The sequence below is a fragment of the Pseudoalteromonas sp. P1-26 genome, from assembly GCF_001401795.1.
Lineage (GTDB): Bacteria > Pseudomonadota > Gammaproteobacteria > Enterobacterales > Alteromonadaceae > Pseudoalteromonas.
Genome location: NZ_LKDX01000033.1, coordinates 1 through 51,644 on the forward strand (window position 1 = coordinate 1; position 51,644 = coordinate 51,644).

Genomic DNA, 51,644 nt, shown 5'->3' on the forward strand with positions numbered 1-51,644 from the left:
CCAAGGGGATTCGAACCCCTGTTACCGCCGTGAAAGGGCGGTGTCCTAGGCCTCTAGACGATGGGGACACATAATGTGTCACTAGGACATTAAATGATAGTTTGACTCATATCGGAGTTAAGGTTACTAAAATAACATGTAAGTACTCGAGACCAACATATTTATTCTCTTGGCAATTGCTCACTTACTAAGAGTAAGTGGCGTCCCCAAGGGGATTCGAACCCCTGTTACCGCCGTGAAAGGGCGGTGTCCTAGGCCTCTAGACGATGGGGACGCAGAAAACTGCAACCCTAGGACAAACACTATGCAAATCTGGTGGAGCTATGCGGGATCGAACCGCAGACCTCTTCGCTGCCAGCGAAGCGCTCTCCCAGCTGAGCTATAGCCCCGACTTGCATACACACCGCCAATTAATGTTGGTTGTGTATCGCTGAGTGCGGGGCGCATTCTATGCAGCCCCCCAAATAAAGTCAACAGTTTTTTATCTAAGTTTATTTAAATGATTTAAATTTCAACAAGCTGACTAAATATCAATCCATTGCGGAGGTATTTTATACAAAGCGCTATCAAATTAGCTATTTTGGGCTAATTGCATTGTTGATTTGTTATCAAAGACTCTCTGCTTTTGAGTTTACTCTCTAAAAAAAGGGTATACATTTATATGCAAAATAAAGTTCGTTATTTAAAGCTTTAAATAAAACGACTTTCCCCTCCCCTGCTTTGTTTTTAATAGTGCTAACTAGAGTGCAATTAACTAATGCAAATTTATCGATATGAAAAAACTGTTTTAAAAATTTACTGTATTCATATCATTTGGAATGATTTACCTAGGTCATAAAGCTATAGATCCAAGTCTAAATATAAGCTTATGAATATAAATTGCATATTTGTTCGCCAAAAAATGCTTAAATGCCATGTCATTGTTTATAAAAGCTGCATCTAACACATTTTTACTCATTCAAGTGTTGACACATTTACAACTCTATCTATAATAGCGCCCCACAACAACGCAGCAATGAGTTGTTTTAGATATGGGTCGTTAGCTCAGTTGGGAGAGCATCGCCCTTACAAGGCGAGGGTCACTGGTTCAAGTCCAGTACGACCCACCATTATTCCCTAATGGTGTTCATATCTAAATTCTTAATGGGTCGTTAGCTCAGTTGGGAGAGCATCGCCCTTACAAGGCGAGGGTCACTGGTTCAAGTCCAGTACGACCCACCATTTACTTTCTCTTTATAAAGAAAGTTTCGGTGGTCCTTCCATTAAGAAAATATGCTGTATGTAATATGGGTCGTTAGCTCAGTTGGGAGAGCATCGCCCTTACAAGGCGAGGGTCACTGGTTCAAGTCCAGTACGACCCACCATTTTAAAATGGTGTTTCATATTACAAAAATCTAAATGGGTCGTTAGCTCAGTTGGGAGAGCATCGCCCTTACAAGGCGAGGGTCACTGGTTCAAGTCCAGTACGACCCACCATTAAACAAACTTTGATGGTGTTTTCATTTAGATTATTCTTCGCGGGTCGTTAGCTCAGTTGGGAGAGCATCGCCCTTACAAGGCGAGGGTCACTGGTTCAAGTCCAGTACGACCCACCATTTAATTAAAATGGTAGCGAAGAAAAAGATTATATGGGTCGTTAGCTCAGTTGGGAGAGCATCGCCCTTACAAGGCGAGGGTCACTGGTTCAAGTCCAGTACGACCCACCATTACTTTTTGAAGCAAAGAGCATCGCAACTCTTTACAACGAAAAGGCTCGGTGGTTAAGTTCAGTAAGACCAACCATTTAATCTAAAACAAAATTTATATGTGGGTCGTTAGCTCAGTTGGGAGAGCATCGCCCTTACAAGGCGAGGGTCACTGGTTCAAGTCCAGTACGACCCACCACATATAAAACCTCCTTATTTTATCTCTAGTTTTCAAAAGCATCGCCACCCTTTACAAAACACAGGCTCGATGATTCAAGTCCAGTACGACCCACCACATATAAACACTCATTAAATACTTTCTTTAAAGCTTCCTTGTTTTATCTCTAGTTTTCAAAAGCATCGCCACCCTTTACAAAACACAGGCTCGATGGTTCAAGTCCAGTACGACCCACCACATATAACAATCACTTCTAATATCTGACTTCTAATATCTATCACTCACTACTCCATTTATTGATATAACCCAAAGCTAAACTTTAAATCATTGCAAAAGCTGTAATTTGCCTTGTCAGCAGCTAGACTGTTTATTATAGTCATCGTTAATGTCACTTAGTCGCAAGTCCAATGCCTGCAAAGATTTTTTCGAAAGCCAAAATTTTAATAGTTGAAGAGCAGCCACTTGCTCAAAGCTATATGAAACAGTCCTTAGAGGGATTGGGGTTTCGTCAGTTGCGTTTTGCTGAGCATGCAATTGCAGCAAAAGAACAATGTCAAATTGAGCAATTTGATCTCATCGTTTGTTCATTTAACCTTAGTAAACATCAAGATGGTTATCAGCTTTATGAAGAGCTGAAAATGAAGCGTCTTATAAAAAACTCTACCGGCTTTATTTTTATTTCAGCTGAAACAAGCGGCTCGTTAGTTCACAGTGTACTCGAGCTACAACCAGATGATTTCTTAGTTAAACCCTTTACAATTAACGAATTAAAAAATCGTATTGAAAAAGTGTTATTGCGCAAAAGTAACCTACATCAAATTTATCAACTTATTGATGATGGGAATGACTCCAAAGCAATTAAACAAATTGATGCCTTGCTGCAAAACAAAGGTAATAGTTACAGTGCCATTCTGTTGAGATTAAAAGGCGACGCCCTTCTTCGCCTTAAGCGCTTTGAAGAGGCCAAAACATTTTTTAAATCAGTGCTCGATATTCAAAAATTTACTTGGGCAAAAGTTGGTTTAGTCGAAGCGCTTATTGCTAATAATGAACATACCCTAGCACACCGCATGCTTAAGACGATGTTGCAGCGCAGTGAAACGAGACTAGTTGCGCTTGATTTACTAGGTCGATTAGAAATTAAACTCAATAAGTTTGATGAGGCTCAGGACTTTTTTAGTAAAGCTGTTGAGATTGCCCCACGTAACATTGACCGCCAAAAAGCCCTGAGTCATGTATCATTGCTTAATCATGATTATGAAAAAAACTATTTAACTCAAAAAGATATTGCCAGTTACGCAAAGCACTCAATTCACGATAACCCTGATATATATTTAAATGCGGCGCGCGCAGGGATTGATTTTGCTTTAACGACGGATCAAACCGATCAAGTTAATCGCATTTCGAGACAGACAAACCAGTACTTAAGTGATTTAAAAAAGCAGTTTCCGAATAGTAATAATCAAACACAAATTGATGTTCTCAATGCGCGTTTGCATTATTTAAAGGATGAACATCAAAAGGCTAAAGCACTTATCAATCAGCTTGATGAAAGTGACACTCAAATTCGTTCAGTAGATGGTGCGCTCGATAAAGCGAAAGCGTTTCATGAGCTTGGTTTTCACCACAAAGCACAGATGCTATTTAACCAAATTATCACTCACTGTGAACGCCACCCATCAGTTAGCGATCCGGTGTATTTACGTTATATTCAACAACAACAAACTGAACGACGAGATATCAAGCTCGGTCCGAAAGAGCTCAATAATCACGCTGTAACACAATTTAATAAAGGTCAGCTCAATACGGCACTTGAAGCCTTCACCCAAGCATTTAGGATCATGCCTAAAAATGCCAGCATCGCTTTAAACCTACTGCAATGTTTATTCGATACAAATAACCAAGGCCAATCATTTAATTTAGCGCTCGCGAAAAAATGTTTTGCCTTGCTAGATGCGCAAACATTAGAAGATGAACAAGCAATCCGCTTTGAAAAAATTAAAGCCTTGGCTGCAAAGTTAAAAATTAAGCTTGCTGAGTAATCGAGTATGGCATTTTCTTTGTTTAAATTTAAAAAGCCCCTCCTAAGCGTTGCGCTTTTAATCTTTTGCCAATACAGCTTTGCCTCAGCAACATTACAACATTGGCAACAAGCCAGTATCAATTGGCAAAGTAAAGCAGGTAGCCATATCAATATTTTGGCTGATGAGCAGCCTGCATTTATGGCGTTAAAACCCTACATTCCTTTATTTGAGCAGCTAACAGGGATTTCTGTTGGCTTTCATGCTTTAGAACAATCACAAATGCGTGTTCGTCGCCATCAAGATTTAAGCGAGGCTTCAGGGCTTTACGATGTACTGCCGATGGGGATTACCTTTTTAGGTGAAGCGCAAAGCCAAGGCTGGATTGAGCCCTTGCAGCCTTACATTGATAACCCAAAACTGACAGACAAAACTTGGTATCAGTTAGAAGACATTAGTGAGCGTAGCCTAGCGCTTTGTAAAATTGATAACACGCTATATTCGTTACCATTTGATTTTTCTGCGCCGATTTATTTTTATCGCAAAGATCTTTTCGAACGTTTTAACTTAGCAGTTCCAGATACCTACGAGCAACTACAAGCAACCAAGGTTAAGTTACAACGGGAAATCGACCGCACCCCTTCTTTAAATGGTATGCATGCATTTGCCTCACGGACATTGCCCGGTGCAGGATTAAACACTTGGACTGTATTACCTGTTATGCGTGCTTATGGCGCTGAAGTTATCGACGCGCAGGGCCAGTCAGTTTTTAATAGCCCTGAAACGGCACAAAGCCTACAAGTGTATCGCGACCTAGTAACAGGGTTCGGCAATCCAGATAACAGCCGCTTACTGCATTTTTATGAAATTCGTCGCCTGTTTAAAGAAGGCCGCCTTGCCTCGGCCTTTTTGGCTTCTCATTTTTATAATGAAATAGATACCGCCGAAGAGTCAGATATTTGGAATAAATGGGAAGCAGCCCCCTTGCCTGCTGGTCCAATCGCCAGAGAAACATCTCCTTGGGCATGGGCATTTGCAATTAATAGCAAATCAACTAACAAAGATGCTGCATGGTTATTTATTCAATGGGCAACCAGTGAGCAGACCGCCGCACTACTTAGTACAGGTGGCTCACCGCCTAGACAAAAAGTGTGGCACGAGAAGCTGTTTACTCTAGTAAACAAACCTGGCTTTAATAAAGCCATGTTATGGGTGTTTGAGCATGCAACGCCTGATCGCCTTCAGGCTGGCATGGTCGAGTTTCCGGTTATTGGCGAAATGATTTCGCAAACCTTTAGCCAAATTTTCTATGGTGCAGATATAAAACAATCAATCAAAAGCACAGACGCAAAAATCAACGCTAATATGCAAGCATTAAAAGTACGGAGTAATATTGAGCAATGAGAATTAGTATTGCCCACAAAATTTTAATGATCATTGGCTTTACCATTACCCTTATTTTAGGGGCAAGTACGTCGTTGCATGTAATGGAGCTTAAAGAGCAAACACTTTTGAACATGAGTGAAAAAGCCGATGCGATTGTCTCGCCCATGTTGTCAGAAATAAATAGCCTCACACAAGACAATACCGTGGGAAGTTGGGTGCTTAAAATTCAGGGTATTACATTAAAGAACATTTTAAAAAATAATACCTTTGATGATTTAAAGACGATTTACTTTATCGACCAAAATAACTTTATCGCCGCCCACCCGGATAACAGTAAAGTAGATACCCTAGAAACTAACCAAGTGCTGCTAAAACAGCTCAACCCTGAGCAAAATGCCATTGTAGCCATGGATCAGCAATATGCTGTTGCTGTGCCAATTAGCAATTTTCAGGGGGAAAACATCGGTTACGTTATCGTAAGCTTTTCAGATAAAGACTTAGCGTTAAAGACTAAATCGATTATTAGTAATGCGGTTTCGCTGTTTGCTATTTACCTGTTAACCGCACTTATCATCGCCTATATCATTATTCGCCGTATTATTTTACAGCCCATTGATCAGCTCGTAGAGTTTTCTCATGCTGTGACCACGGGTGATTTAAACTGCCCTATTAATATAAAAAGCCAAGATGAAATAGGTACTCTCGCCAGTGGCTTTAAAATGATGCGCGCTGCGGTTAGACAGCAGATCAACAGCATGCATGAACAACATAGTTTGCTTGAAGACACGGTTGCAAAGCGCACTCAAGAGTACCTTGATGCTAAAGAACAAGCTGAGCAATCAAATCAGGCCAAAAGTCGCTTTTTAGCTAATATGTCACATGAGTTAAGAACTCCGCTCAATGCAGTGCTAGGTTTTAGCCAATTACTACAAGATAGCGAAACAGATAAAAATAAGCGTCGTTATTTAGAAGCAATATCAATCTCTGGAAATTCACTGCTTAATGTTTTGAATGACATTCTCGATTTATCAAAAATCGATGCTGGTAAAATGCAACTCGATATTGAGCGTGTAGAAATCCCTAAAATGTGCCATGAGCTTAATATGATGTTTTTACAGCTCAGTGCGCAAAAAGATCTCGATTTACAAATAACCTCTCACCCTGAGTTAACAACTCCAGTGTTACTTGATAGCAATAAAGTTCGCCAAGTACTAACCAACTTAATCAGTAATGCTATTAAGTTCACAGCACAAGGCAGTGTTAAAGTGTATTTTGATTTTAAAGCACACGATGACAACAGCAATATTGATATCAAAATTCATGTCACAGACACAGGTAAGGGTATTCCTAAAGATCAACAAGATCTTATTTTTAATGATTTTGAACAAGTACAAGGCCAACGTAGTTCTGAGTTTGGTGGAACGGGGTTAGGTCTTGCGATTTCACTGCGTTTTATCAAGCTAATGGGTGGTGAGTTATCGGTGATCAGCGATAAAGATAAAGGCAGTGAGTTTATCGTGTCGTTACCAAATATTGAATTAGCTGAATCTAAAAATGAAGTGAAACATCGTAACTACCCCGCTATTTCGAGCTACCACTTTAATCCTGCTCGCATTTTGATTGTTGATGATATTCCCTACAACCGTGACTATTTAGAGTCCTTCTTATCGCGCTGGAGCTTTACCGTAGACACGGCTATCAATGGTGAAGATGCCCTCAAAAAAATTGAGCAGCATCAGCCTGATTTAATCATCATGGATTTAAAAATGCCGGTGATGGGCGGATTAGAAGCAAGTCAGTTAATTCGTAGTGATGATCGCTTCAAGCATATTCCAATCATTGCGGTTACAGCATCGGTATTAAAAGATGATAAGGCGCAATCCAGTATTTTGACAGACTACATAATCAGTAAGCCAATTCACCGTGAGCACCTTATTTTTATCATTGCTCAATACTTAGATTAGGTAATGATTAGATAGAGATTAAACACGCATTAGTCGCGTTTTTTCATCGCTATAGCATTCATGCAATAGCGTAAGCCACTTGGCGGTGGACCATCAGGAAATACATGTCCTAAATGTGCATCGCAAACATTACATACGGCTTCAATGCGCTGCATACCATGGCTAGAGTCCGCGATATAGGCAATGCTTTCAACACTGCTAGGCTGGGTAAATGACGGCCAGCCTGTGCCACTATCGAACTTTTCATCGCCATCAAAAAGTAAGTTGTCACAACACACACACGCATATTGACCTGGTTCAAATATCGTACATGAATCAGAGCTATGCGGACGTTCGGTGCCTTTTAAACGGGTTACATAGAATGCATCTTGTTCGAGCTCAGCTTGCCATTCAGATGGCGATTTTTCGACTCGACGTGAAGGTGTTGGGTTACCGTTATGGGCAAACTCTAAAATATCTTGCCAAGTTAACATAATGCTCCCTCAGGGTTGAATACAACAATTGCACAGTACATCACAAGCACTACTAAGGGCAAGCAACGTGCGTCTAGTAATTACTGTGTTTGTAACCTGATATCTATTTGTGCACGTTCACGCTCAGAAAGTAGCTGTGCTAAATGACTATTTATTTGGCTGCTGTTAACACTTAATACCGCGGTTATCAGCTGGTCATTGACATCAGTTACATGGATTATACCTTCGCCGATTTCAATCTGCTTAATTTGGCCAATTAATACAAACTCAGCTTTGCGTTTAAAATCGAATAAACCAGCCAGACTTATCAGCGCTAGCTGATTTACATCACGCTTTAGTAAATCAGTAATGGGATTACGCGCTACAAATAACGGAGTTACCCGATAAAGGCTTGATAAAGTAATAAAGCCCCATAACATCACAAACAACGAAAATGCAGCACTGTGCCAAAGTGGCGTAAATACCCACAAAGCAATTAATACCAGCGCGATCGTGAGTGAAATTTTTGCTAAAAGCTTATTAATTGCCAACATATTGCAGCCCTATTTCTTTTCAATTGGATCTGGCCAATCATTAAAAAAGACCGACAGATATCTGCTTTTTAATAAATATAACAGTACCCATAACACCAGCACCATTTGACACGCTAAGAAAAACGAAAACTGATAGTGACTGTGCGCAGCCTGATAGGTTAACCAACTTAAATCCGTGATGGCACACAAAATTAATGGCCAGCGCATAAAACGCCATATAGACGCCAGACGTTTCGCACTTTCAGCATTTTCTTGAGGTCGGCGTAAACAAAAGATCACCGCCGGTAATAAGGCGATTGCAGCTATGGCAATGGCTGTAAAGAAATCGCTTTTCGATTTAAAAAACAGCGACATGATATCTAAATCAGGGCGACGGCTCAGCGCCGCCATCAGCCAAATAAAGTAACTGCGTAACAACACTAACAAAGTTAAGTGAAACGCTACTGGGGTTCGATAAGTGCCGTGTTTATCCCAGTATTCTGGACCGTAGCGATTCATATTTGGTTCTTCTTATCGGCAATGATGCCAAGTACCAAAAACGCAGCTGTAAGTGTAAGCGCCAGCCATTTAACACCGAGTAGCAGTAGCAACTTACTTAAAAATGGAGTTACAAACACCACAAGTAAGCCCATGCCAAACCCTGTGACCAGAACAAAGCAAAGCACGCGAATAATAAAGTGACGACGCGCGACAAAGCGCTTGGTCACTTTAATAATATCGTTTGCATACAAGGATATAAAACACACCACCAGCAATAATGAAATATTGTAAAGGTGTGGTTGCAGCCAGCTGCCAATTGTTAAAGCAACTGACGACAATGCCTGCAATAGACTATCCATTGTGCTCACTTAAAAGTGCAATGAGGTCAGCCTCAGTTAACACATCAATGCCTAAGTCTTGTGCTTTGGTTAATTTTGAGCCTGCTTTTTCACCCGCAATCAGTGCATCTGTTTTAGCAGATACACTACCCGACACTTTTGCACCTAACGCTTGTAAACGTGCTTTTGCATCATTACGATTAAGCTCACTCAATGTGCCGGTCAGTACGTAAGTTAAGCCAGCTAATGGCTGCGCATCGGCGCTCGGCGCTGTTAATTCTGGCCAGTGAATACCTTGCTCAACTAACGCATTTACAACTGCCATATTGTGCTCTTCGCTAAAGAAGCCACGTACATGCTTGGCAACGATCTCACCTACGTCACTTACTTCAGTTAACGCATCAACGCTTGCTTGAGTGATTTTTTCTAGAGTTAAAAAATGGTTTGCTAAGTTTTGCGCGGTTGCTTCACCGACTTCACGAATACCTAACGAATATAGGAATTTAGCTAAGGTTGTTTGTTTCGCATCTTGTAGTGCATTAACTAAGTTCTTAGCTGACTTTGGACCCATTCGCTCTAGTGATTCAAAATGCCCTTGTTTAAGGATAAATAAATCAGCAGGCGTTTTGATCAGTTCACGGTCAACTAGTTGGTCAACAATTTTGTCGCCTAAGCCATCAACATCAAGTGCTTTACGTGACGCAAAATGTTTAATTGCTTGCTTACGCTGCGCTTGGCACACTAAGCCACCCGTACAACGGGCAACCGCTTCACCTTCAATGCGCTCCACATGTGAGTCACAAATTGGGCAAGTAGCTGGAAATTCAATGTCTTTTGCATCGTCAGGGCGACGTTCAAGGACCACTTGGGTTATTTGTGGAATAACATCACCCGCACGACGTATAATCACGGTATCGCCAATTTTAACGCCTAAACGGGCAATTTCATCGCCGTTGTGAAGTGTTGCATTAGATACCGTTACGCCACCTACAAATACCGGCTCTAATCGTGCTACTGGGGTGATTGCGCCAGTGCGCCCTACCTGAAACTCAACATCAAGTAATTGGGTGATTTCTTCTTGCGCCGGGAATTTAAAAGCAATTGCCCAGCGTGGTGCTCGTGCCACAAAGCCTAAACGCTCTTGTCGTTTTTTGTCATTTACTTTAATAACCACACCGTCAATTTCGTAGGCAAGGCTACTTCGACGCGTCAAGATATCTTGGTAGTAATCAAGTGCAGCTTGCTGACCTTCAACCAGTTTTGTTTCTGGGCAAAGTGGTAAACCCCAATCGGTGAGTTTAGCTAGCTGTTGGTAATGATCTTCTGGTAACTGCCCATCGGCAACAAGCCCAGTGCTGTAGGCATAAAACATCAGTGGACGCTTTGCTGTTACTTTAGAGTCAAGCTGACGTAAGCTACCAGCCGCAGCATTACGTGGGTTAACAAACACTTTATCGCCACGTTTTTCGGCTTCACTGTTTAGTTTGGCAAAACCGGCGCTATCCATAAATACTTCACCGCGCACTTCAAGCTCTGCTGGGAAGTCATCGCCACGTAACTTAAGCGGCACATTACGAATTGTTTTCACGTTTTGAGTGATGTTTTCACCCACCATACCATCGCCACGGGTGGCTGCTTGAACTAAAACACCATCACGATAAATAATCGATACCGCTAAACCATCAAGCTTTGGCTCACAACAAAAAGTCAGCTCATTGTTGTCCATTAGACGCTCTTTGATACGGCGGTTAAAGGCGGCAAACTCTTCTTCTGAAAACGCATTATCAAGTGACAGCATTGGCACTTGGTGAGTAACTTGCTCAAACTTATCAAGTGCAGCGCCACCGACTTTCTGGCTTGGTGAGTCAGGGCTTTGAAACTCAGGATTAGCTTGCTCAAGGGCGCTTAATTCGCGCATTAAACGGTCATATTCAGCATCAGGAATGCTAGGTGCATCCAGCACATAATAATTATGGTTATGCTCTTCTAACTGGGCACGAAGTTGGCTAATTTGCTCAAAGATGGGGCTGGACATGAAAACCTCAAAAATCTACATAAAAAAGCCACTTAGACGACTTAACGCCAAGTGGCCTAATACTTATACTCTGTGTGTGCGATTACGATGAAAAGCTGCGAACTTTCTCAACATACTCACGAACGCTTTCAACCGTCATTTCTTCACGGTTGCTATCTAAAATCGTTGCACCAAATTCATCGGCTAGCTTTTTAGCAGCACTGTGCAACATGTTGAATGCACTTAGACCGTCGCCATCACATGGTAAGGTCATAAATAAGCTAACACCTGCCGTACTAAACTGTTCCATATTATCAATATCGAACGTACCTGGGTTGTACATATTCACTAAACGGAATAACACCGGGCCTGTGCCAGCTGGGTCTAAATGACGGTTAAAGAAACCTTCTTCAGAATACTTAAAGCCTAACATATTAACAGCTGGCAATAATTGGCTGCCATCCATTGTTAAACCTTCTGGCATTTGTAAATGCACGATAATGAAATCGGTTGGAGCTTGTGCATCAGCAGGTTCTTCTTCAACTTCTTGTTGCTCAGCTTCAGGCTCTTCAACAACCTGTTCTGAAACAGCCGGCTCGTCGTGACTTTCTGCTGAAAAGCTTAAATCACCAAACTCTGGCTCATCACGCTCTTGCGATTTTGCAGTCGCAGGCTCTTGAACCTCGCTGGTTGTTTCGTTCGGTTCAACCCGCTCAACTGATGGCGTATCTGGGCTGTCCTTTTTACGCACCGACCATAAGCCGTGAATTAATAAACCACCAATGACAAATACACTGATTACGATTAAAGCCCATCTTAATTCTTCGGCCATCCCCTCACCTTTATTATTTGATATGCCTAAATTTTATGCATGTGCCATTTGCACAGCTTGTTCTATATCTACAGCGACCATACGTGATACACCTGGTTCAGCCATAGTTACACCGGTCAACCTGCCTGCCATTTCCATAGCAATCTTGTTATGACTGATATAAATAAATTGTACTGATTGTGACATCTCTTCTACCAAACGGCAAAAACGACCCACGTTCGCATCATCCAATGGCGCATCCACTTCATCTAGCATACAGAATGGAGCTGGATTGAGCCTGAATATTGAAAACACCAATGATAATGCGGTCAGCGCTTTTTCTCCACCACTAAGCAGGTGAATTGTCGAATTTTTCTTGCCTGGTGGCCTTGCCATGATGCTCACCCCACTTTCAAGTAGATCATCACTGGTCAATTCAAGGTAAGCACTACCGCCACCAAACACTTTTGGGAATAACTCCCCAAAGTCTGTATTTACTTGTTCAAAGGTCGCCTTGAAACGATTTTTTGTTTCTCGGTCGATTTTTTGAATCGCCCCTTCAAGGGTATTTAATGCTTGTGTTAAGTCATCAAGCTGCTGATTTAAATAATCGCTGCGCTGTTTAGCCTGCTCAAACTCATCTATTGCCGCTAAGTTCACCGCGCCAAGTTCATTTAATGCTTGCGTGGTTTTTGTAAGCCTCGTTTGCATGCTATTTAAATTGGCATTGTCAGGCAGTTCTTCAAGTACTGTTTTTAAATTTTGTTCCAGTTCTTCAAGTGGCTCTAACGCAGCTTGCGCCTTCACGATTAAACTTTGCTCATCCAGCGCTAATGCTTGCAACTGCTCTTGTAACGTCACCAACTCAGATTGCGATGATTTCAACGCTGTTTGCTTATCAGCAAGCTCCTTTTTAGCTTGACTCAAGGCCGCTTGCAAGTTTTTCAGCTCAACGTCACTTTGTTGATGCTTTTCAAGCAATAGCATAATTTGCTCTGCTACTTCTTCAAGCGGAATCACTAATTCTTCTAGTTGCTCGTTGAGCTCTAATACAGCTTCACTGGCAGCACTTTGGGCGGCATTAGCATGCTGTAGTTTGGTTTCGCTAAGTTGACATTCACTGCGAGCCTTTTGTTCAGCCAAATTTGCTTGATGTGCTTGCGTTTTATATTGCTCAAGCATAGAAGCCACTTGGCGATAGCGGTTATTTGCCTCAGCTTGTTGGTGTTTTGCTTGCTCTAACTCAGTTTCAAGTTCTAATTGCTGCTCTAACAGTTGTTCAAGTAAACACTGCTGAGTTTGTTGCTGTTGGTCAGCATTTTGCTTTTGCTCAGCCAGTAAGGTTTGACGCTGTTGCAACTTAACAAGCTGGTTTTGCCACTGGGTTTGCTGCTCTAATAACATATCGCGTCGAGTGCTGGCCGATGCAATCTGCTGAGCTGCTTGGTGAATTCGTTCTCTGTATTGCTCTTTGTCGGCGATAAGTGTTTTCTTGTGAGCTAGATGCTCATTTAGCAATTGCTGCTTAGTTTCTAATTGCTCGTTGAGTTCTTCATCTAACTGCTGAGCATCACTTAGCTGAGCATGCTTTAAAAGCAAAGAATTGTCGGCGTCTTTATTGGCATCGGTATGAAAGTTACGACCATGCATACAGCCCTCTTCATCAATCACAGCCAGCCAATATGTATCCGCCAAAATAGCGTCATCAAAACAAGGTTGAAATGCAAACCGTGCTAATAAATCAGGGTAAGCACCCGATTCGATATAATTAGCTAATGACTCTTTTGGTAACTCATCATCAGATGCAGGCCAAACACTGTTAGGCTCTTTATGTTGACTGACCTTTAGATGCTCAAGGCCAAGTAGGGCTTGTTCAATTAGCGGCTCAAAGCCAGAAGCCACCTTTAACTGCGCCAATAGAGAGACACTCTCGCTGTTGGTTTGCTCTGATAACACAGAATTAAGCGCAGCTATGCTGGCTCTATTTTCATTACTGTGCTGCTGAACCCGATTTAAGTCCTGCTCTAAGTGCTGTTGCTCTTTATCCGCTTGTTCTAGATTTTGAGTGAGCTTATTCAGCGCACTTTGTTGCTGCGCAAGCTCTTTCGTCAGTGATTGAATTTGCTGTTGTTGCTCTGCAATTTGCGCTGCAACTGGAGTCGCTTCAAGTTCATTAATTTCAGCGGCAAGTTGTGCCTGCTGAGACTCGAGTTGCGCAACAGTCTGGGCAAAGTGAGCCTGTTGATTCTTTGCAACATTAATATCACTGCTATGAGCTTGGCTTTTCTGTAAGGTGCTTTGATATTGCTCATTGGCGCTTTGCGTTTGTTGCTGTTGCTGTGCGACTTGTTCTTCAACCTCTGCAACTTGCTCAGCGCACAGTAAACTTTGCTCAATCGCTTCTTGTAGCTGCTCTTGTAAAATGGCGGCTGAGGCGTGTTGCTCTTCTTGCAGCTCTTTATTTTGTAACTGCAGTTGTTGCTGTTTGATGAGGTTTTGACTAAGTGTTTGCTGTTGCTGCTTTAAGCTGATCTGTTGCTGCTCTTTGCGGGTTAAATCAGTGTGTGTTTGATGCTGAGCCTGCTGTGCGTCTTGCAGTTTTTGCTGCTCAAGCTGCACCTGATTTTCAAGGCTTGCTAAAACATCATCGTGGCCAGAGTGCGCTTCTCTAAAGAACTGGATTTGCTCTTTAAGTTTATTAATTTGCTCAGCTTTATCAATTTGTTGTTGGTGTAACTTCTGCCACTTTAAAACCGCAATTTGCCCTTTTAAGGTGCGCTCAGTGGCTTTTAGCTCTCGGTATTTTTTTGCATCGACTGATTGCACTGCAAGTTTATCGAGCTGTGTTTGCAACTCCTGCTTTACATCAAGCAGTCGCTCAAGGTTTTCGCGGGTGCTTTTAATGCGGGTTTGCGTTTCACGACGACGCTCTTTGTATTTTGAAACCCCCGCAGCTTCTTCTAAAAAAACACGTAAATCAGCCGGTTTACTCTCAATTAAACGCGAGATCATGCCCTGCTCAATAATTGCATAGCTGCGCGGGCCAAGACCTGTGCCTAGAAAGATATCGGTAATATCACGCTTACGGCATTTGCTGCCATTTAGAAAATAAATTGACTGGCCATCTCGAGTCACTAAACGTTTGATCGCCACTTGGTTTCGATCAGCAAAGGTATTCGGTAAATGGCCACTGGTGTTATCAAACACCAACTCAACAGAGGCTTGTGAAATAGGTTTTCGATTAGTTGAGCCGTTAAAAATAACATCGGTCATGGCATCGCCACGTAAGTTTTTAGCTGAGCTTTCACCGAGCACCCAACGCACTGCATCGATGACATTTGATTTGCCACAGCCGTTCGGGCCGACAACACACGTCATCTGATCAGGAAATGGGATCTTAGTGGGTTCAACAAACGATTTGAAACCCGCTAATTTTATGGTGCTTAAGCGCATCTAATTGTTTTACCGATTTTTATTGTTATTCTTCAATTTAACCCATTTTAGGGTAAAAGGTTAAGCGTGGCGCTTAAAATTATCTAAAATAATACCCGTTGCCATCGCTACATTAAGCGATTCTGCTTGGCCATAAGCCGGAATAGTGATTTTATCAGTAACTAAGCTTTCGCAATCAGTTCGTATACCATGAGATTCACTGCCCATTAGTAACACGGCATCTTGTTTAAGAGCAGTTTTGTGGATGTTCTCACCTTCTAAAAATGCACCATACACAGGGAGCTTTAGGCTTGGTAAGTAACTGGTTAAATCAGTTTGTGAGACACTCACGCGAGCAAATGAACCCATGGTTGCGCTAATAGTTTTCGGATTATAAGCATCCGCACTGTCTTTGCTGGTAACAATATGCTTAATACCATACCAATCAGCAACACGAATAATCGTTCCTAAATTCCCCGGATCCGACACGCCATCAAGGGCTAAAATAAGTCCCGATGTTGGTAATGCTTGCTCACTTGGCATATCAACAACAGCAATTGCGGCGTTGTTACTAACAAGCGTACTAGCTTTGGTAAGGCTGTCTTCATCTGCTTCAATGACTTGATGGGCTGCAAGTGCTGATTGATGCGCAGAAATAAATGCAGGAGTCGCAAAGATATGAGCAATGCTAAAACCACTGTTTAGTAATTCAAGTACATTTTTTTCGCCTTGAACAAGGTACTGGTTATATTGCTTACGGTATTTCTTTTGACCTAATGCACGAATTAGTTTCAGTTGGTTTTTTGAAATCATAACAGCCTCATAAAATGATGGTTAAGTATATCACCAAGGTCACAGATTCTGTACTCGAAAAACCAAGGGGAAAGTGCCAATTGCTTATTCAATCAGCACTTTTAAGAGACACTAGCTAATAAGAGGCATTAACTAATTTTTGTCAGCCATTCATTTAACCATGGCTCAGTAACAGGCCAAGGCTCAAAATCTTCACAGGCATCAATTTCTAAACGATGACCAACAGGTTTTGCCTGTAAATCGCGAAACAGCTCATCAAAACTGCGACCTGCACCACAAAACGTATCGCCATAGCTGCGGTCGCCCATAGCAATAATGCCGTATTGCTTGCCTGTTAACATAGGAAATTGATCATTTAATTGGCTATATAAAGCGATTAAATTGTCAGGAATATCGCCCTGACCCGTCGTTGAAGTGATCACTAAAATATGTGACGCAGCCAGCATGTCATCAACCGTGCCATTTTCAACTAATTGCGCTTGATGCTCAGACTTTTCAATGACTTCAATAACTTGTTCGCTTAAACGCTCAGCACCGCCGTAAACACTGCCGACAAAAATACTAATGGTTGCCATAATAATCCTTTTCTTCTGTTGGCCAGCCAAGTTGCTGGCAAATCGTTAACATTGCATCGCCTAAAGGCGCTCTAATTGTTATTGGTTGCTTGCTATAAGGGTGCACAAACTTTAATTCAGAGGCAAATAACATTAACCGACGAAGTTTAAAATGCTCTCTAAAAAATTGATTATGCTGATTATCACCATGATTTACATCACCAATAATTGGCAATGATAAATGTTTTAAATGACGACGAATTTGATGTTTGCGGCCAGTTTTTGGAAAACACTCCACCAGCGAGTAACGAACTGTTGGGTATTTACCAATTGGAATAGGCAAGCTTGCTTGGTGCAGGCAATGAAATTGCGTTTGTGCTTCTTGCGGTGCTTTATTTTGATCAGCAAACTTATCGGCAATTTTATCAAGCTCTTCTTTTAAAGGTTTATCTAAGAAGATTGATTCGTTTAAAAAGCCTCTTACTAAAGCTAAGTAACGTTTTTCAATTTGCCCATCAATAAACAACTGGTTCATGTCACGGGCTGCTTCTGAGCTTAACGCAAACAGTAATACGCCTGAGGTTGGTCTATCTAAACGATGTACAGGAAACACATGTTGGCCTATCTGGTCACGCAGCATTTGCATTGCAAATTGGGTTTCGTGTTTGTCTAAAAACGAACGGTGAACCAATAAACCGGATGGTTTATCAATCGCAATGTAATTTTCATCGCGGTACAGAATCGTTAACTCATCAAATTGTGGCTTAACACTCTCTTGCATCTTAGTCATCACTCAAAAGTTGATCGAGTTTTTGTAAAACGTTAATCACATCATTACCGCCGCTGTGTTGTGCCAGCATCATTTCAGCCATAGGTGCAATTGCAAAATTACGGGGTAAAGGCTGGGCATGTGCAATGAGGGTATGCATTTTTTCAAGAAAAACAAATTGCAGCCATTGCTCAAAAGCCATGGTGTCATGACAAAACGGCACACTAGAATTGAGTGCACTTGGGTCAATCGGTGTTGTTTGCCAAAGTGAATGGCGTTGTAATGTGGATTCTAATTCGCGCAGCAGCGCCAAAGTCTGTTGATGCATTGTAAAACTCTTAATACCTTTGTGCTTAGTATACCCTGTTCCAAGGCGCCATGGTATGGCGTATAATTCGCGGCTGATATAGATTAAAAACGGTAATTGAGATTTTATGACTGAGCAGATCGCCACTTTAGGGCAACTTCTGGATGCAGCAGGTACCACTTGGCGTGCCTTCGATATTGGCAGACACATCACGAAATTAGACAAAAAACAATTTCTTGCCATTGAAGAAACAAAAATCCCTTACCCTTACCCGCTTGCTGGTCATGCTTGGCTTGCTATTCAATTTTGGGATGTAAAAGCGTCTAAAGAACCTTATGTATGGTTTTTAAAATTCCCCCTAGATGAGCAAAGCCGTCTTGTAAGTGCAAGCCGCGATCATTTCGCAAATATGGTAATTGAAGCGCTTGGTACAGAAATTACCGGTGAAAATGCCGAAGGCAAATTAGACAACAACCCGTATGTATTTACGCCAAACGCCAACAAGCTAGCAGCATTTAATGCACAGGTTAAATGTTTACTTAAACAAAGTGCTTCACAGTATTACGAATATGCGCAGCTGTATTTTTCAGGCAAACTCGGTTTTGATAATTGGCAAAGTGTTGCTGTACAAGGTATTGCAGACTTTGCGATGCGTTTAGATAACGACAACAATTTAGCAAATCTACAAGCCGCTTGGGGGCAATTACCAGTCGAAGTATTACAGCCGCTAAGTGCAATGCTTGAACATGTTGCAATCGAACCCGTGTTTGCAGAGCAATTGTTAGCCTATGGTTTAAACGCCATAGAGAATAAAGACGACATCGCCCTTGTTGCAGCTCTTAGAAGCTTATCAAAAACACCAGCACAAGGTTTAACTGCGCAACTTGTTGATACTGTATTACGCTCTGATATGAACACCCAGTCAGATGTACTACTAACGATTGCGGGGCGCTGTTTTAGCACACTTGAAGACCCAGAACGCTTACACGTGTTTATGGATTGCTGTGCACACCACACTGAAATTGAACAACTGTTTGTGAGTATTTTCACCGATTTAGTTGCAATTCCTAGTATTCGCCCTCACCTACTAGGTTTATTAAGAAAAGAAAATCGTAGCGAAACACTCGCTCGAGCAATTGGAAGGTTATTTTCGTAAATGGCAGGCTTGTGGACACTCATCATCATTGGCAGCATCATCTACTTTTTTTGGTTAAACAGAAAAGTGGCCGAAGCAGCTAATCTTCATGCACAAAGACAAATTGAGCAATTAAATGTGCAATTGATGAGTGTTGCTTGCAATAAGCGCCAACTTGGCATTTTAAAAAACGGTAAACCAGGTATAAAAAGCGAATTTATTTTTGAGTTTTCAAGTGATGGACAAAACGTGTATCAAGGCGTTTTGATCATGGAAAACGAATTACTTAAAAGCGTAGTAATACCGCCGCATAAGATTTAAGTTGCGAGTTGCGAGTTGCGAGTTGCGAGTTGCGAGTTGCGAGTTGCGAGTTGCGAGTTGCGAGTTGCGAGTTGCGAGTTGCGAGTTATACAAGAATAATTGCAAGTGCGAGAAGTGCAACCCCCATAAAGAACTAAGGCGTAGCTAATAGCCACGCCCCAATCTTGCTACTTCCATGATTAAGTATCCTTACTTATGCCGAAGCTGCCTTTTTATCTTTCCCCTGAACGGGTATACATCCGATACACCCACCATGCTACTTCATGTAACATTTAACACATCCTAGTGCCGTCCTCTTGCCGTCAATGGCTATCCACTTCGTTTTCCAAACGCTCCTTTAGCTTCCTGCTAAAATCATCCTTTGGTCAGTCCTTTTCAATCGCTCCGCGATTGTACTGCATCCTGGCAGTGTCCTCGTTCTTCCTTGCTTCCCTAGCTCTTGTCCCTTTGCTTCCTGCTAAGCTTCTTGCTTTGTTGCCATAATCCTAATCCTTGGCATCAGTTCAATCGTTGAACCTGCGTCTTCTTGACATGATTAAGTTTAGAGAAATGCGGATATCTTGGTAGGCATAAAAAGTAATTTTTTCTAAGTCACAAAAATGACAAAAACAATAAATCCTTTAAAATCATTACAATAAGCAATTATGGGTACAAATTTAAAGGCATTAAACTGATAAAACGCACAGCAATGTGAGATTTATCTCACATTGCTATTTCCAAAACGTCCTTTTGTCAATTTGCTGCTTTGAACATCAAGTCACCTTCAACTTGGTTAAAGCTTAATGCTTTGAACACTTCAAACCCTTCAGAGCTAAAGAATTCGCGCTGTTCAGAGCGAGTAACAAATACGGCTAAACCACTTGCTTGATTGCTTGACTCAACTAAATCATCAAGCCCTCGTAGCAGATATCTGCCTAAACCTTGCCCCTGAAAATGTGGGTCAACGGCTATAAAGGCTAAAAACAGATAATGGCCTTTACTCGAGAGCGCTTCACGAATAGTGCGCTCTTTTTCTATAAGCTGATTGGTTTGCAAGTAACCCGCACTAAGCATCAGTTTTAAGCGCCAATGCCAGTATCGTTCAGCTTGCAGTTCACTTGCCGAATCGAATACACAGGCAATGGCTTTTAATCTACTTTGTGAGTAAAGACCTATTAGAGGCTGCTTTTCTTGCCAGAAACTTGCTAGCTCTTCACGTACTAAAGCACGTAATTTAGTTTCATATTTACTTGGGTTATCTTGTTGAAAACCTAATACATTCTGAAGAACGGGATCATCATGATAGGCTTGATAAATAAGGCTTGCGGCAGTGCTAATATCTTCAGCACTCAGGTATTGCACACTTAAGGTTTCGGGTTCAGCAACTGTCAAAATACTCATCCTTTTATTTGTTTTATTATTTTCGTACTAGACTATAAGGTATATACCCAACAGCGATTAAAAACAAATTCAGCGTAAGTTAAACTGCGGTTCATCATCATTAAGTTCAAGCAGTAATAATTATCGCCATACACAAGGAGCAGGACTATGGATACGACAAAACATGATATTTCGACCCTATTTGCACAACTTGGTTTACCGAGCAAAGAAAGTGAAATAGATGCTTTTATAGCATCCCATCAACTATCTGATACAACCCTATTGCAGGAAGCGCCTTTTTGGGATGAAGCTCAGCAACACTTTTTAGCAGAATCACTTGCAGAAGATGGTGCTTGGAGCGAGGTGATTGATGAATTAGACGCAAGGTTACGCCAGTAACGCCTGCGACCTAATTTACGAGCTTAAATAACATTCTTTTAGCTCGTAAATTAGGAAAGTAATTTCACTCCACATCTATTATTGCTACCATACGCGCGCACTGCAGCCCATATACTGCGGTGCTTTTTAGTCTTTATAAAAGAGTTTATACAAAAATGAATGCCGTTGTATTTGATGCAATTAAAACCCTTCTTGATGAAGGTAAAACCCCGACAGTTGCCTTAACTAAAAGTAAGCTAGCCCAACCAATGCCGATGCCTGTGATCATCGCAGCGGTTAGCCAATATAAAAACAATCCGGATTCAATTAATAATTTCATCAATAACCCGTCAAATGAACAACTGAGTACACCAAAGGAAAGTCAATTGGATCGTATTGAAGCTAAATTAGATAGGTTATTAGCACTGCTTGAGAAAAAATAATGTTTGTTGTCGATCTGACTTTTGATTGCTACCAAGATACTACCCTAGAGCTTGCTGAGCAGGCGATAAACCGCCTAGTGAATGCGCTTCGTTTTAACGGCCAAATTATTGGTGATGAATTTCCAACGGTTTTAAAAGATGGATTTTTCATTACTCGTGTAATGTGCCCAACCGAAGATGCGATGCATCCGCTCAACCATAGCCCGTTTGTAAAACATAGCATTGAGCAATTAAACACTGCAGGCTTATTGGCACCAAAAGTTAAAGTGGTCGGCCAAGACATTCACTCAAATGGCGCAGACATGTGTCATGATCCGTCGTGCTATATTTTGTATACCACGTACGTGCACACCTGTAGCCCGCTTTATTGTGGTGATGACTTTTTGCCTGTGCCGCTATTTCGCATTCCAGCAATTGCCAATGGCGATTACAAAACACTCATTAAATGGCAAGAAGACTGGCAAGCCTGCGATCAAATTCAGATCAATGGTGCAACCCGTTGTGAATTTCCTGCGCTTGAAGAGCTAACTAGCATCAAGAGTGACTTATACCGCCGTGGTCGCGATATCACGAAACGTATTAGTTTTCTAACCAAGAAGCCGGTTTATTACTATTTATATCGTGTAGGCGGCGTTGACAAAGAGTCAGAGCTTAAACGTCGCTGCCCAAGCTGCGATGGCGAGTGGAAATTACCAGAGCCATGGTTTGGCTTATTTGATTTTCGTTGTGAGCCCTGTGGCATTGTTTCGAATATCTCGTGGGACTTTCAATAGCTTAATAAAGGCAATAAATTAAAAAGGCAAAAACCAAATACACGAAAGGGGCAACCGCCCCTTTTTTACTTATTGAATTTATACCGTTACTTTGTCTAAAAACTCACTGATGCTATTCGCTAGCACATGATGTGGTTTTTTACCCACATACTCTAAGCAAACCTCACCGCTTTCGACTAATACAGTGATCAGTAGATCATCTTGCTCTGTAAGACCAATAAATACGGTTTCTGGCTGCTTTAGCTTGCGCTTCATTAACACGTGACCGGTAATATTTTGCTGTAAGCGGCTAAAATCATCTTCATTCCATGCTTGTAGCAGTTCAATGTGATGATCATCAATACTCAATAACAAATTACCCGCATAGACATGACCAAACAATGGGCTTAAATCTTCAGGAAACGATAACTCTAGTGCCTTGGCTAAGTCTTCTAAACTGCCAGCAGGTTGTTGTGGAACTGCACACCACTGAATAAGCCCCTGCTCATCTACTTCGCCCTGCTCACATGGACTTGGCCATGCTGTATCATGTTCAATAACAGGAAGCTTTCCTGTGCGTTCGAGGCATTTTTCACTAAATGCTTGATGTAACTTATCTAGTTTTGTAGAAACAGACATACTGCGAAACTCATTGGCTTTAGGTATAATGCTGCCATTGTAACTACAAAAGTGTAAAGATGACAGATTACAGCAACTCACCCGAACTGAAAAACAGTGTTCTTGGTAAAAGCACAGAGTATGTAGATACCTACACACCAAGTTTACTGTTTCCTATTGCCCGTAAATTAAACCGTGATGCATTAGGTGTTAGCGAAGATAACTTACCGTTTAAAGGCCAAGATATTTGGACTGGCTATGAATTATCGTGGCTAAATAGCAAGGGTAAGCCAATGGTCGCTGTGGCAACGTTTGTATTTCCTTGTCAGAGCAGCCATATCATTGAGTCTAAGTCATTCAAACTGTACCTAAATAGCTTTAATCAAACACGTTTTGAGACGCTAGATGGCGTACATCAAGCGCTTAGCAAAGACTTGTCAGATGCAGTTAATGCACCGGTGGTCGTTACTTTATACCAAGCAGATGATTTCAATTGTTTGCCATTTTCAGCGTTACCGGGCGAATGTATTGATGATCTGGATATCGAAATCACCAGCTATGATATTGATGCAAGCTCACTTCGCCATAATGGTGATGAGATTGTCTCAGAAACCCTACACAGTCACTTACTAAAATCGAACTGTTTGATCACCTCACAGCCTGATTGGGCGAGTGTGATTATTCGTTATAAAGGCCAAGCGATTTGCCATGAAGCCTTATTAAAATATTTAATTTCATTTCGAACTCACAACGAATTTCATGAGCAATGTGTAGAGCGTATTTACTGCGATTTAATGCAGCAGTTAAACCTCGAAGAGTTAGAAGTGTATGCCCGTTATACACGCCGTGGTGGTTTAGATATCAACCCTTATCGCTCAACGAATCAAGATGAAACACCCTTCAAGGTAAAAATTAATCGCCAATAACTTTGGTGACAATAAAAAACCGAGTGGTGAACTCGGTTTTTTATTGCCTGAAGATCCGTTACAGATAATTACTCGTCTTTAAAAATACCCACATACGTTGGTGATGTATTTGATTTACTCGCACGGTACATACCAGCGGTGTTAAACGGCAAGCTAATGTTACCTTTAGCATCAATAATGATCACACCGCCTGTGCCACCTATAGGCATTAATACATCGTGGATCACTTCGTTCCCCGCTTCTACAATAGTTTTACCTTGGTATTTTACGCGAGCACAAATATCAGCTGCCACATTGTAGCGAATAAAGTACTCGCCATGGCCTGTCGCAGATACTGCACATGATTCGTTTTCAGCAAAGGTCCCCGCACCAATCACTGGTGAGTCACCTACACGACCAAAACGTTTTGCTGTCATGCCACCTGTAGAGGTACCTGCGGCGATATTACCGTTTTTATCAAGTGCAACTGCACCGACAGTGCCCATTTTGTAATTAACCGGCAGGGCTTTGTGTGCAGCTTGGTAGTCTTTGCTAGTTACTTTTTGTTTATCGAGCTTTTCTTTTGCTTTTAATAACGCTTTATAACGGTGCTCAGTATCAAATAGGTTGTTTTCAACCAGCGGCATACCTTGAGTTTTTGCAAACTCTTCAGCACCTTGGCCGCTGAGCATAACATGCACTGATTTTTCCATCACTAAGCGCGCCAAGTTAATTGGGTTTTCAATGTGTTTAACCCCAGCAACAGCTCCAGCTTGGCGTGTACGACCATCCATAATCGATGCGTCAAGCTCATGTGCCCCGTCATAAGTATATACAGCACCGCGACCAGCGTTGAAATACGGCGAGTTCTCCAGCACATTAATTGCCGCAGTGATAGCATCTAGGCTCTCACCACCCTTTTCAAGCACGGCATAGCCTGTTTCAACGGCTTCTTTTAGTTTTGCACGGTAAGCTTTTTCTTGCTCTGGCGTGAAGCGGCTCTTTTCAATCGTTCCTGCACCACCATGAATGGCGATAGCAAAAGGTTGATCACTACTGTGGCTTAAAGTACTAAATGATAATGCGCTAAGGGCAATGGCTGAGGTGAGTAATGTTTTTAACATAGTGGCACTTATATTTATTTTAGTTTGTAAGCCCAATGTGAATAATTAGGCGCTGCATTTCAAGCTTTAACCGACGAAAGAAACAAAAAAAGCGCCAAATGGCGCTTTTTTTCAGCTGTTTAAAATTAAGCTTGAGCTGCTTTTAAACGTGCTAAACGTGCTACTTGGTGAGTAGACGTTAAGAAAGAGTAGATAGGTGCTAAGTAGCCACGCTTACGAAGGTCTAAGAACTCTTCATCACTTAGTGAGTTAAGTTTTTTCTCATCAACAAGGTAGATACCGTTGATGTCTTTTTTCTCACCTTTGATTTCTACAGTTAGCGTTTGAGCTACTAGTAGTTCTTTGTCTGCAAGGTACTTAGTGAATGCTTCAGTTACCTGAGAGAACTCGATGAAAGAAACAAGTGCTTCTTTACGACGCTTAAGGTACTCAGTTTCTTCACCGTTTTCGAAAAGTGCATTACCTGTTTCTTCGCTTACAAGTGGGCTTGCTTCGTCGATTACGATACCAAATTGGTCAGCTTCTGGGTGCTTAACAAGACCTAGTGGGTAACGAGTCATAGACATAGGTGCAAATGCAGCTGTCCATTTGTCGTCTTGAATGAAAAGGTTCTCGCCTGGCTCTAGACCAAATAAAGCAACTGCTTGGAATTGACCTGATTCGTTGTTTTTAACAAATGCCATTGGGAATTCATTTGCGATGCGTGCAAATTCGTGTGCAACCACAGGTACTAAGTGCTGAGTTTTCATGAACTCAATGTTGATGCCATTTTGAATTTTAGTGTTGGCATGTTTTTCGTTATGTAAAGGCTGTACTTGTTGCTCCGCCATGATACTGCTCCATTAATTTTATAATATGTTTTTGCTGTTAGTGCCCAAAGCCTATAGGTTTTGGCAACAAAAAGGAAGTGAAAATTTTGTGGCAGTTTGTACATTATAAATTAACAAATTTACCTACATTACCAATCAACCCCAAATGATGAAAAAACAAGCTATAAGCAAGTAAATATTATCACGCATAAGCCACTATTTTTGTTAGTATATTCAACAATTATGGAGAGACTGAGGCAAACAATGGAAAGCTATCAATTAAATAAAGACTATAAAGTAAGCAGCGTTTTCATTGCTGAAATTAATGAGACTGTCATTATTGTTGATGACTTTTTACACAGCCTTGCGCCTATTTATCAATTTGCCACAAATACGGCCTATTTCCAGCCTTTTGGCAGCGATGGCACTCTATACCCTGGCAAACGAGATGAAATGCCTGCGCCTTACTACCGAGCTTTTGAGCAGCTACTTAACGAGCTTTTAGAGCAAGAAATCATTACAAGCGGTGAAAATAATTTATATCTTCACCGCTGTAAGCTTTCATTAGTTACTCAAAATGCGAATGAATTAAATACCTTGCAGCGAATGCCACATATTGATTCAACGGATGATAAAACATTTGCAGCAGTGCATTATTTGTCTCCTAAAGAATGGGGCGGCACAGGCATATACAAATACCTCCCCGAGAACATAATTAAAGTGACAGCTGATAACCAAAATAGCGTGCATAACATGATTGCTGATACAGAAAAACACAGCGCAACTCATCAAGGCTATTTAAATGAAACAACAGGGCTTTTTGAAAAAGTGGTGGATATTGAAGCCAAGGTAAATAGGCTCGTAATTTATAAGAGTAACCTATTGCACAGCGCAGCTCTTTTTAATCACAAAAAGTACAGCAATGATCTAAGCAACAGTCGTTTATCTATCTCTTCATTTTTTAGAATTAGCTAAGCTGACTAATACCTTTTTAGCCAGCTCAGTTAATAAAGTTAGTTTTTCTGTAAGCCAAATTTCTTTATTTTATTTAACAGCTCTCTGTGCTTAGGTAGCTCATTTAATAACTGCTTGACGCGCTGCTGTTTAAATTTAGCAACTTGTTGATTGTCGCTCTGCTTATATTGCTGCTTAGTGGGTACATAATGCATACCAAACAATACATATAAGTAGTTTTCTAAGTCGAATAAATCGAACTTACTGGCAAAGTCTTCGCGTACTGGTGTAAAGCGCTGCCAGCGTGCTAGGTTATTTTTTAGTTTTTCTGATAACTGGTCGGCTTTTTTGTTATCACGCCAAAAGGCTGAATCAGTTCTATCCGAAATACAGTAATGCATTTTTATAAAATCGAACGTTTGTTGCCATACATAATTCACCTGCTGATTGTAATCACCAGCAACTAAGTTAATGTCATCTCGGGTACGCGGAAAACGCTTTGCTAATAACCCCGCAGAAAAGTCTGCAATTAAGATGGCAGTTGCTTCAAGTGGCTCAACAAACCCTTGTGACAAGCCTATAGCGACACAGTTTTTGTGCCACATTTTTTCTCTATGCCCTACTTTCATCGGGATCTTTCTTGGCGTTAAGTGCTCAAATTTATTACCTAAATAATGATGCAATTTAGCGTGTGCTTGCTCATCGCTCATATACTTAGATGAATAAACAAACCCCACTCCTCTTCGCTCTGTGAGCGCAATATCCCAGATCCAACCAGCTTGGTGTGCCGTAGCAATAGTGTAAGGCGGTATTTCATCATCGCTTTGTGTCGGTACTTGCAATGTGATTGCAGTATCAGTTAACAAACTATCTGACTTATCAACAAAGCCCACCCCTAGTTTTTGCCCAATAAAGGCAGCCGAAAAACCGGAGCAATCAATAATAAAGTCAAATTCTAAGGCGTTACCTTCTGAGTCGATTAGGTGTGTAATAAAACCTTGCTCATCACAGCTGACATCTTTAATTTCTGCAAACAGGTGTTTTACAGCAAAATGTTGCGTGGCATGGCTTTTTAAGAAAGCAGCAAACTTTTTAGCATCAAAATGATAGGCATAGCCATTGATACCTGCATATTGAGGTGTCGCAATTGTTTTCGGTGCTAGGTTATTTTCACAACACGCATGTTGTTTAGAAACAAAGTCTGCGTAATCATTACCGTTTCCCTCAGCAAGCCACTGCTGAGTTAACTCCTCACCAAATATATGTGGGTGATCAAATAAATGATGGTAAAAGTTAGCACCATGTTTGTGTTTATCTAGCCAATTAACAAACTTGATTGACTGCTTAAAAGTAACATCACATTCATTGATAAAGTCACTTTCACTGATACCAAACTTTTGTAAAGAGTTGCGCATCGAAGGAACAGTACCTTCACCGACACCTATGCTGGCAATATTAGGAGACTCGATTAACGTGATCTCAATGCCACTTTGCAAAAGCGCATGACCCAAATGGTTAGCGGCTAACCAACCTGCTGTTCCGCCACCAACAATTGCGATTTTTTTTATCATTTTTACTCGCCCACTTTTTACTCACAAAAAAGCCCAGTGCGAGCTGGGCTTTCTTAATTTCGTTATCTAAATCAAATTAGAAACGTAGTGATACACCTAGCTTGTAGCGTGCTTCACCTTCAAAGCTCCATGCTGGGTAGCCGTTACGAAGCTCAGGTTTAACCTCAGCATCGCCTGTAGCAGTACCAATTTGGATACTATCTTCTTCAGTAATATTAACCGCTTCAAATGTTAAGTCTAGGTAGTCAGTCACAGCAAACTTAGCTGTTAGATCAAGCGTACCGTAGTCTTGATGCTCGCGATTACCATAGAAGTATGGTGCTTCACGAACCATATACTCTGAGCGCCAGTTGTACGCTAAACGTACGCTATAGAAATCTGCTTCATAGTAACCAACTAAATTAACCGTATGCTCTGAAGAGTCAGAGAATAATTCAATACGGTCAGGGAAGTTCTCCGCTGGAGCTTCTGAATCAACCCAAGTGTAGTTCGCTTGATAACCAAAGCCACTGTCGAAACCATCTTGAATTTGCAGCTCGATACCTTTAATCTCACCGCCAGAACCAGTACCCTTTGTAGCAACAGTCCAATTATCAACACCTGAATCTGGATCTACAATACCTATGCTTTGATTCAGAATCTGATCGACTTTTGTAAATGAAGAAATATCTTTGATAAAGTAAGCCGCGCTAATCATGCCGTCACCATCAAAGTAGTATTCAATACCAAAATCAGCTTGCGTTGCTTTGAACGGTTCAAGTCCAATGTTACCAGTAGAAATTACTTCGTTACCAACAGTACCATCTTCATAACCAGAAAGAGATGATGCAGCAAACATATCGCTATAATTGGCACGAGAAATAACTTGTGCTGCAGAGAAGCGTAAAATCAGGTCTTCAGTTAAGTCAAACGCTACGTTTACACTCGGTAAAACTTCACTGTAATCAGCTTTTTCAGTGCTTAACCCATTACCATAACTACCATTCGCATCAAGAGCATAATAATCTGACTCAGCATCTGTAGAAACATATCTTAAACCAAAGTTACCGCGAATCCCTTCTGCCGAAAAATCAGCCATTGCGTATAAAGAGATATTTTCCTCTTGAATTGTTCCGTAACCAGACTTATAAGCAATTGACGTATTGTCGAAACTTGTAATAGCAGCATAACCATCACTAATCATTTGATCTAGGTTTGGCTCTGGTAGTGTATATCCTGCACCTGAAGAAACAGTGCCTGAATAATAGCGAGACGCATCGTATGCAGCGATTGAGTCAACTAAGTTTGCAGTATAGGTTTCTTGCTTAACTTCGTGATCAGCCCAGCGGAAACCTGTTTTGATTGCTGTGATAGCACCGAAATCTACAGGGATAGTTAAGTCGAACTGCGCATAAGTCTCTTCATCTGTGTTAGGTTGCTTTTTAAGTGCCCAACCTGCTGAAGAAAGTTGCCCTTGGAAGTCATCTGGAGTAAACGATTTATTGGCAACATCAATGTCAATTACATCACCAGTTGCATCGTATGTGCCTGCATAATCTGCCGGAGTACCTAACCAGAAACCATAGTTCGCTGTTAAATCTGTACCACCTTCAGATTGTGTATTACCCACTCGACCTTTAAGTTCGAAATTTTCGCCAGCGTATTTGAATTCAAAATCAACCGTATCCGAAGTCATTGAACCTGCGCGTGCCCACGTTTGTGCCCAACCTGGATTTGCTCCTTCTCCAGAACGACGGTAGAAAGTACACGTGCCATCTACATTAACTTGTTCACAAGCAGCATCTTTATCATCAGGGAACATGACAAATAAAGAAGTATTCGCGTTATCAGCCGAAAGATCTAGGCTCATTACATTAAGGCCTAATTCTAAAGAATCAGTTGGACGGTATTGGAAAGCTGCATTGATAGCAGTACGTTCACGTTGTTGTTGGAATGTTGAAGGAACAATATCACCCCAACCAACTAATGACTCAATACCATTACGTTGGTAATTTGTTTCAGAAAATGCTGCTGAAACTAGTGCACCAAAGGTTTCTTCATCATTTTTCCAGCTATAAAGGCCAGAGATTTCAGGATCTGTTTCTTCAGAAATAGTGCCGTAGTCAGCTTTCACACTTCCGAAAAGAGTATTAGCGTCAAGATCTAAAGGCTTACGAGTGTTTACGATTACCGTACCACCGATACCACCTTCAACGAGATTCGCCTGAGATGATTTATAAACCTCAATGCCTCCAACCATTTCTGGTGGAAGTAATGTGTAGTTAAAGCTTCTATCGATAGATTGTTGATCATACCAGCCTGTTGAAGCAACTGAGTGGCCATTCAGTAAAGTACGTGTTAACTGTGCAGATGCACCACGGATGGACACTTGCTGACCTTGACCAAACGCGCGGTTTACTGCTACGCCTGAAATACGGCCAAGCGCTTCACCTACATCACTATCTGGAAACTTACCGACATCTTCTGCAGAAACAGCATCGACAACGCTGTCAGCAAAGCGCTTAGTATTCATTGAAGCTTCAAGTGAACGGCGAATACCGCGAACTTCAATTACTTCAACATCTTCTTGAACTTTAGTTTCATCTGCTGCGTATGCAGCGCCAGTGAACCCAGCACTCATTACGAGGCCGATATTAACTGCTAATAAGCTTTTCTTAAAATTTTTAGCTAACACAGGATTCCCCTTGAATCATTTTGTTGGTTTTTTATATCACTTCTGCCCAGTGATGATGACAACGCTGTCATCTAGTAACAAACCATACACTCTAAATTACATTTGTGCTACATCTTTTTGGTTAATTTGTGCAAAAAATTTACAACGAAATAATCAAGTTATTGATATAACTAATATTTAATATTGAGTTTTTAAGAATTGTTACAAATAAACGGCGCAAATATAGCATGAGTGATATTGCAGATGAAAAGAGCAAAAGGATGAGTTTTTGAAATTTGCTAAAATTTACATGTGTTTTTGTAAGCTTTAGTTTCCATTGGGCGTTTATTAACCATAACTAAAAGTTATATAAAACCTGTTATCTAACAATAAATTAGCTTAAAAAACTAACCTATTCCTAAAAGCACGCTGTCATGTACAAATTATTTTTAACTTTTTCTGGGCAGAATGAGTTAAAGGGGATGTTGAGAATAATAACCAATAACAATGACAGCGTTGTCATTTTTAATTATATAGAGCCATTTTGTACTTGTCTAACACTTTATCGGGCTATTTAAAGAAAGCGTATTTATGCAAAATCGTTTGTTAAAGATGAGAATTTAAAAACAAAAAAGCGAGCATAATAGCTCGCTTTTGACATTGAGTTTGATCAGGCGATTAAGGCGCCCAATAAACTTCAATATTGATATGTGGGTGATTCAATACTGCACGTAAAGGCATGTCAGCAACTGCACCGCCCTCTTTCGCTTGCTTGTAAACAGCCAGTTTTTCTTCACCGCTAATTAAAAGCTTCACAACTTTAGAATCTGCAATCGCAGATAAAGTTAACGTCATACGCTCAGTGATTTTACCTGTTACATCGCTTTCAATAGCGTTAATTGCACATACTAAATCATCTGTCGCAAGACCGTGTTCAAGACCTTCGGCATGAGGGAAAAGAGAAGCCGTATGACCATCTGGACCCATGCCTAAAATTGTCACATCAAAAGGACGCTTTAATGCTTTGTATGCAGCTTCACATTCAGCTACACCATTTTGTGCCGTTAATGCATCATTTTTCATTGTTACGAAATTAGCTGCTGCACCATGGTTTTGTAATAGCGTGCTTTTGATAAATGCTTCATTACTTTTTTCATGATCAGCATCAACCCAACGCTCATCAACCATAGCAACATCAATGTTTCCCCAATCAAGTTCAAGGTTCGATAAGTGCTTATAAGCAGGTGCTGGCGATGAGCCACCCGATACCATTAGTACCGCACGACCATCTTCTTTAATGCCAGCAACAAGGCTTTGTTCAAGGCTTGAAGAAAGCTCAGCTGTTAATTCGTCTTTGTTTGCAAAGAATTTTTCAACAATTGTTGCCATCTAAATTACGCCTTATCGCCTGTGTTAAACCAAACGTGGTTGTTTTCTTCTAAAAGCTCATCTGCATCTTCAGGGCCCCATGTACCAGCTCGGTATAACGATGGTGCACCTTTTTCTTGCCAACGCTCAATGATTGGGTCAATCCATTTCCATGCTTGACGCACTTCATCACGGTGAATAAACAGTGATGGGTTATTTGCTGCGGCATCTAACATTAAGCGCTTGTAAGCATCTGAATGGAAACCATTACTGTACGCTTGCGATAACTCAATGTTCATGGTTACTGGTTCTAATTGCATCTCAAGGTTATCAAGGCGCTTAGACATCAGTGTTAATTGAATTGTTTCTTCTGGTTGCAGACGAATAACAAGACGATTTGGCTCAATGTTACCTACGTTGTCGGTATAAACGTTGTGAGATACTTTTTTGTATTCAACAACGATTTCAGCACAACGCTTTTTCATACGTTTACCAGTACGAAGATAGAAAGGAACACCTGCCCAACGCCAGTTATCGATGTGCGCACGAATAGCAACAAAAGTTTCTGTTTTGCTCGCACCTTCGTTTAATTCTTCTAAGTAACCTGGGACAATTTTACCGTCTAAGTTACCTGGTACATACTGACCACGTACAATGTTTGCATCAACATCTTCAGCCACTAACGGACGTAACGACTCAAGTACTTTTAATTTTTCAGTACGGATGCTGTTCGCGTTTAATTTGTTTGGTGATTCCATTGCCACTAAGCAAAGTAATTGTAACAAGTGGTTTTGTACCATATCGCGTAATGCACCCGCTTTATCGTAGAAACCAGCGCGGCTTTCTAGGCCCACTGTTTCTGATAAGCTGATTTGGATGTTATCGATTGATTTAGCATCCCAAAGGTTTTCAAACAGTGAGTTTGAAAAACGCAGTGCCATTAAGTTTTGTACTGTTTCTTTACCTAAGTAATGGTCAATACGGAATACTTGCTCTTCTTTGAAGTATTCAGCAATTTTTGCATTGATTGCTTCAGCAGATTCACCACAGTAACCAATCGGTTTTTCAACAACAACGCGTGACGTTTCTGTGATCAGACCTTTCTTAGATAAGATTTCACAACAGCTACCGTACACTGCAGGTGGTAATGAAAGGTAAAAAACACGAGACTTATCAGCATCGTGTTCATCAAGGATATCTTTTAGTTTATCCCAGTCATCATCGGCTTCGGTTACATTCGTTACAACCGGCACAAGATAAGCTGAAAATGCTTTCCAATCTTTTGCGTTGTACTCACCTTTACCTAAAAAGTCTTGTAACGCTTTATGTGCTGTTTCGATGTATTCTTTGCGTTTGCTTTCTTCACGTACCGTAGGAAGGATACGAGAACCTTGAGGAAGGTTGCCCTCTTGATAAGCGCGATACATTGCAGGAAGTAACTTACGTAACGCAAGATCACCGCCGCCCCCAAAAATTACGATATCAAATGGATTTAACATATATCACTCTCTACATTGGCAATGCCATGTTAATCGACTCATGCAGTATGGCAGTGCGTGTTGTTATCTGGTTGATTGGCTGTGTTAGATGATCCCTTTAACAAAGCCTGTTGAATTTGTTGTAAGTAGTTTACTCATTATTCTTATGTTGGCTGAAGTAAATGAGTCTTAGGGGCTCTGTAAATCCTCTCACAAAAATACAGGCCCTAAGAACTCCAGCGCTACCCGTTCAAAGGTATTCGGTTTGCAGCTGTTGCTGCGAATCTATTACTGCTTACGATGTGTTTTATAGTAAGCGATCAGTCCGTTGGTTGAGCTGTCGTGTGGATGACTTACTTCGTCATCAAATAATTCAGCTTCAATTTTAGAGGCAAGTCCCTTACCTAGCTCTACACCCCATTGGTCAAATGAACAGATTTCTAAGATAATGCCTTGGCAGAAGATCTTGTGCTCATAAAGCGCAATTAAACGTCCTACCGTTTTCGCATCAACTTTATCTAACAACATTGACGTTGTTGGGCGATTGCCTTGGTGAATCTTATGATTCAATAATTCTGCAATTTCTGCTTCAGATTTACCTTTTGCGGTTAAATCTGCAGTTACTTGCTCTGCATCAACACCAGCCATCATCGCTTCGGTTTGTGCAAAGAAGTTTGATAATAAAATATCATGGTGCTTACCAACATTGACTTGCGGCTCAATTGAGGCAATAAAGTCAGCAGGTACAATTACATTACCTTGGTGCAGACATTGGTAAAAAGCATGTTGGCCATTAATACCTGTCATCCCCCAAATAATTGGAACCGTCGTGTAAGGAACCGTTTCACCAGCAAAAGTAACGTGTTTACCGTTACTTTCCATCTCACCTTGCTGTAAATACGCAGGTAACATGTGTAGTGCTTGGTCATACGGTAAAATAGCTTGTGCCGTATAACCTAAAAAGCTAGTGTTCCAAACACTTAAAAGCGCCATTAACAATGGTACGTTATTTTCAAATTCAGCATTTTTAAAATGCTCATCAATTTCAAACGCACCTTCTAGGATCTCTTCGAACGTGTCGAAGCCTAGGTACAGGGCGATTGGTAATCCTATCGCACTCCATAAAGAAAAGCGACCGCCTACCCAATCCCACATTGTGAATACGTTTTCATCAGCAATACCAAATGCCGCTGTTTTTTCTAAATTGGTGCTTACAGCTACAAAGTGCTTAGCAATATGTTCTTGCGCTTGTGCTGTTTGTAAAAACCACTCAACAGCCGATTTAGCGTTAGTCATGGTTTCTGAGGTTGTAAATGTTTTAGATGAGATAACAAATAATGTTGTCTCAACATCTAACCCCTGTAAAACAGATGCAATTTGAACACCATCAACATTTGATACATAGTGAACATTTAATGTGTCGTCAGCATAAGCAGCAAGTGCTTCGGTTGCCATTTGCGGACCAAGGTTTGAACCACCTACACCAATAGCAACAACATCTTTTACAGCTTTACCTGTGTAGCCTAACCACTCGCCACTGCGTACTTTGCCAACAAAGGCTTTCATTTTAGCAAGCTCAGCGTTAACAGCGTCTGTTACGTTTTCACCATCAACCATTACAGCTGTGTTAGCGCGGTTACGTAAAGCAGTATGAAGTACAGCACGGTCTTCAGTAATGTTAATTTTCTCACCACTGAACATCTTGTCGCGCCATGCGCTGATATCGCACTCTTTCGCTAAAGCAATTAATTGTTCAAAAACAGTTTTATCAATTTGTTGTTTTGAGTAATCGAATAATACACCTGGGATCTGAGCAGAGAATTGCTCGAAACGCGTGCTATCTTTGGCAAATAAATCTTTAAGATGAATTTGTTTCATCTTCTTGGTACTTTCAGATAGTGCTTGCCAACTAGCTAATTGCGAACGGCTGCTCATATATATAATCCCCTCAAAACTTGCAACAAACTGATTTTTAACTATCTTTTTATTAATGTTGAATAAAGACAGCAATTAAAAATACGATGAAAATTAACACTAAGTTAAAATGACAACGCTGTCAATGTTCTACTTTTACATTTTATAGTCGAGATAATAGCGCAATTTTTCTCTTTTGACACCGGTATCATAAAAATTATCTCAATTATTTTACTGCTAATTTGGTAGAACATTAGATACACTAACCAACTTATATTAAATATTAATGTACCTATTAAGAAAAAGCGCTCTGGTGAACACTTTTCGATATTATTATAATACAAATATAACTAACTATAAAGTAACAGTATGAAAGTAACCATAAATGATGTAGCCAAGCTCGCTGGTGTTTCAATGAAAACCGTATCGCGAGTAATTAATAAAGAGCCATCGGTCAGAAAAAAAACGTACGACATAGTGATGGACGCTGTTAACACGTTGAACTATCAACCAAACCTTGCAGCTCGTAACCTAGCAGGCACATCGTCTTTTACTGTTGGTTTAGTTTATGACAACCCGAATGCTTATTATGTCATCGATATGCAAAATGGTGTGTTGTCGCGCTGTAAAGAAGAAGGCTATGAGCTGGTGATTCATCCATGTAACTACCTTGATGGCAACATGGAAGAAGACTTTAAAACCATGATCAAGCGCTCTCGCTTAGCAGGCCTTGTATTAACGCCACCGCTGTCAGAGCAAAATAGCATTATCGATATGCTTGATGAAATGGGCATCCATTATGTACGCGTACTCTCGGGTCGCCCTACAGAAGAAGATCAAGACACTTGTATCTATGTGAACGACTACGCCGCTGCGTACGAAATTACTTCTCACCTACTCTCCCTTGGCCACAAAAACATTGGTTTTTTATGTGGTGACAAAGAGCATAAATCAACAACTGAACGCTTAGAGGGTTACCAGGCTGCATTAAAAGATCACAGCATCTCGATGAATGATGAGCTGATCTACGAAGGCCAGTATTCTTTCGAATCAGGTGTAGAAGGTGCAAAAGCATTATTAGGTGAGAATAACCCGAAAAACATAACTGCCCTTCTTGGCGGTAACGATGAAATGGCAGCTGGCGCGTTATTCGCCTCACGCTTAATGGGAATTGAAATTCCACAGCAGTTATCAATCACCGGCTTCGAGGACTCACCGTTCTCTCGTCAGACTTGGCCTAAACTCACTACAGCCCATCAGGCGAATGATGTGATTTCGCAGCATGCAGCGCGTTTACTGTTTAGAAAAACCCGTGGCGCACGTAATCAAGATAAAGACATCATCACGACCTTTACCCCTTCATTAGTGGTACGGGAAAGCTCAGGCCCAACAACGGCCTAGTTTATACAAGTTACGAAAAAGCCGCTCTATAGCGGCTTTTTTAATGACTGAATTGATATTACTTATTAAAGCAATGCTAAACCGCCATTTAAGTTATAAACGTTTTCAAACCCTAACTGCGACAAATTATTTGCCGCTTGTTTAGAACGATTACCACTTCGGCAAACCAAAATGTAGCTATGGTCTTTATCAAGCTGCCCTTGCACGATAGCGTTTGCCATACGGCTCAGTGGAATGTTGATCACTTTGCTATCAGCAACTGTGAATATTTCAGCCAAATTATTCGCACCATGTTCATACGGTTCGCGAGTATCAATTAAGTAAGTGGCTTTATCGTTTAGCATTACTTTAGCATCACTTGCAGCAAGCTGTTTCATTGGTGCACTTTCAAGTGTTTCAACATAGCCACATAGAGAATGACTTACAGTATGCTTTTGCTCATCCGCTTGTTGCTTTAATTCAACAAACTCATCATCTGATACTTGTTCACTTAATAGTTTTGCTAATAACGGTGTCGTTGCCTTTTGTGCATGCCAATCCATAGCAAAACATTGCTGATAATCATGCCCTGAACAAATTACCGTAGAATCTTGCACTGCCATAGCAAGCTGTTTTAATGACTGAGCCATTTTCGCAGCATCGCCACCGCTAATTGCTGTGTTACCTAAGCCACCTGGTAGGATTAAATCACCACAGAAGCAATAGCTGATATCACCGCTTTGTGTATCTGACAATAAATAGCTAACACTATCGTCACTATGACCCGGTGTCGCTACTTTAGTTAAGCGTGCATCGCTTAATTCGATGGTTGCTGAATCTTTAGGCCAGCCAAGTTCATCTATTTCATTAGCAACAAAACGTTCTGCGAGCTCTTTTGATAATAAACAACGAGCCGATAAACGCTCTTGGTGATTATGGGTATCTAAAATCGCTTTTACTGATAGACCTTGTGTCGCGACAATTTTCGCCATACGCGGAATAAGCTCGATAATAGGATCAATCACCACTGCGTTTTTATCGCTGTCTACATATAGCCAACAGCACGCGGCTTGATGACGTAGCTGTGTTAAGCCAATCGCACACACTTCGTGTTGAGGCGATGTACTATCAGATACAACTAAGCAGTTTGCTTCAAGAATCGGCTTTAAAGAACGGATTTTATCGCAAGCAAAGTCAATCTCTTGCTGATTCACAGCAGGGCCAAACGACATACGTATCGCGTTTTCACTTTGCCAATCACTGGCTCCCATCGCGTCTAAAACAAAACTACGATTTGCGCCTGAGCTACATGCAGAACCGCCACTAACACGGATACCCGCCGCATCAAATAAGTCCATCACTTCTTTACTGGTTAATTCGTTCACAGCAAAGTTTAATGTTGTTGGCACTGAATGCTCGAAACTGTGATTAAACGTGATGCTGCCAAAGGTGTCTGTTAATGCAGCTAATAATTGCTCGCGAAAAGCATGTAGCTGCTCAATTGGCTTGAATGTTTGGTTTTGTTTATCAAGTAATAACGAGAACAACTTATTTAAACCGGCAATGCCCGGTAAATTTTCTGTACCAGATCGCATCCCGCTTTCTTGGCCGCCACCAGCAATAAATGGTGTATACGCACTGCCTTTACGAATATAAAGTACGCCAATACCTTTAGGGGCATACAATTTATGGCCAGAGAATGGAGCATAATCAATGGTTGTTTGGCTTAGCGCTAAGTTGGTTTTACCTAATGCTTGTACGCAGTCAACCATCCAAGCCACATGGCTGTTTTCACTACGAATGACTTGCTCAATAGCGCTTAAATCTTGGAATACACCGGTTTCGTTGTTTACTGCCATAGTACAGATCATCAGTGCATTCGCAGCATGTTTACGAATAAACTCGAGGTCTAAAATACCGTTTTTATCTACTGGAATAGCTAATACCTGTGCGTTTATATCAAGCACGCAGTTCCAATGTTTTAGGGTATTTGGCACCGCTTTATGCTCAGTTGCCCCATAAAGTAATACAGGGTTTTCGATTTGGTGATTTTTTGCAGCAATAAGCGTAGAAACAACCGCCGTTTGAATACCTTCTGTTGCACCAGAGGTAAATAAAATATCACCATCGGTTGCGCCAATGACTTCACGCGCTTTGTTACGCGTTTGTTCTAATAAGTGTTTTGCTTGAATACCCGTAATATGAGAGCTTGATGGATTACCAAAACAGACTTGCATCGTGTGCGAAACCACATCGGCAATTTCAGGAAGTACAGGAGTCGTTGCATTCGCATCTAAATAAATTTGCTGATTAGCATCGTCAGGAAGGTAAAAATTTGCCATGTAAAACGCACCATATTACTAAAAGATATATCTTATAACCTATTTTACATTTTTCACGGCTAAATTATAATAATCAATTAGTCAGTAAAGTGCGTTTTCTATACTTTTTAAGACTAAGCTAACTCTCTATTAGCTCAACCTGCTTAGAAGACCAGGCATTTATAAGCGCTTTTACTAATGAAGCCAGCGGTATTGCGAAGAACACCCCCCAAAAGCCCCATAAACCGCCAAAAAACAATACCGCAACGATGATAAACACTGGGTTTAAATCGACCGCTTCAGAGAACAGTAACGGCACTAACACATTGCCATCAAGTGCTTGGATCACGCCATAGATGATTAAAATAGTCCAAAATTGTGTTTCTAAACCAAACTGGAATAACGCCACCGCAGCAACTGGAATAGTCACCAATGCCGCCCCTACAAATGGAATAAGCACAGATAAGCCAACTAACACGCCGAGTAAAGCCGCATAGCGAAGGTCAAGCACTGCAAAAGCGATAAAAGATGCAGTACCAACAATTAAAATCTCAAATACTTTACCGCGAATATAATTCATGATTTGCTGATTCATTTCTTGCCAAACTTGGATGATCAAGCGGCGTTGCTTAGGCAATAAACGCTCAGCACTTTGCGTGAGCTCTAATTTATCTTTAAGCATAAAGAACACTAGGAGCGGCACTAGAATCAGATAAATCAGCCAAGCTGCCACATCTTTAATCGAAGTTAATGACACCGATAGCACCAACTGACCAAACTCAATCGCTTTGGTCTCAACACTGGTAACAATCGATTTAACCTGATCTTCAGTAATCAAACTTGGGTAATCTTCAGGAAGATGTAAAAGCAGCGCTTTACCTTTTTCAATCATGTAAGGGGTTTCTTGAACTAGATTGCTGGTTTGCTGCCAAAGCACGGGCCCCATGCCGACAATAATCATGATCATCAAGCCACTGAATACCAACATAACAAGAATCGTTGCGGTAAACCTCTTTAAACCCAGCTTTTCTAAGTGAGCAACAGGCCAATCAAGTAAATAGGCAATCACCAAGGCAACCAAAACAGGCACGATTAACGAACCAAAAAAGTAGAAAAATGCAAAGGTTGCAATAAGCAGTAACAACAAGGTTACTGAATGGGGATCTGAAAATTTATTTTCGTACCAGGCTTTTACATACTCAAACACGAATGGGCTCCACAGTTAGTACACCTAATTCTAGGTCAATTTTAAAATGGTAATGATGTTTTTCTAAAAATCGCTGCATATCGTCCGTTGCCTCAGCAGCATTAAATGTAAAAGTCACGGGTTGTTTAATTGATGTTGCCTTATTCAACCCTAATTTAAACTGAATAAATTGTTGAGGGCACTTATAGCCTCTTAAATCAACCGTTAACATAGCGAATCAACTGCGTTATTAATATGAATAATAAGTATAAGGTGTAGGCCGTTTGCGAAAATAAGTCTTTATAACGAGAAACAACTCATTTTTTTCTTAAAACACGCAAAACAATAGTTTATCCTTAATCTATAACTGGTAGTAAAGGAAACTCCATGCCTGGCTCGCATAATAAAGCGCAATTACCTGCGAATCCAACTCTTAAAGAGATAAACTGGTATAAAAAACAAATAAACTGGGGCGAGCTGCCGCCTTTTTATCATATGGTGGCATCATCGGTTAGCGAATCTGAAGGGATTTTAGACCACGGTTTTGATAATGCCATTAAACAATTAATTGATCCACGCAACTGGAACCTTGATTTATTAGGTGGTCATGAAACCGACATGGGCGAAATTGTTTGTAAGCAAAAACCGCGCATTGCTTTGCATCAAAGCTTTACGGACCGAGGTTTCGAATTATGGGCCTACCCTTATGCTAAAGATGTTATGGTAGACCAATACATCAAAGACAATCGCTTTATGGAGTTTAAGGTGTGGGACCCGCACACCATGAAAAACCTTATTCGCTTTAACCAGCTTCATAAATTCATCGCTTTTTACTTTGAAAGAGGCGATAAAGCTGACAAAGCTTTAATTCTTCATGCCCATAAAGTAGCGCATAAAATCATAACTTTTTTACAACGAGAGTTGAACGTTGTTAAGCTAGATGGAGTCACAATAAAAGATTTCTATCAATTGTGCGAAAAAGACAGCCGAGCATGCAGCGACGAAATAGACTTAGCAAAAGTCATGTTAGGTGAGCAAATCAACAAGGAATAAGATGCGACTAAAATCAGCCTTTATTACACTGTGCAGTGCATTACTGACGTTTTCAATACTGCATAGTGAGCCGTTGAAGGCACAAACAAACTTTAAGCTGCCCGATTTAGGGACCTCAGCTTTACAGGCTTTGCCGATTGAAAAAGAGCAAGCGATCGGTGAAGTGATGATGATGCAAATTCGTGGCTCATCACCCGTTGTAAGTGATCCTGTTCTTGATGAGTACCTGACCACTTTGGGCCGTCGTTTAGTCGCAAACGCCAACGATGTGCGTTTCCCATTTTCATTTTTCTGGTTAAACAACGCTGAAATTAATGCTTTTGCCTTTTATGGTGGCCATGTGGGTGTGCATACGGGTCTTATCGCACAAGCCGATAACGAAAGCCAATTTGCCTCAGTACTTGGGCACGAAATAGCTCACGTAACACAGCGCCATTTAGCCCGCCGTATTCAACAGCAGCAAGATAACAGCGCGTTAACTATAGCAGGTATGATTGCGGGTATTTTAGCTACCGTTGTTGCACCTGACGCTGGTATTGCAATTATCTCAGCAAACCAGACACAAGCGGCGTTTAGTCAATTAACTCATAGTCGTGCTGCTGAACAAGAGGCAGACCGTATTGGTATGCAGACCTTAAATAATGCAGGGTTTGATCCTCGCCAATCGAGTGAGTTTTTAACTAAACTTGCTGCACAAATTCGCTACAAGTATAAGCCGCCAGCCTTTTTGCTAACTCACCCATTGCCTGAAAGCCGTGTTTCTGATGTACGCTTACGTGCCGAGCAGTATCCAAAACGACACTACTCCGACAGCCTAGAGTTTAACCTAGCTAAGAGCCGTGTAATTGCTCGATATCAGCAAAAGTCAAAAGCTGCAGAAGATTTATTTCGTAAATTAATGCGTGAAAATACCGTTCATAACGACACTGCACTTAAATATGGCTTGGGTATTAGCTTGTTGGACCAAAAAAAGCTTGATGAAGCAGCCAGCATTTTGAATCCATTGCTTGAGCAAGATCCAAAGAACTTATTTTATATTGATACCCACACAGACTTACTCATTGCGCAAGGTAAAGCGAATGAAGCAGTAGAGTTTTTAGCTAAGCTAGATATCGATAGACCTAACAATCAGGTGATTGCCTTAAACTATGCAAATGCCGCTATTGAAGCTAAACAATTTGACCTTGCTGAACGTATCTTAAAATCTTATTTATTAGCAAAACCTGAGAACAATCTTGCCAAAGAGCTCATTACTGATGTCTATAAAAAGCAAGAAAATATGGCTTCCTACCATGAAGCGCATGCCGATGTGCTTGCCCAATATGGCGCTTATTTAAAAGCAGCTGATGAAATTCAAAAAGCACTAAACTTTGTTGAGCCTGAAGAGCTAGTTAAACAACAACGTTTAAAAGCCCTACTTACACAATACCGCCAATTACAAAAAGAGCTTGCGAGACTTTAAGTCTCGCGGCGCTTGCCCTAAAATAAGCCAAATTATTAAATGTGAGAACACACTATGTCTGTGACTATTTATCATAATCCACGTTGTTCAAAATCGCGTGAAACACTTGCCCTATTAGAAAGCAATAACGTACAACCAAGTGTTGTTGAATACCTAAAAACACCGCTTAATGAACAACAAATCTCGACTTTAATTAGCCAACTGGGCTTTACTTCAGCGCGCGAGTTAATGCGTACTAAAGAAGACATCTACAAAGAGCTTGAGCTTAAAAACGAACAAAACGAAGACAAATTAATTGCTGCAATGGCTGCCAATCCAAAACTAATCGAGCGCCCAATTGTTGAAAATAACGGCAAAGCTGCTCTAGGTCGTCCACCAGAAAACGTATTAAGCGTACTTTAATGGCTATAAACATTGTTGTGCTATACCACTCAAGCCATGGCTCTGTAGAAGCAATGGCACATGAGATAGCCGAGTCGATTGAGCAACACGGTGCAACCGCCTTATTGCGCACGTTTGTTAAACGTCAGCCACACGATATTGTGATCAGCAAAGATGATCTAATTAATTGTGATGGCTTAGCCTTCGGCACCCCTACTCGATTTGGCATGATGGCCTCACAAGCTAAGAGCTTTTGGGAGACCACCAGTGATCTGTGGCTTAAAGGTCAGCTGATAGATAAACCTGCTTGCGTTTTTTCGTCATCAAGCAGTATGCACGGTGGTAACGAAGCTACCTTGTTGAATCTATCACTGCCGTTGTTACATCACGGCATGATGTTGCTTGGCGTGCCTTATGAGGTACCTGAGTTATTAGCAACTGAAACCGGCGGTACGCCGTACGGCGCGAGTCATGTGGCCGGTAGCAATAACAGCAATGTGTTAAGTAAAGACGAAATTAAAATTTGCCAAAGCGTTGGAAAACGCTTAGCACTGATTGCGAGTAAATTAAAATGAGCTTGGAACCTGAGCTAAATCAGCCTGTTGCCAAAAAACCAATTACAAAACGATTCCAACGTTTTGCACTGATTGGTTATATCGGCTTATTAGTTTTAATGCCAATTTGGCTGTTTTTAATTGCCCCAAGAGAAGGCCACAGTAACGCCTTTATCTTTGTTGTTTATATACTGCCTCTACTGTTACCGCTTAAGGGCATTATTCAAGATAAGCCTTATACCTACGCTTGGGCGAACTTTATCGTGATGTTCTATTTCATCCATGGTTTTACATTACTGTGGGTCGCACAAGAACAGCTAATTTGGGTATTACTTGAGTTAGCCTTTGCGAGTCTGATGTTTATTGGCTGCACTTATTATGCACGCCATCGCGGGCAAGAACTTGGCCTTAAGATACGTAAATTAAAAGAAGAGTTGGCAGAAGAAAAAGCCGCTCATGAACACGATAAATAATACCGATTCGTTTTTTCAAAAATGAAGCAAAAAACGGCAACCTAGGTTGCCGTTTTTTTTTATGTCACTTTATATAGTTTTTATGCGTTCACACCAACTCTGCTAAGGTGGCTAGTGCGACAATACTTGCCAGACCCACTTGGCCAATTAAGCTAAATAATGAGAACAGCCTTAAAATAAACAGCCCCCATGGATGGCGAATATGCGGGTAAAGCGCACAGCGTTTCAAGCTTGTGGCAAAGAAAAAGCATAAGATCGAAACCAACGTAAAGCTCAGCGTTAACTCACTTTTAATAGCAATGCTATCGTCAAAAAAGAAGAACAACTGCACAGGTAGTAACACAGTTACAATCGCATGTAGTAAGTGCACTTTTTTAACGCGATCAAACTGCCCTTCTGGCGAAAGTTCCTTAATGCCAAAGTCATGCTCAAGGCACTTTACTAAGTTATCCGCTTTAATGCTAACTGCTAGTCGGTAGCAACTTAGACCGTCGTTGTTACGGACTCTAAAGTCATAGCCCGCTTTTAAAAGCAACACCAGTAAAGGTCCATTCTCGGCTAATACAGCGTAATGTAATGCTGTATTCCCTTTGTTGTCTTGGGCCTTCTTATCTTGATGTTCAAGTATTGTCTCAACAACATTCACATAGCCTTTTTCAGTAGCCCACATAAACGCTGTTTTACCGTTTTCGTCAGCTAAAGCACCTGTTGCGCCTTGCTCAATGAAACGCTTTGCCATAGTTTGTTTAGCATTTTCGTGGCTTAAGTGGGCAAGTAAAGCTTGTTCAAGTAACGATGCTGAATCAACATCAGGTGATACAAGTTTTAGTAAGGTGAAGTAATCTTCACCGTGAGCAACTTTTTCAGCCGCAAGCGCTGTTAATGGTTCAAGATCAGCCACTGAATCAGGAATAAAACCACTAAAACGCTCTCTAAAGTCAACTTCGGTCCACAACTCTAATACATCGTCCGCAGACATTTTTGCACCGTGATTAAGAACATGTTCAATCACAGTAAAATAGCGACGATTAAATAACTGGTGGATGAGAGTTATAGGCGTTTTAACAGCCGATTGAGCAAATGCGCTAGCGTACTTCTCTAAGCGCTGGCATAACATTAAAACAAGACTTTCAGGGGTGTAGTCGTTTTCTAAGAAATGCGTTTTCATAGCATTAATATAATGCAACGCAGCTTCATCAAACTCAGAAATATGTTGGAAATAACACTCTTCAAACGGTTCAAGAGGAGTCAACCAAGTAAGGTAGTAAATAGGCGGAAGAACCGTCGTACACACACCGTCATCTTCATTAGTAGAACGACATGCCGGCCAAGCTTCTAAAGCATCTAAAATATAGGCCCCGTTTTGCTCAGCTAATCCTTTGATTAGTAACGGGTATTCCTTTGGCCAAATCAGTACATTTTCCATTAAAAAAACACAACTCCGCTGCACATTATTCGATGTCTTATTAAGCAACTAGTTATAGCAAAATTTAACTGACAGTTTGCTTAATATTGCGACCAATAACACAGTATCTGAACAGATACTTTGGTAAACAAGAAAAGTAGCATGATTCTACCACAGAGGGTTACAGGTGCTAGCGCAAAGTAGGTGATTTTTAAAGAAAATAGAAAAGCAGCGGCACATGGACGGTACTCACTGCTTGGTTGGAGACTGAAAGTAGCTAAAATGCTCGATGAGGTGAAGGTAATCGAGCTTTAAGATAACTTACTTACTTGCTAATTCGTGTGTCACTTCATCAATGCCAACTTGGCTGATGCGCTGTAAAACTTCTTTTTGCTTCGCGCTTAACAGTGAAATGCCTTCAGCAACAATATCGTATACTTTCCACTGCTTATCTTTGCCTTGGCGTAATTTAAAGTGCAAATCGATGGCTGGCGCATTGTCATCAACAATTTGCGTTTTAACTGTTGCATAACCATCGTCGATGAGTTGTGATTGATCAAAAATAACTTTTTGGCCTGTGTATTTCATTAGTGCGCCGGCATAAGTTACTGTTAAGTAATGCTCAACCGCAGCAATAAAATCAACGGCTTGGTCACGGCGTAGGCCTTTAATGTGCTTACCTAAAAGCTTATACGATACAAACTTAATATCCATGTGCGGCAATAAGCGTTTTTCTACAATGTTCGCCATTGCTTCTGAGCTTGCATCGCCTTTTGCATTTACATTTGCGATATCAACAAATAAATCTGCTGTGACTGATTCTAATAGTTGCTTAGGCGAGCGGTCTTCACTGGCAAAAGCAGTTGCAGTAAAAAGCGCAGCTATAAGCAAAAATGAGTTAACTAGTTTGGTCATCGTGTTCACCTCTCAACGAAAATTTTCGCTAATATACCGATATTAAATCCATAAAAAAAGAAACAATCCGACACCGTTTTAATGCCAATTAAGCACCAATCGATTTTTCCCATAGTTTTCAGTTAATTGCTAAAAAATATGAGAATGTGCACAGCTTCTGTGTTTTTACGCACATTGAAAAGTTCTTATCTCCGCCCTTATCTACTTGCTCACAGTCATAATCAGAAGTACCGAGATGAAACTAAAACACCCACTAAAAGCACTTATGTTAAGTGTAGCCGCCCTACTAGCAACACCAACTTATGCTGCTTCAAACCATGGCTATGCCGTTGATTACATTCAAGGTGAAGGGGATGTAAAAGGCTTAAAACTGGCCTACCAGTACCATATACCCAATGAAAAGCTGCCCTTTCAACACGCCCGTTTGTACTTCGAGTCTAGTTTTAATATTTGGCAGTATGGCAAAGACAACAAACATCAAACTAATATCGTGTTAGCTATGTCTCCGGTGATCCAATACCCTGTATTTAATGTGAAAAACATGCCTGTTTATGTGGAGTTTGGGATCGGGGTTTCACTGTTAGATGACACCCATTTTGCAGGTAAAAACGTTAGTACTCACTATCAGTTTGAGGATAGGTTGGGTTTGGTTGCAGACCTAGGTGAAGACTCAACCTTAGCTCTTAGGTATTTACATTACTCAAATGCGGGGTTCAAAAGCCCTAACCCTGGCCTTGATTTTATTTCACTGTCTTATGCAAGACGATTTTAAGTGCTACTATATCGCTGTGTATATCGGCAGGATTTCAAGATGGAAACTTGGCAAATTATAGCCATTGTTGTTGCCGTATTTGGTGTAGTAATTGGTAACCTTATGTTGCTAAAACATGCAGCAAAAATGGACTTCAAAGTGCCTAAAAGCGATGTTAATGAAGATAAAAAAAGCCCTGATGAATAATCAGGGCTTTTCTTTTATAGACTTCAGCTTAGTTTACACTAACCAATGTGCCATTAAGACAATCACCGGTAATGTTACTAAGGTTCTTAAAATAAAGATGAAGAACAACTCGATAATATTAACCGGGATTTTGCTACCTAAAAGCAGTGCACCTACTTCCGACATATAAATCAATTGCGTCACACTCATTGCAGCAACGATAAAGCGTGTTACATCACTTTCGATACTACCAGCGGCAAGAATCGACGGAATAAACATATCAGCAAAGCCAACCATAATTGTTTGTGCGGCAGCTTCAGCTTCTGGTACTTGTAATAGCTCTAAGAATGGTACAAACGGCTTGCCCATATACTCAAAAATTGGCGTATATTCAGCAATAATCAAGGCAAATGTGCCTACAGCCATAACCACAGGTAATACTGCAAATACCATATCAAATGCGTTATGTAAGCCTTCTTTTACTGTACCAGCAAAGCCCGGTGCAGTGCGTGCTTTAGCAAGCGCCACATCAAGTGAATGAGAAACTAATGTTTTACCTTCAGGCACTGACTCTGCGTCTTTATCAGGCTCTGTTCCATCTACATAGAGATCTTTTTTAAAGCGTAGCGGTGGTAAACGAGGCACAATTAGCGCTGCGGCTAAACCAGCTAAACACACTGTTAAGTAAAACGGTGCAAAAAGGTGCTCAAGCTTTACTTGACCAATCACAACTAAACAAAAGGTAATTGATACAGCTGAGAAAGTGGTACCAATAATGGCCGCTTCGCGCTGCGTATAATGTTTATCTTCATACTGACGAGCGGTCATCAAAATACCCACACTGCCATCACCTAACCAAGATGCTACACAGTTAACCGCACTTCGGCCTGGCACACCAAAAAGTGGGCGCATAACTTTAGTTAATAAGGTACCGACTAGCTCTAACAAGCCGAAGTTTAATAATAATGGTAATAGTAAGCCCGCTAAAACAAACACAGAAAACAATACTGGCAACAAGTCGTTTAACACCAGTGCACCGGTATTACCGGAAATAATCATTTCTGGCCCTTGTTTAGTGTAGGTCAGAACGATAAAAACCATACCCAGTAATCGAACACTCAGCCACAGCCAACTAACATCAAATAAATGTTTAATTATAAAGAACTTAAGTAATGGCTGCGGTTTAAACAACTTTATCACTAAAGATAAAATACCGGTGATACAAACAATGCTGGTAATTAACCCCAGTGCAAATGGGCCAATCCACTCTTGCACTGCTTTTGCCATAACAGCAATCGGAATGGTCATTGCTTCACCTATGGGTACCGGCGTCATAAACAAGAAGACACCTATAAGTGAAGGAACGAAAAAGGTAAACAAGGTTCGCAAGTCACTGCGATTTGCTGTGTTTAAGTTAGACATATTTTCAACCTGTAAAAACCACAAAAAGAGCGGCTAAGCTCTTTTTGTGGTGGTTTTGACTTTTTTAATTATTAAATATTGATACCGCGCTGACGCAGTGCATTTTCTAATGCTTGCTGGAGGTCATTCATTGTACCAGGCTCTAATGTCGAACCTTCAGAGTCCATCCAAGTTAAACTTGTGCCGCCATCATTGGTGCGGCTAACAAGAATTTGGTATTGGCCATCTTCAATCGGAAGTTCAGATAATTCTTCGCCCCAAATTGAATCCCATACGCTTGACTCAGGCTTTTTGTAATCAGCCGTGATCAAACCACGCTCTTGGTCAATCTCTACGATAGTGAAAGATAAGCGTTCTAAGAAACCTGAGAAACGATCAAACACCATGTTGTAATCTTGCTCTGTAACCAGTGCCGCATTACCTTTGTTATCAAAGCCCATTTCTAATGAAATAATGCCTTGTTTTTTACGCATATCAACTTCAAGTTGACGGTAACGATAATCAAACTCAGCAATCACTTGGTTTAATGCACGAACTTCAAGCTGTTGTTGTAGTAATGGTGTTAACGGTACTGAGTCACTTTTATAATCAGCAAGCTTAGAAGTTAACGAAGCTGTACGCTGATGCGACTTTTCTTCAATTGTGAAGATAAAGCGCTGCTGTGATACTTCAGTTTCAGTTTCCCAGAACCAACCTTCTTCAGGTTTAATAATGGCATACCAACCTGTTTCAATTGAATTTGAGGCTTTGTCTTCTTTTAAAGCGGCGGTATTTTTTTCTGCTAGAACAGCTTTAATAGAGTCCCAGATAAATACATCTAAATCTTCGATACCATCGTTTTTATCAAAGTAGACACGTGCTTCTGTGTCACCTTCTTCAACCCAAGTACCTTGAGCAATGGTAATTACTTGCGCTGGCGGACGATAGTTTTTAGCTTCAGGATTGTTGTCGTATTGCGCAACATCCATTTTATAAGTTGGATCTTGAGCTGGTTGCGCTAATCCTGCTGGAGCTTTCACCGCTTCGTTAGCACGATAATTGCGTTTGTGGTGCGCTTCATCGGTAAAAACACCGCACCCTGTTAAACTTACCATTACGCTTACAGCAAGCGCCTTTGAGATCCAATACTGCACAGATATTTCTCCTTAGCAAACCCTTAATTTTTTTAACAAATATATGAGTGGGTAATGCCGATTTGGTTCACTGTAAAATCACTTTTAACTTTACATTTATTGTTTTTATGCAAAAAACCCGAATAGATTGGGCTAGCGTAACGTATTTGATTGCTTATCGCCTTGCAAAATTTTAACTATGGTACTTTCTGATGCCCCTAAAAACAAGAAAGAGCGCACTTTATTCACGGCTTAATTAATCGCCGCTATCGTTAACGGAGCAAATTATGTTAAACTTCGCCGCCGTGCGGTATTAAACTCACGTGAAATCAAAGCTTATTTAAGCTTATATCCATTGGTATTGTTATTTACTAGGTATTTAAAATTCCATGACTGCTTTTACAAATCATCAGATAGTGCTCACTGCGATTGGCGAAGATAGACCCGGTATCGTTAGCGAATTAACTCAGTTAGTGAGTGATTGCCATTGCAATATAATTGACAGTCGCATTGCTATTTTGGGCAACGAATTTACCTTTATCATGCTATTAGCAGGTGATATGTCGGCAATTAGCCGTATTGAACATACATTGCCAACTAAAGGTATGGAGCTTGGCCTTTTAACCATGATGAAACGCACAGCAAGTCATGTTGCATGTGAATTTTGTGCCGGTTACACCCTCGAATACACAGGTATTGATACACCAGGAACATTAAGTAAAGTTACGCGCTTTTTTGCTGATAACAACATCAGCATTTGTTCTCTCAAGTCAGACACTTACGATGAAGATGACGAGCTTAAAATGCGCTGCGAACTCGAGTTTAATATTCCTGTTGAAGTCGATATTGATAACTTTAAAGTGAGCTTTGAAGATCTTTCTCGTAGTTTGAACGTAGATTATATTTTCAGACGCATTCGCTAAGGAGCAAAGCATGAAAACAATTAATCCATTACAAGCAGGTGATACAGCCCCTGCTTTTAGCTTACAAAATCAGAATGATGAAACTATCGTGCTAGCTGATCTTTTAAAAGAGCAGCAAGTACTGGTTTATTTCTACCCTAAAGCGTCAACACCAGGTTGTACTGTACAAGCAGAGAACTTACGTGATGAAAAAGCTGAGCTTGCTAAATTTAACACGCGTGTTGTGGGTATCAGCCCAGATCCAATCAAGCGTTTAAAGAATTTTGAAACCAAAAAAGAGCTTAACTTTGATTTACTAGCCGACGAAGATCACGCGATTGCTGATGCCTTTGGTATTTGGGGTTACAAGAAGTTTATGGGTAAAGAATACGAAGGAATTCATCGTATTAGCTTCCTTGTAGGCCAAGACGGTAAAATCAAACACGTGTTTGATAAGTTCAAAACTAAAGACCATCATCAGGTGGTGTTGGACTATTTAGCGCAGAATTGATAGTTACGAGTTACGAGTTACGAGTTACGAGTTACGAGTTACGAGTTACGAGTTACGAGTTACGAGTTACGAGTTACGAGTTACGAGTTA

General features: G+C 40.9%; 46 protein-coding genes, 9 tRNA genes and 2 pseudogenes. 28 read left to right on the plus strand and 29 right to left on the minus strand.

The window, feature by feature from the left end; translation table 11 throughout:
* Positions 1–198: 198 nt before the first annotated feature.
* Together AN394_RS15085 and AN394_RS15090 are read right to left on the minus strand one after the other, a co-directional pair.
* Positions 199–274 (minus strand) — tRNA-Glu (locus AN394_RS15085).
* Between the two features lie 39 nt (positions 275–313).
* Positions 314–389 (minus strand) — tRNA-Ala (locus AN394_RS15090).
* Positions 390–1,033: 644 nt separating this feature from the next.
* Between AN394_RS15090 and AN394_RS15095 the strand changes: the two genes are divergently transcribed.
* The 10 genes from AN394_RS15095 (at position 1,034) to AN394_RS15140 (ending at position 7,234) form a co-directional block, all read left to right on the plus strand.
* Positions 1,034–1,109: transfer RNA gene (locus tag AN394_RS15095), tRNA-Val, on the plus strand.
* A gap of 36 nt (positions 1,110–1,145) precedes the next feature.
* Positions 1,146–1,221 (plus strand) — tRNA-Val (locus AN394_RS15100).
* A 67-nt stretch (positions 1,222–1,288) separates the two neighbouring features.
* Positions 1,289–1,364, plus strand: a tRNA-Val gene (locus tag AN394_RS15105).
* A gap of 36 nt (positions 1,365–1,400) precedes the next feature.
* A tRNA-Val gene (locus AN394_RS15110) sits at positions 1,401–1,476 on the plus strand.
* 43 nt (positions 1,477–1,519) lie between these two features.
* Positions 1,520–1,595, plus strand: a tRNA-Val gene (locus AN394_RS15115).
* Between the two features lie 35 nt (positions 1,596–1,630).
* A tRNA-Val gene (locus AN394_RS15120) sits at positions 1,631–1,706 on the plus strand.
* A gap of 102 nt (positions 1,707–1,808) precedes the next feature.
* Positions 1,809–1,884: transfer RNA gene (locus AN394_RS15125), tRNA-Val, on the plus strand.
* A 386-nt stretch (positions 1,885–2,270) separates the two neighbouring features.
* Positions 2,271–3,905 (plus strand): response regulator, encoded by a 1,635-nt coding sequence (locus tag AN394_RS15130; RefSeq protein WP_054563633.1) that lies wholly within the window; start codon positions 2,271–2,273, stop codon positions 3,903–3,905.
* Between the two features lie 6 nt (positions 3,906–3,911).
* Entirely contained in the window at positions 3,912–5,288 is a 1,377-nt protein-coding gene (locus tag AN394_RS15135) for an extracellular solute-binding protein (protein ID WP_055021906.1), read from the plus strand.
* Positions 5,285–7,234 carry an ATP-binding protein gene (locus AN394_RS15140; protein ID WP_054563631.1) on the plus strand — a complete coding sequence of 650 codons (1,950 nt, stop codon included), beginning with the start codon at positions 5,285–5,287 and terminating at the stop codon, positions 7,232–7,234. Before AN394_RS15135 ends, AN394_RS15140 begins: the two co-directional genes overlap by 4 nt.
* 29 nt (positions 7,235–7,263) lie before the next feature.
* On the opposite strand, the pseudogene msrB reads toward AN394_RS15140, so the two are convergent.
* Positions 7,264–7,626, minus strand: a pseudogene (msrB, locus tag AN394_RS15145) (peptide-methionine (R)-S-oxide reductase MsrB); the annotation flags it as partial.
* Positions 7,627–7,645: 19 nt separating this feature from the next.
* On the opposite strand from msrB, the pseudogene AN394_RS22530 reads away from it, so the two are divergent.
* Positions 7,646–7,726, plus strand: a pseudogene (locus AN394_RS22530) (hypothetical protein); the annotation flags it as partial.
* Positions 7,727–7,787: 61 nt separating this feature from the next.
* Here the strand turns inward: AN394_RS22530 and AN394_RS15150 are convergent.
* The 10 genes from AN394_RS15150 to AN394_RS15195 all read right to left on the minus strand — a co-directional run bounded on the left by AN394_RS15150 (position 7,788) and on the right by AN394_RS15195 (position 17,779).
* A complete protein-coding gene (locus tag AN394_RS15150) occupies positions 7,788–8,240 on the minus strand; it encodes a hypothetical protein (RefSeq protein ID WP_055021907.1) in 453 nt (150 codons plus the stop codon).
* A 9-nt stretch (positions 8,241–8,249) separates the two neighbouring features.
* The gene (locus AN394_RS15155) at positions 8,250–8,738 is read right to left on the minus strand and encodes a DUF2919 domain-containing protein (RefSeq protein ID WP_055021908.1); all 489 of its coding nucleotides are present in this window, start codon (positions 8,736–8,738) and stop codon (positions 8,250–8,252) included.
* On the minus strand, positions 8,735–9,079 hold the full coding sequence (locus AN394_RS15160) for a DUF3392 family protein (protein WP_055021909.1): 345 nt from the start codon (positions 9,077–9,079) through the stop codon (positions 8,735–8,737). The genes AN394_RS15155 and AN394_RS15160 overlap by 4 nt, the downstream gene beginning before the upstream one ends.
* Positions 9,072–11,093 carry an NAD-dependent DNA ligase LigA gene (ligA, locus tag AN394_RS15165; RefSeq protein WP_054563627.1) on the minus strand — a complete coding sequence of 674 codons (2,022 nt, stop codon included), beginning with the start codon at positions 11,091–11,093 and terminating at the stop codon, positions 9,072–9,074. Before ligA ends, AN394_RS15160 begins: the two co-directional genes overlap by 8 nt.
* A gap of 82 nt (positions 11,094–11,175) precedes the next feature.
* Positions 11,176–11,904, minus strand: coding sequence for a cell division protein ZipA (zipA, locus tag AN394_RS15170; protein WP_055021910.1), 729 nt, complete (start codon positions 11,902–11,904; stop codon positions 11,176–11,178).
* A gap of 33 nt (positions 11,905–11,937) precedes the next feature.
* The gene (locus tag AN394_RS15175) at positions 11,938–15,336 is read right to left on the minus strand and encodes a chromosome segregation SMC family protein (protein ID WP_055021911.1); all 3,399 of its coding nucleotides are present in this window, start codon (positions 15,334–15,336) and stop codon (positions 11,938–11,940) included.
* A 60-nt stretch (positions 15,337–15,396) separates the two neighbouring features.
* A complete protein-coding gene (locus AN394_RS15180) occupies positions 15,397–16,128 on the minus strand; it encodes an RNA methyltransferase (protein ID WP_055021912.1) in 732 nt (243 codons plus the stop codon).
* 128 nt (positions 16,129–16,256) lie between these two features.
* A complete protein-coding gene (locus AN394_RS15185; protein ID WP_054563623.1) occupies positions 16,257–16,703 on the minus strand; it encodes a flavodoxin in 447 nt (148 codons plus the stop codon).
* Positions 16,690–17,463 carry a tRNA pseudouridine(65) synthase TruC gene (gene truC, locus AN394_RS15190; protein ID WP_055021913.1) on the minus strand — a complete coding sequence of 258 codons (774 nt, stop codon included), beginning with the start codon at positions 17,461–17,463 and terminating at the stop codon, positions 16,690–16,692. Before truC ends, AN394_RS15185 begins: the two co-directional genes overlap by 14 nt.
* A 1-nt stretch (position 17,464) precedes the next feature.
* Positions 17,465–17,779 (minus strand): YqcC family protein, encoded by a 315-nt coding sequence (locus AN394_RS15195; protein WP_054553719.1) that lies wholly within the window; start codon positions 17,777–17,779, stop codon positions 17,465–17,467.
* 106 nt (positions 17,780–17,885) lie between these two features.
* Between AN394_RS15195 and AN394_RS15200 the strand changes: the two genes are divergently transcribed.
* Both AN394_RS15200 and AN394_RS15205 read left to right on the plus strand, forming a co-directional pair.
* Complete coding sequence (locus AN394_RS15200) at positions 17,886–18,914, plus strand: DUF3549 family protein (protein WP_055021914.1); 1,029 nt, start codon at positions 17,886–17,888, stop codon at positions 18,912–18,914.
* Complete coding sequence (locus tag AN394_RS15205; RefSeq protein ID WP_055021915.1) at positions 18,915–19,214, plus strand: DUF3301 domain-containing protein; 300 nt, start codon at positions 18,915–18,917, stop codon at positions 19,212–19,214.
* 732 nt (positions 19,215–19,946) lie between these two features.
* On the opposite strand, the gene AN394_RS15210 is transcribed toward AN394_RS15205, so the two are convergent.
* Positions 19,947–20,594 (minus strand): GNAT family N-acetyltransferase, encoded by a 648-nt coding sequence (locus AN394_RS15210; RefSeq protein ID WP_054563618.1) that lies wholly within the window; start codon positions 20,592–20,594, stop codon positions 19,947–19,949.
* Positions 20,595–20,741: 147 nt separating this feature from the next.
* Between AN394_RS15210 and AN394_RS15215 the strand changes: the two genes are divergently transcribed.
* The 3 genes from AN394_RS15215 to AN394_RS15225 all read left to right on the plus strand — a co-directional run bounded on the left by AN394_RS15215 (position 20,742) and on the right by AN394_RS15225 (position 22,167).
* Positions 20,742–20,972, plus strand: coding sequence for a DUF2789 domain-containing protein (locus tag AN394_RS15215; RefSeq protein WP_036969581.1), 231 nt, complete (start codon positions 20,742–20,744; stop codon positions 20,970–20,972).
* Positions 20,973–21,127: 155 nt separating this feature from the next.
* A complete protein-coding gene (locus AN394_RS15220) occupies positions 21,128–21,394 on the plus strand; it encodes a hypothetical protein (protein WP_055021916.1) in 267 nt (88 codons plus the stop codon).
* A complete protein-coding gene (locus AN394_RS15225) occupies positions 21,394–22,167 on the plus strand; it encodes a Zn-ribbon-containing protein (protein WP_054553724.1) in 774 nt (257 codons plus the stop codon). The genes AN394_RS15220 and AN394_RS15225 overlap by 1 nt, the downstream gene beginning before the upstream one ends.
* Before the next feature lie 78 nt (positions 22,168–22,245).
* On the opposite strand, the gene syd is transcribed toward AN394_RS15225, so the two are convergent.
* Complete coding sequence (gene syd, locus AN394_RS15230) at positions 22,246–22,785, minus strand: SecY-interacting protein (protein ID WP_054563617.1); 540 nt, start codon at positions 22,783–22,785, stop codon at positions 22,246–22,248.
* Between the two features lie 59 nt (positions 22,786–22,844).
* Between syd and queF the strand changes: the two genes are divergently transcribed.
* On the plus strand, positions 22,845–23,690 hold the full coding sequence (gene queF / locus AN394_RS15235) for an NADPH-dependent 7-cyano-7-deazaguanine reductase QueF (protein ID WP_055021917.1): 846 nt from the start codon (positions 22,845–22,847) through the stop codon (positions 23,688–23,690).
* A 68-nt stretch (positions 23,691–23,758) separates the two neighbouring features.
* Here the strand turns inward: queF and AN394_RS15240 are convergent, their stop codons facing one another.
* Positions 23,759–24,793 (minus strand): isoaspartyl peptidase/L-asparaginase family protein, encoded by a 1,035-nt coding sequence (locus tag AN394_RS15240; protein ID WP_054563615.1) that lies wholly within the window; start codon positions 24,791–24,793, stop codon positions 23,759–23,761.
* 125 nt (positions 24,794–24,918) lie between these two features.
* Positions 24,919–25,623 carry a SapC family protein gene (locus AN394_RS15245; RefSeq protein ID WP_054563614.1) on the minus strand — a complete coding sequence of 235 codons (705 nt, stop codon included), beginning with the start codon at positions 25,621–25,623 and terminating at the stop codon, positions 24,919–24,921.
* Positions 25,624–25,866: 243 nt separating this feature from the next.
* Here AN394_RS15245 and AN394_RS15250 point away from each other — a divergent pair, with 243 nt between their 5' ends.
* Complete coding sequence (locus AN394_RS15250; protein WP_055021918.1) at positions 25,867–26,577, plus strand: DUF6445 family protein; 711 nt, start codon at positions 25,867–25,869, stop codon at positions 26,575–26,577.
* A 38-nt stretch (positions 26,578–26,615) separates the two neighbouring features.
* Here the strand turns inward: AN394_RS15250 and AN394_RS15255 are convergent, their stop codons facing one another.
* From AN394_RS15255 to pgi, 5 genes are all read right to left on the minus strand, one after another.
* Positions 26,616–28,127 carry a tryptophan halogenase family protein gene (locus tag AN394_RS15255; protein WP_055021919.1) on the minus strand — a complete coding sequence of 504 codons (1,512 nt, stop codon included), beginning with the start codon at positions 28,125–28,127 and terminating at the stop codon, positions 26,616–26,618.
* A gap of 76 nt (positions 28,128–28,203) precedes the next feature.
* Positions 28,204–30,801, minus strand: coding sequence for a TonB-dependent receptor (locus tag AN394_RS15260; protein ID WP_152968941.1), 2,598 nt, complete (start codon positions 30,799–30,801; stop codon positions 28,204–28,206).
* 657 nt (positions 30,802–31,458) lie between these two features.
* Entirely contained in the window at positions 31,459–32,169 is a 711-nt protein-coding gene (gene pgl / locus AN394_RS15265; RefSeq protein WP_055021920.1) for a 6-phosphogluconolactonase, read from the minus strand.
* Positions 32,170–32,174: 5 nt separating this feature from the next.
* Positions 32,175–33,647, minus strand: coding sequence for a glucose-6-phosphate dehydrogenase (zwf, locus tag AN394_RS15270; protein ID WP_054563610.1), 1,473 nt, complete (start codon positions 33,645–33,647; stop codon positions 32,175–32,177).
* Between the two features lie 267 nt (positions 33,648–33,914).
* The gene (gene pgi / locus AN394_RS15275) at positions 33,915–35,561 is read right to left on the minus strand and encodes a glucose-6-phosphate isomerase (protein ID WP_055021921.1); all 1,647 of its coding nucleotides are present in this window, start codon (positions 35,559–35,561) and stop codon (positions 33,915–33,917) included.
* Between the two features lie 348 nt (positions 35,562–35,909).
* Between pgi and AN394_RS15280 the strand changes: the two genes are divergently transcribed.
* On the plus strand, positions 35,910–36,941 hold the full coding sequence (locus AN394_RS15280) for a LacI family DNA-binding transcriptional regulator (protein WP_054563608.1): 1,032 nt from the start codon (positions 35,910–35,912) through the stop codon (positions 36,939–36,941).
* 65 nt (positions 36,942–37,006) lie between these two features.
* Here AN394_RS15280 and AN394_RS15285 read toward each other — a convergent pair whose 3' ends face one another.
* The 3 genes from AN394_RS15285 to AN394_RS15295 all read right to left on the minus strand — a co-directional run bounded on the left by AN394_RS15285 (position 37,007) and on the right by AN394_RS15295 (position 40,659).
* The gene (locus AN394_RS15285) at positions 37,007–39,262 is read right to left on the minus strand and encodes an aminotransferase class V-fold PLP-dependent enzyme (RefSeq protein WP_055021922.1); all 2,256 of its coding nucleotides are present in this window, start codon (positions 39,260–39,262) and stop codon (positions 37,007–37,009) included.
* Positions 39,263–39,380: 118 nt separating this feature from the next.
* Entirely contained in the window at positions 39,381–40,448 is a 1,068-nt protein-coding gene (locus AN394_RS15290; protein WP_055021923.1) for an AI-2E family transporter, read from the minus strand.
* Positions 40,441–40,659, minus strand: a complete 219-nt coding sequence (locus tag AN394_RS15295; RefSeq protein ID WP_054563605.1) for a hypothetical protein — start codon at positions 40,657–40,659, stop codon at positions 40,441–40,443. Before AN394_RS15295 ends, AN394_RS15290 begins: the two co-directional genes overlap by 8 nt.
* 155 nt (positions 40,660–40,814) lie before the next feature.
* Here AN394_RS15295 and AN394_RS15300 point away from each other — a divergent pair, with 155 nt between their 5' ends.
* From AN394_RS15300 to AN394_RS15320, 5 genes are read left to right on the plus strand one after another with little or no spacing between them, the layout of a single operon-like run.
* Positions 40,815–41,480, plus strand: a complete 666-nt coding sequence (locus AN394_RS15300; protein WP_054563604.1) for a hypothetical protein — start codon at positions 40,815–40,817, stop codon at positions 41,478–41,480.
* Between the two features lies 1 nt (position 41,481).
* A complete protein-coding gene (locus AN394_RS15305) occupies positions 41,482–42,942 on the plus strand; it encodes a M48 family metalloprotease (RefSeq protein WP_055021924.1) in 1,461 nt (486 codons plus the stop codon).
* A 54-nt stretch (positions 42,943–42,996) separates the two neighbouring features.
* Positions 42,997–43,344, plus strand: a complete 348-nt coding sequence (gene arsC, locus AN394_RS15310; RefSeq protein ID WP_054563602.1) for an arsenate reductase (glutaredoxin) — start codon at positions 42,997–42,999, stop codon at positions 43,342–43,344.
* Positions 43,344–43,898: an NAD(P)H:quinone oxidoreductase gene (wrbA, locus tag AN394_RS15315; RefSeq protein ID WP_054563601.1), complete on the plus strand. Its 555-nt coding sequence runs from the start codon at positions 43,344–43,346 to the stop codon at positions 43,896–43,898. The genes arsC and wrbA overlap by 1 nt, the downstream gene beginning before the upstream one ends.
* Positions 43,895–44,350 (plus strand): DUF2069 domain-containing protein, encoded by a 456-nt coding sequence (locus AN394_RS15320; RefSeq protein WP_055021925.1) that lies wholly within the window; start codon positions 43,895–43,897, stop codon positions 44,348–44,350. Before wrbA ends, AN394_RS15320 begins: the two co-directional genes overlap by 4 nt.
* A gap of 88 nt (positions 44,351–44,438) precedes the next feature.
* On the opposite strand, the gene AN394_RS15325 is transcribed toward AN394_RS15320, so the two are convergent.
* A complete protein-coding gene (locus tag AN394_RS15325; RefSeq protein WP_054563599.1) occupies positions 44,439–45,776 on the minus strand; it encodes an ankyrin repeat domain-containing protein in 1,338 nt (445 codons plus the stop codon).
* Positions 45,777–46,076: 300 nt separating this feature from the next.
* Positions 46,077–46,670, minus strand: a complete 594-nt coding sequence (locus tag AN394_RS15330; protein ID WP_054563598.1) for a phospholipid-binding protein MlaC — start codon at positions 46,668–46,670, stop codon at positions 46,077–46,079.
* A gap of 235 nt (positions 46,671–46,905) precedes the next feature.
* Between AN394_RS15330 and AN394_RS15335 the strand changes: the two genes are divergently transcribed.
* Together AN394_RS15335 and AN394_RS21725 are read left to right on the plus strand one after the other, a co-directional pair.
* Entirely contained in the window at positions 46,906–47,442 is a 537-nt protein-coding gene (locus AN394_RS15335) for an acyloxyacyl hydrolase (RefSeq protein WP_054563597.1), read from the plus strand.
* Between the two features lie 39 nt (positions 47,443–47,481).
* The gene (locus AN394_RS21725; protein WP_082401729.1) at positions 47,482–47,628 is read left to right on the plus strand and encodes a DUF2897 family protein; all 147 of its coding nucleotides are present in this window, start codon (positions 47,482–47,484) and stop codon (positions 47,626–47,628) included.
* Between the two features lie 33 nt (positions 47,629–47,661).
* Here the strand turns inward: AN394_RS21725 and AN394_RS15340 are convergent, their stop codons facing one another.
* Both AN394_RS15340 and bamC read right to left on the minus strand, forming a co-directional pair.
* Complete coding sequence (locus AN394_RS15340; protein WP_054563596.1) at positions 47,662–49,029, minus strand: YjiH family protein; 1,368 nt, start codon at positions 49,027–49,029, stop codon at positions 47,662–47,664.
* Positions 49,030–49,100: 71 nt separating this feature from the next.
* Positions 49,101–50,162: an outer membrane protein assembly factor BamC gene (gene bamC / locus AN394_RS15345; RefSeq protein ID WP_054563595.1), complete on the minus strand. Its 1,062-nt coding sequence runs from the start codon at positions 50,160–50,162 to the stop codon at positions 49,101–49,103.
* A 368-nt stretch (positions 50,163–50,530) separates the two neighbouring features.
* Here bamC and AN394_RS15350 point away from each other — a divergent pair, with 368 nt between their 5' ends.
* Together AN394_RS15350 and bcp are read left to right on the plus strand one after the other, a co-directional pair.
* Entirely contained in the window at positions 50,531–51,064 is a 534-nt protein-coding gene (locus AN394_RS15350) for a glycine cleavage system protein R (protein WP_054553746.1), read from the plus strand.
* 10 nt (positions 51,065–51,074) lie between these two features.
* A complete protein-coding gene (gene bcp, locus AN394_RS15355) occupies positions 51,075–51,554 on the plus strand; it encodes a thioredoxin-dependent thiol peroxidase (RefSeq protein WP_054563594.1) in 480 nt (159 codons plus the stop codon).
* Positions 51,555–51,644 lie beyond the last annotated feature (90 nt).

Coding starts and splice junctions, on each gene's coding strand:
- AN394_RS15130 (WP_054563633.1), top strand. CDS start 2,271: ATGCCTGCAAAGATTTTTTCGAAAGCCAAAATTTTAATAGTTGAAGAG.
- AN394_RS15135 (WP_055021906.1), top strand. CDS start 3,912: ATGGCATTTTCTTTGTTTAAATTTAAAAAGCCCCTCCTAAGCGTTGCG.
- AN394_RS15140 (WP_054563631.1), top strand. CDS start 5,285: ATGAGAATTAGTATTGCCCACAAAATTTTAATGATCATTGGCTTTACC.
- AN394_RS15150 (WP_055021907.1), bottom strand. CDS start 8,240: ATGTTGGCAATTAATAAGCTTTTAGCAAAAATTTCACTCACGATCGCG.
- AN394_RS15155 (WP_055021908.1), bottom strand. CDS start 8,738: ATGAATCGCTACGGTCCAGAATACTGGGATAAACACGGCACTTATCGA.
- AN394_RS15160 (WP_055021909.1), bottom strand. CDS start 9,079: ATGGATAGTCTATTGCAGGCATTGTCGTCAGTTGCTTTAACAATTGGC.
- ligA (WP_054563627.1), bottom strand. CDS start 11,093: ATGTCCAGCCCCATCTTTGAGCAAATTAGCCAACTTCGTGCCCAGTTA.
- zipA (WP_055021910.1), bottom strand. CDS start 11,904: ATGGCCGAAGAATTAAGATGGGCTTTAATCGTAATCAGTGTATTTGTC.
- AN394_RS15175 (WP_055021911.1), bottom strand. CDS start 15,336: ATGCGCTTAAGCACCATAAAATTAGCGGGTTTCAAATCGTTTGTTGAA.
- AN394_RS15180 (WP_055021912.1), bottom strand. CDS start 16,128: ATGATTTCAAAAAACCAACTGAAACTAATTCGTGCATTAGGTCAAAAG.
- AN394_RS15185 (WP_054563623.1), bottom strand. CDS start 16,703: ATGGCAACCATTAGTATTTTTGTCGGCAGTGTTTACGGCGGTGCTGAG.
- truC (WP_055021913.1), bottom strand. CDS start 17,463: ATGCAAGAGAGTGTTAAGCCACAATTTGATGAGTTAACGATTCTGTAC.
- AN394_RS15195 (WP_054553719.1), bottom strand. CDS start 17,779: ATGCATCAACAGACTTTGGCGCTGCTGCGCGAATTAGAATCCACATTA.
- AN394_RS15200 (WP_055021914.1), top strand. CDS start 17,886: ATGACTGAGCAGATCGCCACTTTAGGGCAACTTCTGGATGCAGCAGGT.
- AN394_RS15205 (WP_055021915.1), top strand. CDS start 18,915: ATGGCAGGCTTGTGGACACTCATCATCATTGGCAGCATCATCTACTTT.
- AN394_RS15210 (WP_054563618.1), bottom strand. CDS start 20,594: ATGAGTATTTTGACAGTTGCTGAACCCGAAACCTTAAGTGTGCAATAC.
- AN394_RS15215 (WP_036969581.1), top strand. CDS start 20,742: ATGGATACGACAAAACATGATATTTCGACCCTATTTGCACAACTTGGT.
- AN394_RS15220 (WP_055021916.1), top strand. CDS start 21,128: ATGAATGCCGTTGTATTTGATGCAATTAAAACCCTTCTTGATGAAGGT.
- AN394_RS15225 (WP_054553724.1), top strand. CDS start 21,394: ATGTTTGTTGTCGATCTGACTTTTGATTGCTACCAAGATACTACCCTA.
- syd (WP_054563617.1), bottom strand. CDS start 22,785: ATGTCTGTTTCTACAAAACTAGATAAGTTACATCAAGCATTTAGTGAA.
- queF (WP_055021917.1), top strand. CDS start 22,845: ATGACAGATTACAGCAACTCACCCGAACTGAAAAACAGTGTTCTTGGT.
- AN394_RS15240 (WP_054563615.1), bottom strand. CDS start 24,793: ATGTTAAAAACATTACTCACCTCAGCCATTGCCCTTAGCGCATTATCA.
- AN394_RS15245 (WP_054563614.1), bottom strand. CDS start 25,623: ATGGCGGAGCAACAAGTACAGCCTTTACATAACGAAAAACATGCCAAC.
- AN394_RS15250 (WP_055021918.1), top strand. CDS start 25,867: ATGGAAAGCTATCAATTAAATAAAGACTATAAAGTAAGCAGCGTTTTC.
- AN394_RS15255 (WP_055021919.1), bottom strand. CDS start 28,127: ATGATAAAAAAAATCGCAATTGTTGGTGGCGGAACAGCAGGTTGGTTA.
- pgl (WP_055021920.1), bottom strand. CDS start 32,169: ATGGCAACAATTGTTGAAAAATTCTTTGCAAACAAAGACGAATTAACA.
- zwf (WP_054563610.1), bottom strand. CDS start 33,647: ATGTTAAATCCATTTGATATCGTAATTTTTGGGGGCGGCGGTGATCTT.
- pgi (WP_055021921.1), bottom strand. CDS start 35,561: ATGAGCAGCCGTTCGCAATTAGCTAGTTGGCAAGCACTATCTGAAAGT.
- AN394_RS15280 (WP_054563608.1), top strand. CDS start 35,910: ATGAAAGTAACCATAAATGATGTAGCCAAGCTCGCTGGTGTTTCAATG.
- AN394_RS15285 (WP_055021922.1), bottom strand. CDS start 39,262: ATGGCAAATTTTTACCTTCCTGACGATGCTAATCAGCAAATTTATTTA.
- AN394_RS15295 (WP_054563605.1), bottom strand. CDS start 40,659: ATGTTAACGGTTGATTTAAGAGGCTATAAGTGCCCTCAACAATTTATT.
- AN394_RS15300 (WP_054563604.1), top strand. CDS start 40,815: ATGCCTGGCTCGCATAATAAAGCGCAATTACCTGCGAATCCAACTCTT.
- AN394_RS15305 (WP_055021924.1), top strand. CDS start 41,482: ATGCGACTAAAATCAGCCTTTATTACACTGTGCAGTGCATTACTGACG.
- arsC (WP_054563602.1), top strand. CDS start 42,997: ATGTCTGTGACTATTTATCATAATCCACGTTGTTCAAAATCGCGTGAA.
- wrbA (WP_054563601.1), top strand. CDS start 43,344: ATGGCTATAAACATTGTTGTGCTATACCACTCAAGCCATGGCTCTGTA.
- AN394_RS15320 (WP_055021925.1), top strand. CDS start 43,895: ATGAGCTTGGAACCTGAGCTAAATCAGCCTGTTGCCAAAAAACCAATT.
- AN394_RS15325 (WP_054563599.1), bottom strand. CDS start 45,776: ATGGAAAATGTACTGATTTGGCCAAAGGAATACCCGTTACTAATCAAA.
- AN394_RS15330 (WP_054563598.1), bottom strand. CDS start 46,670: ATGACCAAACTAGTTAACTCATTTTTGCTTATAGCTGCGCTTTTTACT.
- AN394_RS15335 (WP_054563597.1), top strand. CDS start 46,906: ATGAAACTAAAACACCCACTAAAAGCACTTATGTTAAGTGTAGCCGCC.
- AN394_RS21725 (WP_082401729.1), top strand. CDS start 47,482: ATGGAAACTTGGCAAATTATAGCCATTGTTGTTGCCGTATTTGGTGTA.
- AN394_RS15340 (WP_054563596.1), bottom strand. CDS start 49,029: ATGTCTAACTTAAACACAGCAAATCGCAGTGACTTGCGAACCTTGTTT.
- AN394_RS15350 (WP_054553746.1), top strand. CDS start 50,531: ATGACTGCTTTTACAAATCATCAGATAGTGCTCACTGCGATTGGCGAA.
- bcp (WP_054563594.1), top strand. CDS start 51,075: ATGAAAACAATTAATCCATTACAAGCAGGTGATACAGCCCCTGCTTTT.